49 protein-coding genes and 2 pseudogenes (1 of these 51 running past the window's edge) are annotated in these 57671 nt (G+C 53.3%); 20 read left to right on the plus strand and 31 right to left on the minus strand.

Annotation, left to right across the window (positions count from 1 at the left end; translation table 11 throughout):
- The 8 genes from F4V61_RS07210 to napF all read right to left on the minus strand — a co-directional run.
- A partial coding sequence (locus F4V61_RS07210; RefSeq protein ID WP_150363955.1) for an ATP-binding cassette domain-containing protein occupies positions 1-256 on the minus strand: 256 nt, incomplete at its 3' end.
- 20 nt (positions 257-276) lie between these two features.
- Positions 277-879: a cytochrome c-type protein NapC gene (gene napC, locus F4V61_RS07215; protein WP_000431781.1), complete on the minus strand. Its 603-nt coding sequence runs from the start codon at positions 877-879 to the stop codon at positions 277-279.
- Between the two features lie 9 nt (positions 880-888).
- A complete protein-coding gene (gene napB, locus F4V61_RS07220; RefSeq protein ID WP_080161009.1) occupies positions 889-1338 on the minus strand; it encodes a nitrate reductase cytochrome c-type subunit in 450 nt (149 codons plus the stop codon).
- Positions 1335-2198 (minus strand): quinol dehydrogenase ferredoxin subunit NapH, encoded by an 864-nt coding sequence (gene napH, locus F4V61_RS07225; RefSeq protein ID WP_058344859.1) that lies wholly within the window; start codon positions 2196-2198, stop codon positions 1335-1337. Before napH ends, napB begins: the two co-directional genes overlap by 4 nt.
- The gene (gene napG, locus F4V61_RS07230) at positions 2185-2880 is read right to left on the minus strand and encodes a ferredoxin-type protein NapG (protein WP_000091672.1); all 696 of its coding nucleotides are present in this window, start codon (positions 2878-2880) and stop codon (positions 2185-2187) included. Before napG ends, napH begins: the two co-directional genes overlap by 14 nt.
- 6 nt (positions 2881-2886) lie before the next feature.
- Entirely contained in the window at positions 2887-5373 is a 2487-nt protein-coding gene (gene napA, locus F4V61_RS07235; RefSeq protein ID WP_000778087.1) for a nitrate reductase catalytic subunit NapA, read from the minus strand.
- Entirely contained in the window at positions 5370-5633 is a 264-nt protein-coding gene (gene napD / locus F4V61_RS07240; RefSeq protein ID WP_000557388.1) for a chaperone NapD, read from the minus strand. The genes napA and napD overlap by 4 nt, the downstream gene beginning before the upstream one ends.
- Entirely contained in the window at positions 5623-6114 is a 492-nt protein-coding gene (napF, locus tag F4V61_RS07245; protein WP_000228061.1) for a ferredoxin-type protein NapF, read from the minus strand. The genes napD and napF overlap by 11 nt, the downstream gene beginning before the upstream one ends.
- Before the next feature lie 411 nt (positions 6115-6525).
- On the opposite strand from napF, the gene eco reads away from it, so the two are divergent.
- Positions 6526-7014 (plus strand): serine protease inhibitor ecotin, encoded by a 489-nt coding sequence (gene eco, locus F4V61_RS07250; RefSeq protein ID WP_012209961.1) that lies wholly within the window; start codon positions 6526-6528, stop codon positions 7012-7014.
- Between the two features lie 197 nt (positions 7015-7211).
- Entirely contained in the window at positions 7212-8459 is a 1248-nt protein-coding gene (locus tag F4V61_RS07255) for a SulP family inorganic anion transporter (protein ID WP_001276996.1), read from the plus strand.
- Between the two features lie 16 nt (positions 8460-8475).
- Here F4V61_RS07255 and F4V61_RS07260 read toward each other — a convergent pair whose 3' ends face one another.
- From F4V61_RS07260 to F4V61_RS07280, 5 genes are all read right to left on the minus strand, one after another.
- Positions 8476-10170, minus strand: a complete 1695-nt coding sequence (locus F4V61_RS07260) for a multidrug ABC transporter permease/ATP-binding protein (protein WP_038395202.1) — start codon at positions 10168-10170, stop codon at positions 8476-8478.
- A gap of 75 nt (positions 10171-10245) precedes the next feature.
- Complete coding sequence (gene alkB, locus F4V61_RS07265; protein WP_058344856.1) at positions 10246-10896, minus strand: DNA oxidative demethylase AlkB; 651 nt, start codon at positions 10894-10896, stop codon at positions 10246-10248.
- 2 nt (positions 10897-10898) lie between these two features.
- On the minus strand, positions 10899-11960 hold the full coding sequence (gene ada, locus F4V61_RS07270) for a bifunctional DNA-binding transcriptional regulator/O6-methylguanine-DNA methyltransferase Ada (protein ID WP_079827551.1): 1062 nt from the start codon (positions 11958-11960) through the stop codon (positions 10899-10901).
- 80 nt (positions 11961-12040) lie between these two features.
- On the minus strand, positions 12041-13093 hold the full coding sequence (apbE, locus tag F4V61_RS07275) for an FAD:protein FMN transferase ApbE (protein WP_000784317.1): 1053 nt from the start codon (positions 13091-13093) through the stop codon (positions 12041-12043).
- 116 nt (positions 13094-13209) lie between these two features.
- Positions 13210-14346, minus strand: a complete 1137-nt coding sequence (locus tag F4V61_RS07280) for a porin OmpC (protein ID WP_038395195.1) — start codon at positions 14344-14346, stop codon at positions 13210-13212.
- 727 nt (positions 14347-15073) lie between these two features.
- Between F4V61_RS07280 and rcsD the strand changes: the two genes are divergently transcribed.
- Together rcsD and rcsB are read left to right on the plus strand one after the other, a co-directional pair.
- Positions 15074-17743, plus strand: coding sequence for a phosphotransferase RcsD (rcsD, locus tag F4V61_RS07285; RefSeq protein WP_038395193.1), 2670 nt, complete (start codon positions 15074-15076; stop codon positions 17741-17743).
- 16 nt (positions 17744-17759) lie between these two features.
- Positions 17760-18410, plus strand: coding sequence for a response regulator transcription factor RcsB (gene rcsB, locus F4V61_RS07290; protein ID WP_001061919.1), 651 nt, complete (start codon positions 17760-17762; stop codon positions 18408-18410).
- A 101-nt stretch (positions 18411-18511) separates the two neighbouring features.
- Here the strand turns inward: rcsB and rcsC are convergent, their stop codons facing one another.
- Together rcsC and gyrA are read right to left on the minus strand one after the other, a co-directional pair.
- Entirely contained in the window at positions 18512-21358 is a 2847-nt protein-coding gene (gene rcsC / locus F4V61_RS07295; protein WP_000876061.1) for a two-component system sensor histidine kinase RcsC, read from the minus strand.
- 118 nt (positions 21359-21476) lie between these two features.
- Positions 21477-24113 carry a DNA topoisomerase (ATP-hydrolyzing) subunit A gene (gene gyrA / locus F4V61_RS07300; RefSeq protein ID WP_001281276.1) on the minus strand — a complete coding sequence of 879 codons (2637 nt, stop codon included), beginning with the start codon at positions 24111-24113 and terminating at the stop codon, positions 21477-21479.
- 146 nt (positions 24114-24259) lie between these two features.
- Between gyrA and ubiG the strand changes: the two genes are divergently transcribed.
- The 4 genes from ubiG (at position 24260) to yfaE (ending at position 29128) form a co-directional block, all read left to right on the plus strand.
- Positions 24260-24988 carry a bifunctional 2-polyprenyl-6-hydroxyphenol methylase/3-demethylubiquinol 3-O-methyltransferase UbiG gene (gene ubiG / locus F4V61_RS07305; protein WP_000990738.1) on the plus strand — a complete coding sequence of 243 codons (729 nt, stop codon included), beginning with the start codon at positions 24260-24262 and terminating at the stop codon, positions 24986-24988.
- A 357-nt stretch (positions 24989-25345) separates the two neighbouring features.
- Positions 25346-27631, plus strand: a complete 2286-nt coding sequence (gene nrdA, locus F4V61_RS07310) for a class 1a ribonucleoside-diphosphate reductase subunit alpha (RefSeq protein ID WP_001076506.1) — start codon at positions 25346-25348, stop codon at positions 27629-27631.
- A gap of 112 nt (positions 27632-27743) precedes the next feature.
- Positions 27744-28874: a class Ia ribonucleoside-diphosphate reductase subunit beta gene (gene nrdB / locus F4V61_RS07315; protein ID WP_000332031.1), complete on the plus strand. Its 1131-nt coding sequence runs from the start codon at positions 27744-27746 to the stop codon at positions 28872-28874.
- The gene (yfaE, locus tag F4V61_RS07320; protein ID WP_000533917.1) at positions 28874-29128 is read left to right on the plus strand and encodes a ferredoxin-like diferric-tyrosyl radical cofactor maintenance protein YfaE; all 255 of its coding nucleotides are present in this window, start codon (positions 28874-28876) and stop codon (positions 29126-29128) included. Before nrdB ends, yfaE begins: the two co-directional genes overlap by 1 nt.
- Position 29129: 1 nt before the next feature.
- Here yfaE and F4V61_RS07325 read toward each other — a convergent pair whose 3' ends face one another.
- On the minus strand, positions 29130-30320 hold the full coding sequence (locus tag F4V61_RS07325; RefSeq protein ID WP_080161008.1) for an MFS transporter: 1191 nt from the start codon (positions 30318-30320) through the stop codon (positions 29130-29132).
- Between the two features lie 161 nt (positions 30321-30481).
- Here F4V61_RS07325 and F4V61_RS07330 point away from each other — a divergent pair, with 161 nt between their 5' ends.
- The gene (locus tag F4V61_RS07330; RefSeq protein ID WP_079827549.1) at positions 30482-31360 is read left to right on the plus strand and encodes a LysR family transcriptional regulator; all 879 of its coding nucleotides are present in this window, start codon (positions 30482-30484) and stop codon (positions 31358-31360) included.
- A gap of 115 nt (positions 31361-31475) precedes the next feature.
- Here F4V61_RS07330 and glpQ read toward each other — a convergent pair whose 3' ends face one another.
- Both glpQ and glpT read right to left on the minus strand, forming a co-directional pair.
- A complete protein-coding gene (gene glpQ, locus F4V61_RS07340; protein WP_079827548.1) occupies positions 31476-32546 on the minus strand; it encodes a glycerophosphodiester phosphodiesterase in 1071 nt (356 codons plus the stop codon).
- A 4-nt stretch (positions 32547-32550) separates the two neighbouring features.
- Positions 32551-33909 (minus strand): glycerol-3-phosphate transporter, encoded by a 1359-nt coding sequence (gene glpT, locus F4V61_RS07345; protein WP_000948738.1) that lies wholly within the window; start codon positions 33907-33909, stop codon positions 32551-32553.
- A gap of 272 nt (positions 33910-34181) precedes the next feature.
- On the opposite strand from glpT, the gene glpA reads away from it, so the two are divergent.
- From glpA to sseL, 4 genes are all read left to right on the plus strand, one after another.
- Complete coding sequence (glpA, locus tag F4V61_RS07350) at positions 34182-35810, plus strand: anaerobic glycerol-3-phosphate dehydrogenase subunit A (protein ID WP_079827547.1); 1629 nt, start codon at positions 34182-34184, stop codon at positions 35808-35810.
- Positions 35800-37059: a glycerol-3-phosphate dehydrogenase subunit GlpB gene (gene glpB, locus F4V61_RS07355; RefSeq protein WP_079827546.1), complete on the plus strand. Its 1260-nt coding sequence runs from the start codon at positions 35800-35802 to the stop codon at positions 37057-37059. The genes glpA and glpB overlap by 11 nt, the downstream gene beginning before the upstream one ends.
- Entirely contained in the window at positions 37056-38246 is a 1191-nt protein-coding gene (glpC, locus tag F4V61_RS07360) for an anaerobic glycerol-3-phosphate dehydrogenase subunit GlpC (RefSeq protein ID WP_001285718.1), read from the plus strand. The genes glpB and glpC overlap by 4 nt, the downstream gene beginning before the upstream one ends.
- A 366-nt stretch (positions 38247-38612) precedes the next feature.
- Positions 38613-39635 carry an SPI-2 type III secretion system effector deubiquitinase SseL gene (sseL, locus tag F4V61_RS07365; protein ID WP_001017748.1) on the plus strand — a complete coding sequence of 341 codons (1023 nt, stop codon included), beginning with the start codon at positions 38613-38615 and terminating at the stop codon, positions 39633-39635.
- A gap of 99 nt (positions 39636-39734) precedes the next feature.
- Here sseL and F4V61_RS07370 read toward each other — a convergent pair whose 3' ends face one another.
- Positions 39735-40931 (minus strand): nicotinamide mononucleotide deamidase-related protein YfaY, encoded by a 1197-nt coding sequence (locus F4V61_RS07370; RefSeq protein WP_079827545.1) that lies wholly within the window; start codon positions 40929-40931, stop codon positions 39735-39737.
- Positions 40932-41045: 114 nt separating this feature from the next.
- Entirely contained in the window at positions 41046-41588 is a 543-nt protein-coding gene (locus F4V61_RS07375; RefSeq protein WP_024131809.1) for a YfaZ family outer membrane protein, read from the minus strand.
- Positions 41589-41866: 278 nt separating this feature from the next.
- Between F4V61_RS07375 and nudI the strand changes: the two genes are divergently transcribed.
- Positions 41867-42292 (plus strand): nucleoside triphosphatase NudI, encoded by a 426-nt coding sequence (gene nudI, locus F4V61_RS07380; protein WP_001249904.1) that lies wholly within the window; start codon positions 41867-41869, stop codon positions 42290-42292.
- Positions 42293-42337: 45 nt separating this feature from the next.
- Here nudI and pmrG read toward each other — a convergent pair whose 3' ends face one another.
- Entirely contained in the window at positions 42338-42943 is a 606-nt protein-coding gene (gene pmrG / locus F4V61_RS07385) for a lipopolysaccharide core heptose(II)-phosphate phosphatase PmrG (RefSeq protein WP_000879144.1), read from the minus strand.
- Between the two features lie 297 nt (positions 42944-43240).
- Between pmrG and F4V61_RS07390 the strand changes: the two genes are divergently transcribed.
- The 4 genes and pseudogenes from F4V61_RS07390 to F4V61_RS07405 all read left to right on the plus strand — a co-directional run bounded on the left by F4V61_RS07390 (position 43241) and on the right by F4V61_RS07405 (position 46699).
- On the plus strand, positions 43241-44461 hold the full coding sequence (locus F4V61_RS07390) for a DegT/DnrJ/EryC1/StrS family aminotransferase (protein WP_079798697.1): 1221 nt from the start codon (positions 43241-43243) through the stop codon (positions 44459-44461).
- Complete coding sequence (gene arnT / locus F4V61_RS07395) at positions 44458-46104, plus strand: lipid IV(A) 4-amino-4-deoxy-L-arabinosyltransferase (RefSeq protein WP_079903702.1); 1647 nt, start codon at positions 44458-44460, stop codon at positions 46102-46104. The genes F4V61_RS07390 and arnT overlap by 4 nt, the downstream gene beginning before the upstream one ends.
- Positions 46101-46256 (plus strand): annotated as a pseudogene (locus F4V61_RS07400) (4-amino-4-deoxy-L-arabinose-phospho-UDP flippase); the annotation flags it as partial. The gene arnT and the pseudogene F4V61_RS07400, both read left to right, overlap by 4 nt.
- 69 nt (positions 46257-46325) lie before the next feature.
- Positions 46326-46699, plus strand: a pseudogene (locus F4V61_RS07405) (4-amino-4-deoxy-L-arabinose-phosphoundecaprenol flippase subunit ArnF).
- Here F4V61_RS07405 and pmrD read toward each other — a convergent pair.
- The 9 genes from pmrD to F4V61_RS07450 form a co-directional block, all read right to left on the minus strand.
- Positions 46694-46951, minus strand: coding sequence for a signal transduction protein PmrD (gene pmrD / locus F4V61_RS07410; RefSeq protein WP_000455128.1), 258 nt, complete (start codon positions 46949-46951; stop codon positions 46694-46696). The pseudogene F4V61_RS07405 and the gene pmrD overlap by 6 nt on opposite strands.
- A 97-nt stretch (positions 46952-47048) precedes the next feature.
- Entirely contained in the window at positions 47049-48416 is a 1368-nt protein-coding gene (gene menE, locus F4V61_RS07415) for an o-succinylbenzoate--CoA ligase (RefSeq protein ID WP_080161007.1), read from the minus strand.
- The gene (gene menC, locus F4V61_RS07420) at positions 48413-49375 is read right to left on the minus strand and encodes an o-succinylbenzoate synthase (RefSeq protein WP_001255572.1); all 963 of its coding nucleotides are present in this window, start codon (positions 49373-49375) and stop codon (positions 48413-48415) included. Before menC ends, menE begins: the two co-directional genes overlap by 4 nt.
- Positions 49375-50232: a 1,4-dihydroxy-2-naphthoyl-CoA synthase gene (gene menB, locus F4V61_RS07425; RefSeq protein ID WP_000640011.1), complete on the minus strand. Its 858-nt coding sequence runs from the start codon at positions 50230-50232 to the stop codon at positions 49375-49377. The genes menC and menB overlap by 1 nt, the downstream gene beginning before the upstream one ends.
- A 14-nt stretch (positions 50233-50246) precedes the next feature.
- Positions 50247-51005 carry a 2-succinyl-6-hydroxy-2,4-cyclohexadiene-1-carboxylate synthase gene (gene menH, locus F4V61_RS07430; RefSeq protein WP_080161006.1) on the minus strand — a complete coding sequence of 253 codons (759 nt, stop codon included), beginning with the start codon at positions 51003-51005 and terminating at the stop codon, positions 50247-50249.
- Positions 51002-52672: a 2-succinyl-5-enolpyruvyl-6-hydroxy-3-cyclohexene-1-carboxylic-acid synthase gene (gene menD, locus F4V61_RS07435; RefSeq protein ID WP_000116375.1), complete on the minus strand. Its 1671-nt coding sequence runs from the start codon at positions 52670-52672 to the stop codon at positions 51002-51004. The genes menH and menD overlap by 4 nt, the downstream gene beginning before the upstream one ends.
- An 85-nt stretch (positions 52673-52757) precedes the next feature.
- Complete coding sequence (gene menF, locus F4V61_RS07440) at positions 52758-54053, minus strand: isochorismate synthase MenF (RefSeq protein ID WP_000555681.1); 1296 nt, start codon at positions 54051-54053, stop codon at positions 52758-52760.
- Positions 54054-54155: 102 nt separating this feature from the next.
- A complete protein-coding gene (gene elaB, locus F4V61_RS07445) occupies positions 54156-54461 on the minus strand; it encodes a stress response protein ElaB (RefSeq protein ID WP_000121716.1) in 306 nt (101 codons plus the stop codon).
- 54 nt (positions 54462-54515) lie between these two features.
- On the minus strand, positions 54516-54977 hold the full coding sequence (locus tag F4V61_RS07450) for a GNAT family N-acetyltransferase (protein ID WP_000568151.1): 462 nt from the start codon (positions 54975-54977) through the stop codon (positions 54516-54518).
- Positions 54978-55037: 60 nt separating this feature from the next.
- On the opposite strand from F4V61_RS07450, the gene rbn reads away from it, so the two are divergent.
- The gene (gene rbn / locus F4V61_RS07455; protein ID WP_000419095.1) at positions 55038-55955 is read left to right on the plus strand and encodes a ribonuclease BN; all 918 of its coding nucleotides are present in this window, start codon (positions 55038-55040) and stop codon (positions 55953-55955) included.
- A 65-nt stretch (positions 55956-56020) separates the two neighbouring features.
- Positions 56021-57025 carry a chemotaxis protein gene (locus F4V61_RS07460; RefSeq protein ID WP_000368548.1) on the plus strand — a complete coding sequence of 335 codons (1005 nt, stop codon included), beginning with the start codon at positions 56021-56023 and terminating at the stop codon, positions 57023-57025.
- A gap of 139 nt (positions 57026-57164) precedes the next feature.
- On the opposite strand, the gene nuoN is transcribed toward F4V61_RS07460, so the two are convergent.
- Positions 57165-57671, minus strand: partial view of an NADH-quinone oxidoreductase subunit NuoN gene (nuoN, locus tag F4V61_RS07465; RefSeq protein WP_000156673.1) — the final stretch only. Its footprint extends 951 nt past the window's final position; only the last 507 of its 1458 coding nucleotides appear in the window; the start codon falls outside the window, past its right edge — the gene reads right to left on this strand; its stop codon occupies positions 57165-57167.

Consider the following 57671-nt stretch of genomic DNA (forward strand, 5'->3'; position numbering starts at 1 on the left):
TAATTCCCGGCTGATGTCCGGTCCACAACAGATCCTGATGATAGCTGTCGCGCACGCGGCGCAGGGGTTCGCCCCGCCAGTACACCTCCCCGCCGTCCGGGCGCGCCAGCCCGGTCAGCAGGCGCAGCAGGGTGGTTTTCCCCGCGCCGTTGCCGCCGGTGATTTGCACCCACTCCCCGGCGTCCACGGTGAACGACAGCCCGCGAAACAGCGTCCTCTCGTCCCGCTCGCAGTGCAGTTCTCTGGCTTCAAGCATTCCCACGCATTAACGTCCTGTCAGAATCCTGGTTTAACATCACGCATATCCGGAAGTTTATGCGCGATCCCTTTGTGGCAATCGATACAGGTCTGTCCGTCTTTTACCGCCTGATCGTGCATTTTCGCCGCGACGCCTTTTTGCGCTGTCAGATCCATAAAGTCGAAATTGTGGCAGTTGCGGCATTCCTGCGAATTGTTGTCTTTCATACGTCGCCACTCATTTTGCGCCATCGTCAGGCGATGAGCTTCAAATTTCTGCGGTGTATCTATCAATCCAAATACCTTAGCGTACAGTTCCTTACTGGCTTTTATCTTACGGATCATCTTTGGCCCCCACTCATGCGGCACATGGCAGTCAGGGCAGGTGGCGCGAACGCCGCTACGGTTGTTGTAGTGGACGGTTTCCATATATTCCTGATACACCGTGTTGCGCATTTCATGGCAGCTAATACAAAACTCTTCGGTGTTGGCTTTTTCCATCCCGGTATTGAAGCCGCCCCAGAAGATAATACCGCCGATAAAACCGATTAACAGCAAGGTCCCCAGCGCCAGACGGCTGGGGCTGCGCCACCATCGCCAGACGCGCTTTATCCAGCCGGGTTTACGGTTAGAATTTTCCATAATGACCTCTTATTTCCCGTAACCTTTCGAGGGGGTAAAGGTATTGTCGACAATCGGCGCGGTATCAGACTGCGGTACGTGGCACTGCCGGCAGAAATAACGACGCGGCGCGACGTTGCCCGACACTTTACCGTCGCTGTCCATAAAGTGCGTCGGGCTGATACGCGGCGCGCCCGTAGTACGATAACTTTCTACGCCGTGGCATTGCAGGCAGCGGTTGGTATTGGTGGTCACCTGGTAGCCCTCGACGCTGTGCGGGATCATCGGCGGCTGGTTGACGTAATTCAGCGGCATACGCTCCTGCTCTTTCGGCATACGAATCGCCCCTTCCTGCGTCCCGGATACTTCCGGCGACTGGCTCAGATCCACTCCGTTTGCCGCCCAAACCGCACCACTTACCACCAGGGCAAGCGTGGCCATCCATTGACACAGCGCTTTCATCAGGTCATGGCTTTTCATGATTTCGCTCCCGAACTCCATCGTGTTGTTATTGTAAAAACATCCTCAGAACAGACATCCACGCAGCGGCCGCAGGTCATGCAGTCGCGGTGGGTTACCTGCGCCGGGCTTTGCTCATCCAGCACCGGCGCACGTAGCACATGCGGTTCCGGGCAAACATGAAAACAATCCATACAGCGATTACATTTCTCGCGTTTTTTGGCCGCCACGGTCACTACGCCTTTACTGCCCAGCACGCCATATAGCGTTCCCATCGGGCAAATATGACCGCACCAACCGTGCTCAACGACTAATAAATCAAATAAAAACAAAGCAATAATCAGCAGCGCGCCGCTACTAAATCCCATGACCAGGCTACGGCCTAACAGCGACACGGGATTGATCCATTCCCACAGCAACGTGCCAGTCAACGCCGAACCGATTAACACCACCACCAGGAGTACGTACCGTATATGGCGCGGAATCGTCGCAGACTGATTCAGGTCAAGCTTCCTGCGCATCCAGTTAGCCAAATCGGTAACGGGATTTAGCGGGCAAACCCAACTGCAAAATACTCGCTTTCCCGCCAGCGCATACAGCACAGTGATAATTACCGCTCCCGTCAGCGCTACGGCCGCGGGAAGATGTCCACTGGCGAGGCTTTCCAGGGTAATCAGCGGATCGGTCAGCGGGAGGGTATCGAACAGCAAACTACCGCTGTAGTTGCCATGCAAAACCCAAAAACCCAGCCACGGGCCGCTGAGAAACATCCCCAGCACCATAAACTGGCTGATACGCCGTAACACCAGCCAACGGTGGCTGCGCCACCAACCTTTTTTCACCCACGCTTCTCGCCCGGCGTCACGTTTACGATTTGCCATCTTTCCCCTCCAGCCAGCCGAAGCGGTAATGGTGCCCTAGCTCCCCTTTCGCCAACGACAACGGCAACACTTTTATCGCCGGTTGCTCCAGTACGCAGACTTTTTCGCATTTACCGCAGCCGGTACAGGCGTCGCTGTGTACGGTGGGCAGAAAACGCGCATGTTTGCCGGTACGCATGTTGCGATCCAGTTCCAGCGTGATGGCCTCATCAATTTTCGGGCATTCGCGGTAACAAACGTCACAGCGCAACCCCTGAAAGTTAAGGCAGTTTTCCTGATCCAGCAGTACAGCCAGCCCCATGCGCGAGTCATCAATGGAGACGATATCTTTATCCAGCGCCCCGCTGGGACAAACTTTGGCGCACGGAATGTCTTCACACATTTCACAGGGGATGTCGCGAGCGACGAAATAGGGCGTACCAGCCGATAGTCCGGAGGCCAGCGTCGCCAGTTTTAGCGTGTCGTATGGACACGCCTGAACGCACTGCCCACAGCGCACGCAGGCGCTGGCGAAGGCGTTTTCATTCAGCGCACCTGGCGGGCGCAGCCGCACACCCGTTGCGCGCGCGGTTTGCTGTTGCAAGCCCAGCGCCACGCCAACCGCCGCCAGCCCGCCCGCAGTGCGCACAACATCACGCAAAAAGCGGCGGCGGCCATTTTGGAGTTTCGCTGTACGGGACATAGCGCGTTACACCTTCGCCAGTTTAACGGCGCATTTCTTGAAATCCGTCTCTTTAGAGAGCGGGTCCGTCGCATCCAGCGTCAGGTTGTTCACCAGTTGAGCGGCATCGAAAAACGGCATATACACCAGCCCCTGCGGCGGGCGGTTGCGGCCACGCGTTTCGACAAACGAAATCACTTCGCCGCGGCGGGACGATACTTTAACCTTATCGCCGCGACGCAGATCGCGCGCTTTCGCATCCAGCGGGTGGATAAAGACCACTGCTTCCGGGAAGGCGCGATGCAGTTCAGGCACGCGGCGCGTCATACTGCCGGTATGCCAGTGTTCCAGCACGCGACCGGTGGAAAGCCACAGATCGTACTCGTTGTCCGGCGACTCCGCCGCGGGTTCAAACGGCAGCGCGAAGATCACTGCTTTGCCATCCGGTTTACCGTAGAATTTGTACCCTTCCCCCGCTTTTACGTAGGGGTCGTTGCCTTCGCTGTAGCGCCACTGTGTCTCTTTACCGTCAACCACCGGCCAGCGTAAACCGCGCGCATTGTGGTAATCGTCGAACGGCGCCAGATCATGACCGTGGCCGCGTCCAAACCAGGCGTATTCTTCAAACAACCCTTTTTGCAGATAGAAGCCCAGTTCACGGGATTCGTCATTTAACTGATCCTCTTTCAGCTCGCTCAGCGGGAATTTGCTGACCGCAGGCGTGGCGAACAGGACGTCATACAGCGTTTTACCGCGCAGCTCCGGCTTCTGAGCCAACAACGCTTCCGGCCAGACCTCCTCGGTTTTAAAACGACGGGAGAACTGCACCAGTTGCCAGAGATCGGATTTGGCTTCGCCCGGCGCTTTAATTTGCTGACGCCAGAACTGCGTGCGGCGTTCGGCGTTGCCATAAGCGCCTTCTTTTTCAACCCACATGGCGGTCGGCAGGATCAGATCCGCAGACAGCGCGCTAACGGTCGGGTAAGGATCGGAGACAATGATGAAGTTACGCGGATCGCGCCAGCCCGGCATACGATCTTCGTTGATGTTCGGCCCTGCCTGCATATTGTTATTACACATCACCCAGTAGACGTTCAGTTTGCCGTCTTTCAGCGCGCGATCTTGCGCCACCGCGTGTAAACCCACTTTTGCCGGAATAGTGCCAGCGGGGATCTGCCAGTGTTTTTCGCAGATATCGCGGTGTTTTTCGTTCGTTACGACCATATCTGCCGGTAGACGGTGTGAGAAAGTTCCCACTTCACGCGCCGTACCGCAGGCAGAAGGCTGGCCGGTCAGGGAGAAAGGACCGCAGCCAGGCTGGGAGATTTTGCCGGTCAGCAGATGCAGGTTGTAAACCAGGTTATTCGCCCACACGCCGCGGGTATGCTGGTTAAAGCCCATCGTCCAGTAAGAGATCACTCTCTTGTTCGGATCGGCATAGAGTTGCGCCAACTGTTCCAGTTGGTCTTTCGGCACGCCGGTCATTGCAGCGGTTTTGTCCAGCGTATACTCCGCCACGAAGGCTTTATACTCGTCGAAGCTCATCGGCCCGGAAGCGTCGGAGCCCGGATTCTTCGCCGCTTTTTCCAGCGGGTGCGTCGGGCGTAAGCCGTAGCCGATATCCGTCGCCCCTTTACGCAGATTCACATGCTTTGTAAAAAAATCCTGATTTACCGCATCGTGCTGAATAATGTAATTGGCGATATAGTTAAGGATCATCAGATCGCTTTGCGGGGTAAAAACAATACCGTTGTCCGCCAGTTCAAAGCTACGGTGCTGGAAGGTGGAGAGGACCGCGACCTTCACGTTCGGATCGGACAAACGGCGATTAGTGATGCGCGACCATAAAATCGGGTGCATCTCCGCCATGTTGGAACCCCACAGCACAAACGCATCGGCCTGCTCAATATCGTCGTAGCAGCCCATCGGTTCATCCATGCCAAAGGTGCGCATAAAGCCCACCACCGCCGACGCCATGCAGTGACGCGCATTCGGGTCGATGTTGTTAGAGCGGAAACCCGCCTTGAACAATTTTGCAGCGGCATAGCCTTCCCAGATGGTCCATTGACCAGAGCCAAACATGCCGATCGCTTCTGGTCCTTTCTCTTTCAGGGACGTTTTAAACTTCTCTTCCATCACATCGAAGGCTTGATCCCAGCTCACTGGCGTAAACTCGCCGTCTTTGTGATATTTGCCGTCTTTCATGCGCAACATTGGCTGCGTCAGACGATCTTTACCGTACATAATTTTGGGCAGGAAGTAGCCTTTAATGCAGTTCAGACCACGGTTGACCGGCGCGTCCGGGTCGCCCTGGCAGGCGACCACGCGGCCCTGCTGCGTTCCCACTAACACACCGCAGCCCGTTCCGCAAAAACGGCACGGCGCTTTGTCCCATTTGATGGCTTCCTGCTGCCCGACAACGGCGCGGGCGACGCCCGGCACGCTCAAACCGGCAGCCGCCGCAGCGGCCGCAACGGCGTTAGCTTTCATAAAGCTACGACGACTGAGTTTCATGGTGTTTCCTCACCTTGCTCATCCTGCTGGTGATAAACCAGCGACACCGCCAGTACGCCCTCAACATTGCGTACTGACTCAATTGCTTGCATCAGCGATTCGCTCTGCTCTGCCTCTACCACCACGATCAACTGGCCGCTTTCAACGTCGCTTAACGCGACTTCGCAACCCGGCAACGTCTGCAACTGTGTGCGGACGGCGGCGATATTCTGACTTTTGGCCTGTACGACCAGGCTACAGACCTGCCAGTTAGTGTGCATGGTTGTTCTCCGCTTTAATGGCTGACACTGGACAGATAGCGACACACGCCCCGCATCCGTTACAGGCCTGCGGGTCAAGCTGCGGCTGGTAAATACCGGATAACGTGGGGCGAAAGGTAATGGCCATAGGCTCACAACTGTCCTGGCAACGATGGCATTCAACCGATTGCCTGGCGAGGCAGTTTTCTCCGAGCGTAAAAATCAGATCCCAGGCCCTGGTGTGGCGCGGAAGAAAAAGAGACTCGCTACAGGCTTGCGCGCAGGCATAACAAAAACTGCACTCGCCCTGTTTGAAATCTACGCCCGGATACCCTCCCGTTCCTCGTTGCAGGATATTGGACTCACACGCCTGGATACAGGCGTCGCAACGCAGACACTGGGCAAGAAAATAAGACGCTTCTCTGGCCCACGGCGGAAGAATCCCATTGCTGGCGTTGCGCCAACTGCCGGTCAACATGCTTCGACGGGATAAATCAACCATGATATCGCCCTTCCTTAACGACACGCTTCCATAGGGGTAAATAGCAATAAAAACCGCACAATTTATGAGTAGTTATTTTTGTAAATAAGATATTTCAGGATGTGTTAGAGATGCATACCCCGATAGAGGTAAATGCTGTTGCCGGATCAAAAGACTGCCGGGTAAAGGCCGACAAACGTGCTTTTTCTCACATTTCAATGAGTTATATAGATATTTATATAACGAAAAACACAAGCAGCCAATAATATTATTCATACCTTAAATATCAGAACATTCCACTGGATAATAAGATTGCTATTTATTAATAAACTTAAAAATATGAATTAATACGGATTAATAGATAATGTAAATGTGTTAACCTGTCCCTTGTGCATACAGAAATAGCAGAAAGGAAATACTGTGAACAATAAAATGAAGATGTTTGTTCCTGCCGTCGTCTTCGCCGCCAGCGCCTCTGCCTGGGCCGTCAATGGCGATAACGCCCAGCCGCTGGAGAAAATCGCCCCCTATCCGCAGGCGGAAAAAGGAATGAAGCGGCAAGTGATTACCCTAACCCCTCAGCAGGATGAATCTACCCTTAAAGTGGAATTGTTGATTGGTCAAACACTAAACGTGGATTGTAACCAGCATCGTCTCGGCGGCAAGCTGAAAACAAAAACTCTGGAAGGCTGGGGCTATGACTATTATGTCTTTGATAACGTCACCTCTCAGGTATCGACCATGATGGCCTGTCCTGAAGGTAAGAAAGAGCCAAAATTCGTCACCGCCTGGCTGGGTCAAGACGGGATGCTGCGCTACAACAGCAAGCTGCCGATCGTGGTGTATACCCCGGCGAATGTGGACGTGAAATACCGCATCTGGAAAGCGGACGCTAACGTACAAAACGCCGTAGCGCGTTAATTTTCACAGCCCGGTCACGCTTATCGGGCATTCGCCTCCCAGTTTGTGCCGCGATGCGGGTTTCTGTTTATTGGGTTATACGTAAAACACTTCTGGAAACCCGCTCGTGGGACAGGTAGTATGCGGCGCTTTACTATTCGCCGCACGGACGCCTGTCGGTCTGCTGTAATCAGGCCTGATTTGACCTGAGAGTGTTTATGTCTGCAACGTCTTTCCCCTCTACTACCGCTACGGAATATGCCGTTAGCCGTGTAATACGTTCCCCGCGCCTGTTGGTTCGCGAAACGCTGGCTGGCGTGCTTACCGCGCTGGCGCTGATCCCGGAAGTGATCTCCTTTTCAGTTATTGCGGGCGTTGACCCTAAAGTCAGCCTGATCGCTTCCGTGGTGCTGTGTCTGGCGATGTCCGTATTAGGCGGTCGTCCGGCAATGGTCACGGCGGCGGCTGGTTCCGTCGCGCTGGTCATCGGTCCAATGGTCAGCCAGCATGGCGTACAGTATATTTTGCCCGCGGTAGTCCTGGCCGGCGTTATTCAGATCCTGTTCGGGGTGCTGGGAATGGCGAGGCTGATGCGCTTTATTCCTGCCGCCGTGATGACAGGATTTGTTAACGCGCTCGGCATTTTGATTTTCTTTGCGCAGGTGCCACACTTCTGGAGTAAAAGTCCGTTAATCTGGGGGCTGTTTGTCCTGACGCTGCTGATTGTATTGTGGGCGCCACGCGTGATTAAAAGCATTCCCGCGCCGCTAATTGCCATCGTCCTGCTGACCGTGTTTACCGCCACAACCGGGCAACTGCTGCCTACCGTCGGCGATGAGGGCCCCATGAGTCGCGGGCTGCCAGGGCTGACGCTGCTGTCCGTCCCGCTTAACTGGCAAACGCTGGCGATTATCTGGCCCTGCGCGTTGAGCATCGCCTTTGTCGGCCTGATGGAGTCGCTGCTGACGGCGAAACTGGTGGACGATTTGACGGCGACGCCATCGAATAAAAAACGAGAAAGCGCCGGGCTGGGTATCGCGAATATCCTGGCCGGTTTTTACGGCGGTATTGCCGGCTGTGCGATGATTGGCCAAACCATAGTCAACGTTGAAATGGGCAAAGGCCGCAGTCGCGTCTCGACGCTGGCCGCCGGCGTAGTGTTGTTACTGCTGGTCACGGCGCTCAGCGAGGTGATGGCGAAAATCCCGATGGCGGTGCTGGCAGGTATTATGGCGATTGTGGCAGTGAAAACCTTTAGCTGGCACAGTATCCAGCCCGCTACGCTGACGCGTTTACCCATCGCGGAAACGCTGGTGATGCTGGTTACCGTGGCGGCAACGGTCTATACGGCAAATCTGGCGATTGGCGTCGTCGCTGGCGTTATCGCTATGCTGTTGCTTCCCCGCATTGTCAGACAGAAAAACGCGGTGACAGCAGAAATCCCATCGCCCGCCCCGGAAAAATAAGCCTGGCGTTACGCCATTAACCATGCCTGATAGCGCTTTGCTTATCAGGCCGTTCATCCGGCGCCATAGTCGCGGTACGCGCTACCGCATCGCGCGAGGCGGCGTCACGTTCTTCGCCGGTGAGTTCAGTTAGCTGTCCGTTACGCATTTCAAGCAGACGATCGGCGTGAATAAAATAGTGATCATCATGGCTGATGGCGAAAATGGTTTTCCCCATTTTCTGCATTAACGGCAGCAGTACCTGATAAAACTCCCGGCGGAAATGCGGGTCCTGATCGGCGGCCCACTCATCCAGCAAAATAATATCGCGCTCTTCCGCCAGCGCCAGCAGCAGCGCAATGCGTTTTTTTTGCCCTTTCGACAGGTTAAGATTCAAAATGCGCCCGTCGTTTAGTTCCAGCTTGTGCGTCATTTTCAGGTGCTCAAGCCATTTATCGACCAGCGCGGGATTCGCGGGTTTCCCCTGCGGCCCCAGCAGGCGGTCGAATAACCAGACATCGGTGAACACCGCAGAAAACAGTTTGCGATAATCTTCCGGCTGCCCGGCGGCAATAGGCTGCCCATCAAGTAAAATCGCGCCCGATTGCGGCTGGTATAAACCGGTCAATAACATCGCCAGCGTCGATTTTCCGCTACCGTTGCCGCCAATTAAAAACAGCAGCTCGCCGCGGTGAATCGTCAGGTTAATGGGCCCCACGGAAAACGCGTTATCCTGGTAGTGAAAAACCACGTTGCGTAGCTCCAGCGTCTGCCAGCCCGGAAAGGCTTTCGGCTGCGGGAAATCGGGTTTATACGGGGCGAGCGCGAATTTATTCAGTTTATTAAATGCCACCTGGGCGGCCAGTAGCGTTGGCAACGCCCCCACCGCAGACAGTAGCGGCGTGCGCAGGAACAGCAGCGTCAGCGAATAGGTCGCCGCGACGTTGGTATCAGCCCAGCCGAGGCTATTCGCCATCCAGAAGACCAGGCCTATCGCCCCCAGCATCATAATATTCGACCAGTTGACGGCGCTCAGATGAAAAGTATCGGCACGGATAATGTGATGACGGTACTCTTTGGCGTCCGGGGTATAACATTGCTTAAAAATCTGCTCCGCACGCTCACGGTTCAACGTTAGCTCCTTGCGTCCTTCCAGCACCGTCTGATAATCGTTGTACAACTTATCTTCAGTCTCGCGCAAAGTCGCCATATGCCGGTAAACCCGCGCCACCAGCACGAATCCGCCCCAGATAGTTATGGTCATCCAGACCGTCGTGACCAGCAGCATTTTTGTCGATAACATCGCCAGATACACTGCCGAGCCGACGGTGAGGATAATGCCCTGCACCAGTTCAGGCAGACGCACAAAGGCGATAGTAATATTGCGAATATCGCTGGTCAGACCGGCCAGTAAAGAGGCGCTGCCCAGTTGCTCAATACGTTCGACATGCGTATCCAGGATGCGCTTGATAAATTCACTGCGCAGGCGGTAAACGAAATGGTGTCCCAAAGTGGTTAACGCCAGTTGGGAACCTAACGTTACGGCCATTAGCAACAGGAGCAGACCGAGAAATTCCGGCAGCACCATGACGGTCGTATCCACCGTTTCAATCAGGCGCTGATTGATAAACGCGATTAGGCCAATCCCCAACGCCGCGCTGGCGAGGCTAAGCGCCATCACGCTAATAAATGGCCAGCGGTACTGCCGCCAGACAAGAATAAGAAGTTCCATGTACACAACCCGGACAGATAATAACAGCCCGCAGTTTAACTAACTCCACCTTCACAGCAATAATAATTCTTATTTTTATTCTTTTTCAGCCGCCTGACGGAAAGTCAGATTGTAGCGAAATTCACCGGTCATGGGATGGAAGCCCGCTTTCAGCGTCTGAATACCATGATAAAACAGCCGGGACTCGCTGCCCCAGACCACAATATCGCCATGCTCCAGTAAGATACGCTGAAGCGGATCGCTGCGATGCAGGCCGCCAAACTGAAAAACGGCCGGCACCCCCAATGAAACCGAGACGATAGGGGCACGCAGATCCGGCTCGTCTTTATCCTGATGCAACGACAACTTTGCGCCGGGCGCATAGCGATTGATCAGGCAGGCGTCCGGCTGGAAGTTCTCATACCCTGCCGCGAGCGCCGCCTGACGGCATACGCTGGCAAACGATAACGGCAGAGCAGGCCAAGGCTTATCCGTCAACGGATCGCGCTCAGAATAACAATAGCCGTGACGATTGGTGGTCCACCCTAACTCGCCGCAGTTGGTCATCGCTACCGACATAGTGTATCCGCCCGGCGTCACCATCTGACGAAACGGAGACTGACTGGCGACAAACCTGATATCGTCTAACAGCGACTGCGCCGCGCGAAAAGCAAAACGGCGCAACACCACCGCGCCAGGCGCCAGCGACTCTTGCCAGGGTTCTTCATCAGCAAATAGATCCAGCATCGCTACTCCTCTTTTTGCGCTTCTCGCTTTAATAGCTGCGCTTTTCGACTCACGCCCCAACGATAACCGGAGAGCGCGCCATCGCGACCCACGACCCGATGACACGGAATCACCATTGCCAGTTTATTTGCGCCGCACGCGCTGGCGACCGCGCGCACTGCAGTGGGTTTGCCGATACGCGCAGCAAGCTGCTGATAGCTCACGGTTTCACCGCAGGGAATCGCACGTAACGCCTGCCAGACCTGCTGCTGAAAGGCCGTTCCCTGGATATCCAGCGGCAGCGAGAGCAGCACATCGCGTGTGTTGATAGCCGCGACTACCTGCTGCACTCGTTGCTGAAAACGCACGTCGGCAGGTTCGTGGCGGGCGGCCGGAAAAAGGGTGTGTAATTCAGCCAGTAACGTATCATCGCTATCACCGGGGAGAATCGCGCAAATCCCCCGCTCGCTCTCCGCCACCAGACACCGTCCGTAAATCCAGTCCGTCAGCGCATAGCGAACGGAAACATTATCGCCGCCTTTGCGAAACTGCTTTGCCGTCATGCCCAGCGTTTGGTCGGCATGACGATAGTAGCTACTGCTATCCGGGAAACCTGCACGATAAATCGCTGCCGTGACCCGCTCTCCTTTCGCCAACGCCTCACGCAGCCGACGGGCGCGCCACGCCTGCTGCCACCCTTTCGGCGTCATTCCGGTGCTCGCTTTAAACAGACGGTGCAGATGAAATGGACTCATCGCCACCGCTTGCGCCAGGGACGCCAGCGTCACCGGCGTCTCCTGTTCAAGTAACCGGCAGGCGCAGGCAATCTTATCCAACTGCCGCTGCTGCGCGCGCGCATCATCCGGTTGACAACGCTTGCAGGGGCGAAAACCGGCATCCAGCGCCTGCTGCGCGTTGGCAAAAAAGCGGACATTTTTGCGTAACGCCCGCTTCGAGCGGCACGAGGGACGGCAAAAGATTCCCGTGGTTCGCACCGCAAAAACGAAACAACCATCCGCGCTGGCATCGCGCGCCTGCACCCGCTGCCAACATTCATCATCGGTAAGTAACGCTTTTTTCATCATAGACTCCTTCATTAAGCATAGTGCTTGCTTATATGCAGTATGTCCGTAAAGCAGCCCACAAAAACCCGTAATCTTGCGTTTTAATTCTTATCGCTCACCAGAAACGTTTTGAACTGCGGTGACATCCAGGTGGTAAAGCCTTCGCCCTCTTTCATGATCATAAAGACCGCCAATCCTTCCCGCCGCACGACCTCTTTCGCCTTTTTCGTACCGAGCACCATCAGGCCGGTGTCCCAGCCGTCTGCTTCCAGCGCCGTTGGCGCGATGACCGTGACCGATACCAGGTTATGTTCAATGGGGCGCCCCGTTTGCGGATCGATAACGTGTGATACGCGCTTGCCATCCAGCTCATAATAGTTGCGGTAGCTGCCGGAGGTACTGATGCCATGCCCGTTGATATCCACAATCGCTTGTACCGCGTTTTCCCGGTCGGTCGGCTTCTGAATCGCGACACGCCACGGCTGCCCCTGCGCATTCATCCCGCGACTGCTTAATGCGCCGCCCACGGAGACCAGATAACGCGCAATGCCCTCCTGCTCCATCAGACGCGCCAGATGATCCGCCGCATAGCCCTCCCCGACCGTTGAGAGATCAACATACAGATCCGGCAGATCTTTTTGCAAAAACTGATGTCCCGCCCTGTCGATAACCTGCAAATGTTGCAGGCCTGTTTTCGCTTTTGCCGCGTCGATTTGCACTTGCGTTGGAATATGCAGCGGCTGCCGCTCCGGCCCGAATCCCCACAGATTAACCAGCGGGCCCACGGTGATATCCATAGCGCCATTCGTCTTCGCGCCGATACGCAGCGCTGAAGTCACGATATCCGCCATTGCTTCGCTGACCGGCCAGAGCGCAAGACTGCGTGAATGGTTAAAGCGCATCAGCGCGGAGTCTTTTTTGTAAGTAGAGAGCAACCGATCGTCAGCATCAAGCTGGGTCTGGATTTTCGTCCGCAGCTCTACGGCGCGTTTCGCATCGATGCCAACCACGCTCACCCGCCAGAAGGTGCCCATCGTTTTACCTTCCAGCACCTGAGCGTCAGGCGAGGTTGTTGTCGTTTGGGAAGCGTCATCGCAACCCATGAATAAAAAAGCGGTCGCCATAAGCACAGCCCGGCAAAAAGTCATTTTCATCGCTGATGATCCTCATTCGAATGGATGCAAGCGTATAGTAAAACGTCGTAGTTGTACGCCGGAACAAGGTATGAAAAAAGGGCCCGCAGGCCCTTTTAGCAACATCTTTGCGCTGATTAGAACTGGTAAACCAGACCCAGTGCGACGATGTCGTCGGTGTTGATGCCCGCATCGCGGGTAAAGTCGTTTTTATCCAGCAGGTTGATTTTGTAATCAACATAGGTGGACATGTTTTTGTTGAAGTAGTAAGTCGCGCCGACATCAACATATTTTACGATGTCCTGGTCGCCATAGCTGGCGCCGTAACCGTTGCTGATGTCCTTACCTTTAGACTGCAGATAAGCCAAGGACGGACGCAGGCCAAAGTCGAACTGGTACTGAGCAACCACTTCAAAGTTCTGCGCTTTGTTGGCAAAGCCGTAAGAGGTAGACGGGTTACTGCCGTTAGAGGTACCAAAACGGGTCGCGTTATAGGTCTGAGAATACTGCGCCGCCAGATAGATGTTGTTAGCATCGTATTTCAGGCCGCCGGTGTAGACCGTGGCGCGATCGCCGTTACCATACAGGTGAGCATTAGCAGTGTTGTTCTGATCGGCAGTACGTTTAGACGTGGTGATAGCGCCGCCAACCGAGAAACCTTCGCCGATGGCGTAAGTCAGCGATCCGCCGTAACCGTCGCCGTTCTGGTTCAGCAGGCTGCGACCGCTGGTGTTTTCACCGCTCACGCTGCCGTTTTTGCCCTGATACTGTAACGCGAAGTCCAGACCATCCACCAGGCCGAAGAAGTCGGTGTTACGGTAAGTGGCATAGCCGTTACCACGCTGCTGCATAAAGTTGTCAGCGCCGTAGGTGTCGCCGCCGAATTCCGGCAGAACGTCGGTCCAGGAGGTCACGTCATAGGTCACGCCGTAGTTACGACCATAATCGAAGGAACCTGCGTCAGCGAATTTCAGACCTGCAAACGCCACACGCGTCCAGGCGTCGTTGCTACCTTCAGTCTGGTTGCCCTGAATCTGATATTCCCACTGGCCATAACCGGTCAGCTGATCGTTAACCTGCGTTTCGCCTTTGAAGCCGATACGCATGTAGGTCTGGTCGCCGTCGTTGCCTTTGTCGTCAGAGAAGTAGTGCAGGCCATCAACTTTACCAAACAGGTCTAATTTGTTGCCGTCTTTATTATAAATTTCAGCCGCATTCGCTGCGCCCGCCACCAGCAGAGCTGGTACCAGGAGGGACAGTACTTTAACTTTCATGTTATTAACCCTCTGTTATATGCCTTTATTGCTTTTTTATGCCACTGCTTACTGGTTAACCCTCATTAACCAGTCGGCAAGTCCATTCTCCGCAAAAATACAGAATAATCCAATACGAATATGATACTAAAACTTTTAAGATGTTACAGTTATCGATATAGGTGTTTCAAAATATTAATTTTACGGAACTTTTTTAAAGCAAAAATCAAGTAAAAATAAGCACAAACAGATAAAACATATTTTCAAAACCTTTAAAATCAACGGATTATATTCATAAAATCCATAGCACTGAATGATAAAACAAAATCTTCATTCGCAACTAAAATAGTGCCCGCTATCATCATTAACTTTATTTATTACCGTCATTCATCTCTGAATGTCTGTTTACCCCTATTTCAACCGAATGCTTCGCATTCGGTTTTTTTTACGATTTTTTACACAAAACTGGCTGTTCTATGCTACCAGCCTAAAACTATAACAGTTATTTACTACCGCCTTCCCCTTAAGTTCGTAAGGCATTATTAAATAATTTCTTGATATTTAGCGCTAAACATCTTTAAGTAATCTTTATATTTGTACCGCTCCGCGAAGACTGAACGATTTTCCTGCCGCGCCGACGGAGCGCGTGTTAAGTTGCCCGGCATAACGTAAGAGTCTGGAAATTCATTCATTACCCTTTATACTGCCCTTTCACCTTTAGCGTTGCTTTTACAGGTCGTAAACATAAATGAGTCAGTCTGACACAACGGTCTCTACCCGATTCTCCCTTCTACCGGGAAGCATTACCCGTTTCTTCTTATTACTGATCATTGTGCTGCTGGTAACGATGGGCGTTATGGTACAGAGCGCCGTCAACGCCTGGTTGAAAGACAAAAGCTATCAAATAGTCGACATAACCCACGCTATTCATAAACGCGTGGATACCTGGCGGTATGTCACCTGGCAAATTTATGACAATATCGCCGCGACCACTACGCCATCGACAGGCGAAGGACTTCAGGAAACGCGACTGAAACAGGATGTGTACTATCTTGAAAAGCCCCGGCGTAAAACTGAAGCGCTGATTTTCGGCTCCCATGACAGCGCCACTCTGGAAATGACACAGCGTATGTCAAGCTATCTGGATACGCTATGGGGCGCAGAAAACGTACCGTGGTCAATGTATTACCTCAACGGACAGGATAATAGCCTGATTCTTATCTCCACCCTACCGTTGAAAGATCTCTCTTCCGGCTTTAAAGAGTCCACTATTGGCAATATCGTTGATTCCCGTCGGGCAGAGATGTTGCAGCAGGCGAATGCGCTGGATGAGCGCGAAAGTTTCTCCTCATTACGAAAACTGGCCTGGCAAAATGGTCACTATTTTACGCTGCGCACGACCTTCAATCAGCCGGGGCATCTGGCGACGGTAGTGGCGTTTGATCTACCCATTAATGATTTAATCCCGCCGGGAATGCCGCTGGACAGTTTTCGGATAGAGCCTGACGCAACCCAGGCGACGGGACGAAGCAGTGAAAAGGAGGCGCCTGATAGTGTCAGTATTAGCTTTAACGGTTCAAAAATTGAGATCTCCTCAGCACTGAACTCGACCGGAATGCGCCTGATCTGGCAGGTGCCGTTCGGTACGCTTTTGCTTGATACCTTACAAAATATTCTGCTGCCTTTACTGCTGAACATCGGGCTGCTGGCGTTGGCATTATTTGGGTACGCCACGTTCCGCCATCAGCCGGGACGGACGACGGAATCGACATCCGGCAGCGCGGCGAATAACGAGCTTCGTGTTTTACGCGCTATTAATGAAGAGATCGTTTCGCTGTTGCCGCTGGGTCTGCTGGTCTACGATCAGGAAGGAAACCGCACCGTGATCAGCAATAAAATCGCCGATCATCTGTTGCCGCATCTCAACCTGCAAAATATCACCAGCATGGCCGAACAGCATCAGGGCGTGATTCAGGCGACGATTAACAACGAATTGTATGAGATTCGTCTATTTCGCAGCCAGGTCGCTCCCCGCACGCAGATTTTTATTATTCGCGATCAGGACCGGGAAGTACTGGTGAATAAGAAGCTTAAACAGGCGCAGCGCCTGTATGAGAAGAATCAGCAGGGTCGCGCCGCATTTATGCAAAATATCAGCAACACGCTTAAAGAGCCTGTGCGCCAACTGGCGGTTAACGCCTCAGCGGCCACGACGCCGGAAAGCCTGAAACTGGCGGATCAGGCGGATGTATTGGTCCGTATGATCGATGAAATTCAACTGGCGAACATGCTGGAAAATGACGCATGGAAAAGCGAAGCAACGCTGTTCTCCCTTCAGGATCTTATTGACGAAGTCGTGCCAGCGGTGCTACCTGCTATTAAGCGTAAAGGGCTGCAACTGCTAATTAATAACCATCTGAGCGGCAACGATGAGCGCTGGGGCGATCGCGATGCTCTGCGCCGAATTCTGCTGTTGTTGATTCAGTACGCCGTCACGACAACCTCTATGGGTAAGGTTACGCTTGAGGTCGAGCAGGATGAATCTGTCGCGGAACGTCTGACGTTTCGCATACTGGATACAGGCGAAGGCGTAACGTTAAACGAGATTGATAATCTGCATTTCCCGTATATAAATGAAACGCAGGGCGATCGTTACGGCAAAGCGAATCCGCTCACTTTCTGGCTGTGCAATCAACTGGCGCGCAAACTTGGCGGTCATCTCAACATTAAGGCGCGAGAAACACTGGGTACGCGCTATACCGTTCATGTCAAAATGCTTCCTCACGATCAGCATACTCAGATTGAAGAGCGCCTGCTGGACGACGTTAGCGTGATGGTCGATGTAACGTCCAACGAGGTCCGCGCAATTGTGTTACGTCAGTTAGAAAACTGGGGCGCGACCTGCATCACACCGGATGAACGACAGATAAGTCAAGAATATGATCTCTTTTTAACGGATAATCCGTCTAATCTTACTGCCTCCGGCTTGCTTTTAAGCGATGATGAGTCAGGCGTGCGGAAAATTGGCCCTGGCCAGTTGCGCGTCAACTTTAATATGAGCAATGCTATGCAGGAAGCTGTACTACAACTTATCGAAGAGCAACTGGCGCAGGAAGAGATTCCGGCCTCTCCGCTCGGGGGAGATGAAAATGCCGAGCTTCATGCCAGCGGTTATTATGCGCTATTTGTAGACACAGTACCGGATGATGTTAAGAGGTTGTATACTGAGGCGGCAACCAGCGATTTCGCTGCGCTGGCCCAAACGGCCCACCGCCTGAAAGGGGTGTTTGCCATGCTTAATCTGGTACCCGGCAAGCAGTTATGTGAAACGCTGGAACATCGGATTCGTGAGAAAGATGCTCCAGGTATAGAAAAATATATCAGCGACATTGACGCCTACGTCAAAAGCTTGCTGTAGCAAGGTAGCCCAATACATGAACAATATGAACGTAATTATTGCCGATGACCACCCGATTGTACTGTTCGGTATTCGCAAATCACTTGAACAAATCGAGTGGGTGAATGTTGTCGGCGAATTTGAAGATTCCACAGCATTGATCAACAACCTGCCGAAATTAGATGCGCATGTGTTGATCACCGACCTTTCCATGCCGGGAGATAAATACGGCGATGGGATCACCTTGATCAAGTACATCAAGCGCCATTTTCCGAGCCTGTCGATCATCGTTCTGACCATGAACAACAATCCAGCGATTCTGAGCGCCGTGTTGGATCTCGATATTGAAGGGATCGTACTCAAGCAGGGCGCGCCAACCGATCTGCCTAAGGCGCTGGCCGCGCTGCAAAAAGGCAAAAAATTCACCCCGGAAAGCGTCTCTCGTCTGCTGGAGAAAATCAGCGCAGGCGGCTACGGCGACAAACGCCTGTCGCCGAAAGAGAGCGAAGTATTACGCCTGTTTGCCGAAGGTTTCCTGGTGACCGAAATCGCCAAGAAGCTCAACCGCAGTATTAAGACCATCAGCAGCCAGAAAAAATCGGCGATGATGAAACTGGGCGTCGAGAATGATATCGCGCTACTCAACTATCTCTCTTCCGTGACGCTAAGTCCGACCGACAAAGAATAAATCGCTCACGTTACCATGCCTGATGGCGCTGCGCTTATCAGGCCTACAAACCGACTCATCTCTTGTAGGCCTGATTAGGCAACACCGCCATCCGGCATTTTTTATGTCCGTGTTTTACGTACCCGCTCGGCGTACACCGCCAGCGTCTGCTTCAACACATCCAGCGTCACGGGCTTCGACAAACAACTGTCCATACCGGACTCCAGACAACGTTGTTTCTCTTCCGCCAGCGCGTTCGCCGTCACGCCGACTACCGGCAGCGTTAGCCCAAGCTGACGGATGCGCTGCGTCAGGCGATAACCGTCCATGTTCGGCATATTTACATCGCTCAGAACGATATCGACAGGGTTCTTACTCAGCACATTCAGGGCGTCCACGCCGTCATTGGCTGTCTTACACTGATACCCCAGCGATCCCAGTTGATCGGCCAGCAGACGACGGTTAATCGGATGATCGTCAACCACCAGGATCATCATGTCGTCATTTGAATCTGCGGTTTTATCTGCCGGCGGCAATGCGGTGGAAAGCGCTTCACTATCCAGCTCAATACTATAGATACGCGCCAATAGCGCAGGCAACTCATGCACCAACGCCACACTATGCACCCACTCGCCCGGTGCCCTTTCCAACGAAATCCCGATATGACGGCGGCAAAAGATGACCGCAGCCCTCCCTTGCCAGGTATGTTCCAGCACATCATCAACAATCAAAATATCGTCCGCTGCAGGTTTTTGTCCTTCATAACGCTGCGTATGAACGCCGCTACGCGCCAGAGTGGTCTCAATAAACTGACACAGAGAAGTATTGCGTACCGCCAGCCAACAACAGGTTCCGGCAAGTCCTTCCATGCCCTTTTTCACTGGGTATTGCGCGCCATAAAGCGGAATACGCAGCGTAAACTGGCTTCCCATGCCGGGCTCGGAATCGACGGAAATATCGCCGTCCATCATGCTGATCAATTTTTCACAAATCGCCAGCCCCAGACCAGTGCCCTGGAAGTTACGCTGTACGCCGGTTCCCACCTGGAAGAAGGGATCGAACAAGCGGACCACCTCTTTCGCCGGGATACCGACTCCGGTATCCCGCACGCTAATACTGAGATAATCGCCGTCACAGCGTACATGCAGCACGATACAGCCGATGTCAGTAAATTTAATAGCATTACTCAGAAGATTTGAGATGACCTGCTGTAAACGCATCGGGTCGCCGTTCAGCGATACCGGCACGTCAGGCTCAATAAAGCAATACAGGCCGAGCTGCTTACGCACCACCAACGGCAGATAATTGGCGGTGATATGATTCATCACCTCCCGCGGGGAAAATTCGCGCGGCTCAATCTTTAACTGTTCCGACTCAATTTTCGAGAAATCGAGAATGTCGCTGATAATTTTCAACAACAGGCTGGAGGAGTTATTCATTGCCGTGACCAGACGATCCACGCCTTTTGGCAGCTCTTTGGTTTGCAGCAGATCAAGATTACCGATGATACCGTACAGCGGCGTGCGTAATTCATGGCTGACGGTCGCAAGGAACATGGATTTAGACTGGCTCGCCTGCTCCGCCGCCTGCGCCATCTCCTGCAACGACTCTTCCATTTTGACGCGCGTGCTAACATCTACCAACACGCAAATCGCCACGTTTTCATTGCGATAGCGGGAATGTACGAAGCTAATTTGCAAATTAGTATTATTACTGGTCAATACATCAACGAAGTTGACCTGCTGACCGCAAATGATTTGTGCCAGGCGCTGTCTGTCTTCATGCGTGAGCATGTTCAGATAGGTGTGCGCCAGTTCGTTACTCAGAATGTTGACGCCATCAATCGTGCGCAAAATACAGATCCCCACCGGCGCGGAGGCGACGATTTTGCGGTTGAACTGCTCATGCTCTTCCAGACGCTGAGCATCGCTTTCCGCTGGAATAAAAATTCGCCGCTCATACATCCGCGCAAGCGTAAACAACCCAGCCCCCACCAGCACGTTCAACAGGATAGCGTTCAGGATAAGAATACGAATACGCTCCAGGACTAAATCTACCGGCACAGAATAGACAATACTGAGCGAAGATGGCGGCAGGCTTTTTTTGAGCACCAGTTCGCGAAAACCTGGCGTATAACCAAACCAGGAGCGCTCCTGCATCCAGCGCGGCTCCGCTTTAATATTGCCATCAGGACCGGTCAACGATATCAGCGAATGGCCGTTTTCATCAATAATGGTGACGCCCATCGGCAAACTGCCTGGCGTAAAAAAATTTTCCATGCGGATGGACTGCTCGACGCCCAGCAACGCCTGCAGACGGTTGGCCAGATACACTGGCGTCAGCGCATAAAAATACCCCACGCCCTGACGCGCGCCCTGGCTTATCCAGAAAAGGTTATTCCCGCTTTCCTCCTGCGATGCGTTGCGGTATTTCATAATCCGCTCATGCAGCGCTTTTAACGCATCATCGCGCTCCACGGGCATTTCGCGCAGACCGAAATTCGCCATACAAAGGTTATCGCTACCAATCAGGAAAACGCGGTTAAGATCATACGCCGCAGAAAAATTGTCGCGCCAATAGCGCATAAACCAGGCCAGTGACTCCAGCGATCCACGCCAGTCAGCCCCCATCGCCGCACAGTCAGAATCGGCGAATAGCGGTTCAAAGTCCGGCACCACCACTTTGTCATCACGCGCACGCGACGACATTACGCCGTTTTCCGCCGTTAAACGGTTCTCGGCGATATATTTGAGCTCTTTCATCACGTCCGACGTGCGCTGGATAAAACGCTGCGCCTGATCGGAGCTAAGGTTAAACTCCTGACGAATTTCAGACTCCCGCTGGTGCAGGGCATTGACGATGTAAAACACCGAAGCAAAGGCAATTAAGAGCCAGATGAGTAACGCCAACGCTCTGAATAAATAGCGAGAGACTTTCAGCGTGGTTCGAAAGGAAGCAAGGTATTTCAAAGGGGCGAAGCTCCGCCTCAGGATGTAAATAGAGTGTGTCTAAGGTAGCGGTAAATGACGTAGCCCGCAACGGCAAAGAAAAAAGGGCCGGATATCCGGCCCTCGCACAGCAATAGCATTACTCGTCAGCGTCATCCGCAACGTCGTCATCGCTTTCCGCTTCCGGGGCGATATCCTCGTCCCCTTCCGCCACGCTGCCGTCGATAGCGTCGAGTTCTTCGTCATCCACCGGTTCTGCAACGCGTTGCAGCCCCACCACGTTTTCATCTTCCGCCGTACGGATAAGGATAACGCCCTGGGTGTTACGGCCCACCACGCTGATCTCGGATACGCGGGTACGCACCAGAGTACCGGCATCAGTGATCATCATGATCTGGTCGCAATCGTCTACCTGTACCGCGCCGACAACGGAGCCGTTGCGCTCGGTCACTTTAATAGAGATAACGCCCTGCGTCGCACGCGACTTGGTCGGGTACTCGTCCGCCGCCGTCCGCTTCCCGTAACCGTTTTGCGTTACGGTCAGAATAGCGCCTTCGCCGCGTGGGATGATCAGAGAAACCACTTTATCGTCCCCCGCCAGCTTAATGCCTCTTACGCCGGTCGCGGTACGCCCCATCGCACGGACGGCGTCTTCTTTGAAGCGCACCACTTTACCGGCGGCCGAGAACAGCATGACTTCGTCAGAACCGGAAGTCAGGTCAACGCCAATCAGTTCGTCCCCCTCGTTCAGGTTCACCGCGATAATACCGGCGGAACGCGGACGGCTGAACTCGGTCAGCGCCGTTTTCTTCACGGTACCGCTGGCGGTCGCCATAAAGACGTTGACGCCCTCTTCGTACTCGCGTACCGGCAGAATCGCGGTGATACGTTCATTGGCTTCCAGCGGCAACAGGTTGACGATCGGACGACCGCGCGCGCCACGGCTGGCTTCCGGCAACTGATAGACCTTCATCCAGTACAAACGACCACGGCTGGAGAAGCACAGAATCGTGTCATGGGTATTGGCTACCAACAGACGGTCAATAAAGTCTTCTTCTTTAATACGCGCGGCAGATTTACCTTTCCCACCGCGACGTTGCGCTTCGTAATCCGTCAGCGGTTGATATTTGACGTAACCCTGGTGAGACAGCGTCACGACCACATCTTCCTGGCTGATCAGATCTTCGATATTGATATCAGCGCTATTTGCGGTGATTTCAGTACGACGCTCATCACCAAACTGATCGCGAATTAATTCCATCTCTTCGCGGATCACTTCCATCAGACGATCGGCGCTGCCCAGAATGTGCAGAAGTTCAGCAATCTGTTCCAGCAGCTCTTTATATTCGTCGAGCAGTTTTTCATGCTCCAGGCCGGTCAGTTTCTGCAAACGCAGATCCAGAATCGCCTGTGCCTGCTGTTCAGTCAGGTAGTACTGACCGTCACGCACGCCAAATTCCGGCTCCAGCCACTCCGGACGCGCCGCGTCATCGCCCGCGCGTTCCAGCATTGCAGCGACATTACCCAGATCCCACGGACGAGAAATCAGCGCCGCTTTCGCTTCCGCCGGCGTTGGCGCGCGACGGATCATCTCAATGATCGGGTCGATGTTCGCCAGCGCAATTGCCAGAGCTTCAAGGATATGCGCACGGTCACGGGCTTTACGCAGTTCAAAAATAGTACGACGGGTCACCACTTCACGGCGGTGGCGCACGAACGCTGAAATGATATCTTTCAGGTTCATGATCTTCGGCTGGCCGTGATGCAGTGCCACCATGTTAATACCGAAGGAAACCTGTAGCTGGGTCTGGGAGTAGAGATTGTTAAGCACCACCTCGCCCACCGCATCGCGTTTTACTTCAATTACGATGCGCATCCCGTCTTTGTCAGACTCGTCGCGTAGCGCGCTGATGCCTTCTACGCGTTTATCTTTCACCAACTCGGCGATTTTCTCAATCAGACGCGCTTTGTTCACCTGATACGGAATTTCGTGAACGATGATGGTTTCACGGCCCGTTTTCGCGTCCGTTTCCACTTCCGCGCGGGCGCGGATGTACACTTTACCGCGACCAGTGCGGTAGGCTTCTTCGATACCGCGACGACCGTTGATAATGGCCGCCGTCGGGAAGTCCGGTCCTGGAATATGTTCCATCAGCCCTTCAATGCTGATGTCTTCGTTGTCGATATATGCCAGGCAGCCGTTGATCACTTCCGTCAGGTTGTGCGGCGGGATATTCGTCGCCATACCCACTGCGATACCGGAAGAACCGTTGACCAGCAGATTCGGAATTTTGGTCGGCATGACATCCGGAATTTTCTCCGTGCCGTCATAGTTATCAACGAAATCCACCGTCTCTTTTTCGAGATCGGCCATCAGTTCGTGGGCGATTTTCGCCAGGCGGATCTCCGTATAACGCATCGCCGCCGCAGAGTCGCCGTCAATAGAACCGAAGTTACCCTGACCATCCACCAGCATGTAGCGCAGCGAGAATGGCTGCGCCATACGAACAATGGTGTCATATACTGCGGAATCGCCGTGGGGATGGTATTTACCGATGACGTCACCAACGACACGGGCAGATTTTTTATAGGCTTTGTTCCAGTCATTGCCCAATACGTTCATGGCGTAAAGTACGCGACGGTGTACCGGCTTCAGGCCATCTCGGACATCCGGCAGCGCACGACCAACAATGACCGACATCGCATAATCCAGATAGGAGCTCTTCAGCTCTTCCTCAATGTTGACCGGTGTAATTTCTCTCGCAAGGTCGCTCATCTAACCGCTATCCCTCTACTGTATCCCGGATTCAAAGGTCGCAAATTATAACACAACCGCGTTGATTGAGGTAAACCAATACCGTTTATTCGCTGGGAATGCCTGATATACTTATTCGTCTTGCTAAATAAGGAGTAGAAGCCCCTATGAATGCCGAAAAAGCGCCGGAACGCCATAACGTTGACCATGAAGAAATTGCCAAATTTGAAGCAGTCGCGTCGCGCTGGTGGGATCTGGAAGGCGAATTTAAGCCGCTGCACCGTATTAACCCGCTGCGTCTGGGCTATATTGCTGAACGCTCCGGCGGCCTGTTCGGTAAAAAGGTGCTCGATGTCGGCTGCGGCGGCGGTATTCTGGCGGAGAGCATGGCGCGCGAAGGCGCTACCGTTACCGGGCTGGATATGGGCTTTGAGCCTTTGCAGGTCGCCAGACTGCACGCGCTGGAAAGCGGCATTGAGGTAGAGTATGTGCAGGAGACGGTTGAAGAACATGCGGCAAAACATGCTCAGCAGTACGACGTCGTCACCTGTATGGAAATGCTGGAACACGTTCCCGATCCGCAATCGGTCGTCCACGCCTGCGCCCAACTGGTTAAACCCGGCGGCGAGGTGTTCTTCTCAACGTTGAACCGCAATGGAAAATCCTGGCTGATGGCGGTCGTCGGCGCCGAGTATATTCTGCGCATGGTGCCAAAAGGCACGCACGACGTGAAGAAATTCATTAAGCCCGCTGAACTATTGAGCTGGGTCGATGAGACCATCCTGAAAGAGCAGCATATCACCGGGCTGCACTACAATCCGATTACGAATACTTTTAAACTCGGCCCCGGTGTAGACGTTAACTACATGTTGCATACCCGCGCTAAAAAAGCATGACGTCAAAGAATTTTCCTATGGAGGTTGCGTCAGATCATCGGGCGCAATCTATCTCTTCGATGAAGAAATCAGCACTCGATCAAATTTTGATTTTTTTTTATGAATTATTGACATCCTCTCCAGGCCTTATCAGACGCGCACTTAGCGATTCTTGCTCTTTTGCAACCGCAATTTAACGCCAAAATCAACTCTTGTACTCAAAAGAATCCCTACTAGAATACTCACCATATAGCGTTTCATTTATCGACAACCCCCTATATATAGTATTTATCCACAGAGTTAGTCACAGCATGGCGTTGTGGATAAGCGGGGGGATATTTTTTCTTTCACGGATAGGTAAAACAGGTAGAAAACCACATGAATCAGAGTCTGCTGGTGACAAAGCGTGACGGCCGTACTGAGCGCATCAATCTCGACAAAATTCATCGCGTTCTTGATTGGGCGGCAGAAGGACTGAACAACGTATCGGTTTCTCAGGTCGAGCTACGCTCGCATATTCAGTTTTATGATGGGATTAAGACCTCCGATATCCATGAAACGATTATTAAGGCCGCCGCAGACCTGATCTCTCGCGATGCGCCGGATTATCAATACCTGGCCGCGCGCCTGGCGATTTTCCACCTGCGTAAGAAAGCCTTCGGCCAGTTTGAGCCGCCCGCGCTTTACCGCCATGTGGTAAAAATGGTTGAGCTTGGCAAATACGACAATCATCTGCTGGAAGACTACACGGAAGAAGAGTTCAAGCAGATGGATTCGTTTATCGTTCACGATCGCGATATGACCTTCTCCTACGCTGCCGTTAAGCAACTGGAAGGGAAATATCTGGTGCAAAACCGCGTGACCGGCGAAATCTATGAAAGCGCTCAGTTCCTTTATATCCTGGTAGCCGCTTGCCTGTTTTCGAACTATCCGCGTGAAACGCGTCTTGACTATGTAAAGCGTTTTTACGATGCGGTCTCTACGTTCAAAATTTCGCTGCCGACGCCGATTATGTCCGGCGTGCGTACCCCGACCCGTCAGTTCAGCTCCTGCGTACTGATCGAGTGCGGCGACAGTCTGGATTCCATCAACGCCACCTCCAGCGCCATTGTAAAATACGTTTCCCAGCGCGCCGGCATCGGCATCAATGCCGGACGTATCCGTGCGCTGGGTAGCCCGATTCGCGGCGGCGAGGCGTTTCACACTGGCTGTATTCCGTTCTACAAGCACTTCCAGACGGCGGTGAAATCCTGCTCGCAGGGCGGCGTGCGCGGCGGCGCGGCGACGCTGTTCTATCCGATGTGGCATCTGGAAGTCGAAAGCCTGCTGGTGCTGAAAAACAACCGTGGCGTCGAAGGCAACCGCGTTCGTCACATGGATTACGGCGTGCAGATCAACAAACTGATGTACACCCGTCTGCTGAAGGGCGGCGACATCACGCTGTTCAGCCCATCCGACGTGCCGGGGCTGTACGATGCCTTCTTCGCCGACCAGGACGAATTTGAGCGTCTGTATGTAAAATACGAAAACGACGACAGCATCCGCAAACAGCGTGTGAAAGCGGTCGAACTGTTCTCTCTGATGATGCAGGAACGCGCCTCTACCGGTCGTATTTACATCCAGAACGTCGACCACTGTAATACTCACAGTCCATTCGATCCGGTTGTCGCCCCAGTACGCCAGTCTAACCTGTGTCTGGAGATTGCTCTGCCGACCAAACCGCTGCACGATGTCAACGATGAAAACGGTGAAATTGCGTTGTGTACGCTGTCTGCATTCAACCTGGGCGCCATTAAAACCCTGGATGAGCTGGAAGAACTGGCTATTCTGGCAGTACGCGCTTTGGATGCGCTGCTTGATTATCAGGACTACCCGATTCCGGCCGCCAAACGCGGCGCGATGGGCCGTCGAACCCTGGGCATTGGCGTGATTAACTTCGCCTACTGGCTGGCGAAAAATGGTAAACGTTATTCCGACGGCAGCGCCAATAATCTGACGCATAAAACCTTCGAAGCAATTCAGTATTATCTGCTCAAAGCTTCCAACGGACTGGCGAAAGAGCAAGGCGCCTGCCCGTGGTTCAACGAAACCACCTATGCAAAAGGCGTCCTGCCGATCGACACTTACAAAAAAGACCTGGATGCGATCGCCAACGAACCGTTGCACTACGACTGGGAACAACTGCGTGAATCGATCAAAACCCACGGTTTGCGCAATTCCACGCTATCGGCGCTCATGCCGTCGGAAACATCGTCCCAGATCTCCAACGCCACCAACGGTATCGAACCACCGCGCGGCTACGTCAGCATCAAGGCCTCGAAAGACGGTATCTTGCGTCAGGTCGTGCCGGATTATGAGCACCTGAAAGATGCTTACGAACTGTTGTGGGAGATGCCGAATAATGACGGTTATCTGCAACTGGTGGGTATTATGCAGAAGTTTATCGACCAGTCGATTTCCGCCAATACCAATTACGATCCGTCGCGTTTCCCATCAGGAAAAGTGCCGATGCAGCAACTGCTAAAAGATTTGCTCACCGCGTATAAATTTGGCGTGAAAACTCTGTACTATCAAAATACCCGCGACGGCGCGGAAGATGCGCAGGACGATCTGGTGCCATCTATTCAGGACGATGGCTGCGAAAGCGGCGCATGTAAGATTTGATGAACGATGCCGGGTGGCGCTACGCTTACCCGGCCTACAATTGCACGGCTTGTAGGCCGGATAAGGTGTTTGCACCGCCATCCGGCGCTCATCCCACAAAGGATTCATATCAATGGCATACACCACTTTTTCACAGACGAAAAACGATCAGCTCAAAGAACCCATGTTCTTTGGCCAGCCGGTCAACGTTGCACGCTATGACCAGCAGAAATATGACATCTTCGAAAAACTGATCGAAAAACAGCTCTCTTTCTTCTGGCGTCCGGAAGAGGTCGACGTCTCCCGCGATCGTATCGACTATCAGGCGTTGCCGGAGCACGAAAAACATATCTTCATCAGCAACCTCAAGTACCAGACGCTGCTGGATTCCATTCAGGGACGTAGCCCGAATGTAGCCCTGCTGCCGCTCATTTCCATCCCGGAGCTGGAGACGTGGGTAGAAACCTGGGCGTTTTCAGAAACGATTCACTCGCGCTCTTATACCCATATTATTCGTAACATCGTCAACGATCCGGCGGTCGTTTTTGACGATATCGTGACCAATGAGCAAATTCAGAAGCGCGCCGAAGGTATCTCCGCCTACTACGACGAACTTATTGAGATGACCAGTTACTGGCATCTGCTGGGCGTTGGCAGGCACACGGTGAACGGCAAAACCATTACCGTGAACCTGCGTGAACTCAAGAAGAAGCTCTACCTGTGTCTGATGAGCGTCAATGCTCTGGAAGCCATCCGCTTCTACGTCAGCTTCGCCTGCTCCTTCGCATTTGCCGAGCGTGAACTGATGGAAGGCAACGCCAAAATTATTCGTCTCATCGCCCGTGACGAAGCTCTGCATCTGACTGGCACGCAACACATGCTGAATCTATTGCGTAGCGGCGTGGACGACCCGGAGATGGCGGACATCGCCGAAGAGTGTAAACAGGAATGTTATGACCTGTTTGTGCAGGCGGCGCAACAAGAAAAAGAGTGGGCGGACTATCTGTTCCGCGACGGTTCGATGATCGGCCTGAATAAAGATATTCTGTGTCAATACGTTGAATATATTACTAACATTCGTATGCAGGCGGTGGGTCTGGATCTACCGTTCCAGACCCGCTCCAATCCAATCCCGTGGATTAATACCTGGTTGGTTTCTGATAACGTTCAGGTCGCGCCACAGGAAGTGGAAGTCAGCTCTTATCTGGTCGGACAAATCGATTCGGAAGTTGATACCGACGATCTGAGTAATTTCCAGCTCTGATGGGACGCGTTACGCTACGCATCACTGGCACACAACTGCTGTGCCAGGATGAACACCCTTCTCTGCTGGCCGCGCTGGAATCGCATGACGTTGAGGTGGAGTATCAGTGCCGCGAAGGATATTGCGGCTCTTGCCGTACACGACTGGTCGCCGGTCAGGTTGACTGGATTACGGAGCCTTTAGCGTTTATCCAGCCGGGAGAAATTTTGCCCTGCTGCTGCAGGGCAAAAGGCGATATCGAAATTGAGATGTAACTCAGTGCAACTCGCTGGCGGAAACCAAAGGCATCGCGCCACGTTTTTTCATCTGAGCGGCATACAGTACGCCAGCGAGCACTACGAGCACCGCGCCAGCAACATAAATCATACGATAGCCAACCGGCTCAACCATCATTCCCATGATAAAGGCGCCAATCGCCATTCCGCCATCCATCGCGTTAAAGAACAGTGAATTCGCTACACCGATTTTATGCGGTTCAACCGAACTGATAATTTGCGTCTGGAAAACCGGCGTGACCGAACCGTAGCCGATACCGATTAAACCGCCGGAAATAATCATCATGATGCTGCCATTGGTGTAGCCCAACGCCACCAGACCGATGGTAAAGGCCAACAGGCAGGGATAAACAACATATTTCGGACCTTTTCTATCACAAACATTCCCGGTGAAGGTACGGCATATCATCAGGAAAATAGCGTAGCACAGCAGAAAATTACTCGCCGCCGCCATTAAATCCAGCTCACGAGCGTACAGCGCCAGGAAAGCCGACACGCCAGCATAGGAGAAGGTAATGAAAAAGGTGACCAGCGCAAAAGGCAAGGCGGCGCGGTCAAACATCGCGGCAACCCCCAGGCTCGGCCTGGAACCATCTGCGTGACGGATTACCGGAGGAACCGTCACAATAAGGGAAAGCACAATCCCCAGCACCGCTACAGCGGTACAGAGCCAGAATGCAGCAGTGAAAGCGTTCCAGCGGGCCATATTAAGCCCTATCCACGGGCCTACTACCATCGCCAGGCCCATTGCTAAAGAGAAAAAGCTGATGCCCTCTCCACGTCGGGAGGCCGGAATCAACCGCGCTGAAATAGTTCCTTTTACCGTGGTAATAACACCAAACGTAATTCCATGAAGCACGCGGATAAAGAGCAGCGACTCAATGGAATGGCAAGCCGGATACAGCGCGGTAATTACCAAAAAAGCCAGAGAAGAGAGCACCAGAATCTTTTTATTCGAATATTTTCCTACCCATTGCCCGGCAAACGGACGAATAACAATTGCCGCGGCCAGAAAACATGTCACTAATAAACCCGCCTTATCCGCAGCGGCATGCAGGCGGTCAGCGATATAAATAGGTAATAAGGTTAGCAGTACATAAAAGACAAAAAAGATAATAAAACTGACTACGGTTATCGCCCAAAAATCCTTCGTCCATAATTTTTCTTTCATTCTTAACGACCCGTTCAGATGGCGCACGCAGTCAACGCTCAGCTCAACTGAACACCTGGCAGGTGCGTCAAAATGTGATGTATTCGATAGAATAGCAGTATAAACAAGCGCAATCTATTAGAGAAATTAATCGTTTTAATTATATTAATCAGGTTTTACTAATGACTTTAACTCAAATCCACGCCCTGCTTGCCGTGCTGGAGTACGGCGGATTTACCGAGGCCAGCAAGCGGCTGTATATGACGCAATCCGCCGTCAGCCAGGCCATCTCCGCGCTTGAAGACGAACTCGGCGTTGACATTTTGATTCGCGAGCGTCGTAAAGAGATTGAGATTACCGCCGCAGGTAGTCGCATCGTCAGGCACTTACGCGCCATCCAACGCGACGTCAACGCGGTAAAAGAGATTGCCGAACAAGAAAAAACGAACCCGACGCGCACGCTACGGATTGGCTGTTTTCCCAGCGCCTGCGCCTGTATTTTACCCGGTGTGATTCGCTATTTTGAAAGCCATCATCCGAATGTAAAAATAATCCCCTATGAAGAGAACAGCACGGCTATTATTGATTCGCTGCAGAACGGAAGTATTGATGCCGGTTTTGTTCCTTTTCCGGTCAACGGTATGTATTGCGTTCCCATTTATCGGGATAAATTCACCGTAGTGGTACCTGATAATCATCCCCTGGCGACCAACAGTACAGTAACGGTCGAAGAATTGATGGACGAACCGCTTATTGTCAGTAAAGGTCGTTATGAATTAAGCATTATGGCATTATTTAAAGAAAAGGGTATTGAGCCAATATTTAAATATGAATTTAACCATCCAGATACTGCGCTGAGTTTTATTCGCCAAGGATTAGGCATTGCCTTATTGCCAGAATTAACGTTAAAAGCTACAGCAGGGAAATTATGTTCCGTGGCGCTGGAGCCCACGTTTTATCGACAGATTTCCCTACTGGCAAAAGAACCGCCGGTAGAAGGAAGTCCGCTATTTTTACTGCAAAAATGTATGGCAACACTGACCGATGAGGGCTTGCTATAAAGCACCACCGCCTGATGGCGCTACGCTTATCAGGCCTACGTTGCCGAACATTGCGGTAGGCCGGATAAGGCATTTACGCCGTCATCCGGCCCTTCACTTCTACGATGACATACCCTTAGTCATTTTTTTGCAGGAACATGACCGCTTTATCTGGGAAGTCGGTGAACAGCCCGTCAACCCCCGCCTTGTTATACAGGATATCGTATAGCTGATTGACGTCCGTGGCGTAGTCCGGCAATTGATCGGCGCGCACAGTATATGGATGAACTACCATCTTATTCTGATGCGCGTCTTGCGCCATGCCAGTCAGCTTGATATTCCCTTTCGTCGAGCCTTCCGCAACTAACATATGGTAATCCGGGCCAATACCGTCCGCATATTCCGCCACCTGCTTCATGGCGCCCGGTTTAAACATCCAGTCGTAGTTGTAATTTACCCAACGACCATCCGGCTGTTTCTGCTGTGTTTCATTCCAGTCGGTATACGCAATAAGCTGAACCAGATTGAGATCCATCCCCATTTTGGGTTCCAGTTCATGCTTAATACGTTTAAGCTCAGCGACATCAAAACACTGCAAATAAACATTATCCTGCTTGCCGGTGTAACCGTACTTCTTCAGCACGTCCAGCGTTTTCGCGGCAATATCTTTCCCTTCCTGATGATGGAACCACGGCGCTTTAATTTCCGGATAAATACCGATATTTTTACCGGTAGAGTGATTTAATCCCTGAACGAATTCAATTTCCTCTTCAAAGGTATGAATGCGGAAATCAGATTTTCCCATCGGGAAACGGCCCGGATAAGTTTGTACTTTTTTGCCGTTTTCAATATCAAACCCTTCGGTAAACTTCAGGGATTTAATTTCATCCAGCGTAAAATCGATAGCGTAATAGCGTCCGTCTTTACGCGCCCGGTCCGGAAAACGGTCAGCGACGTCAGTCACCCGGTCAAGGTAGTGGTCATGGAGGACGACCAGATGGTCATCCTTTGTCATCACCAAATCCTGTTCCAGGTAATCTGCCCCTTGCGCATACGCCATCGCTTTCGCAGGTAGCGTATGCTCCGGCAGATAACCACTGGCGCCACGGTGGGCGATAACGACTTTTTCCGCCGCCACGGCGCCGCTTCCGATTGCCATTCCTGCCAACATCAATGCCACGCTAAGATTTTTCAGTGTGGTTTTCATGTTATTAGCCTCCGTTGCGTTTTAACTGCAGCTCATCATGATGGCGTTTTTCGCCAATCATCACGACCACCAATAGGATTACCGCCAGAATGCTGCCGCCGATCATCACCATGAAGCCGCCATCCCACCCAAAGAAGTCAACGGTATAACCCACAATGGCGCTCGCAGCGACGGAACCGCCCAGATAACCAAATAGACCGGTAAAGCCCGCCGCCGTACCCGCCGCTTTTTTCGGCGCCAGTTCCAGCGCATGAAGACCAATCAGCATCACTGGACCGTAAATCAGGAAACCGATAACGATCATACAAATCATATCAACGGTTGGGTTTCCAGCCGGGTTCATCCAATAAATGATGGTCGCAATAGTGACCAGGGTCATAAAGAATACGCCCGTCGCGCCACGGTTGCCGCGGAATACTTTGTCTGACATCCAGCCGCACAGCAAAGTGCCAGGAATACCCGCATACTCATAGAGGAAATAAGCCCAGGAGGATTTATCCAGAGCGAAATGCTTCACTTCTTTCAGGTAAGTTGGCGACCAGTCGAGGATACCGTAGCGCAGCAGGTAGACAAACACGTTGGCGATAGCGATATACCACAGTAATTTGTTCGGCAATACGTACTGCATGAAGATTTGCTTCGCCGTGAGCTCTTCTTCCGCTTTTTCGTTATAGTCGTCCGGATAGTCGTTTTTATACTCTTCGATAGGCGGCAAACCGCAAGATTGCGGCGTATCGCGCATCATCGCGAAAGCGAACAGCGCCACCACAATCGCGCCAAAGGCTGGCATATAGAGCGCCGCTTTCCAGTCGTTAAACCACGCCATCCCCAACAGAAATAGCAGTGGCGGGATCCCGCCGCCGACGTTATGCGCGCAGTTCCAGACCGACACAATACCGCCGCGCTCTTTCTGCGACCACCAGTGTACCATTGTACGACCGCACGGCGGCCACCCCATCCCCTGGAACCAGCCGCAAAGGAACAACAGCACAAACATCACTGCGATGCTGGACGTCGCCCACGGTACAAACCCCATAAATAACATGACTGCGGCGGCCAGAATCAACCCTGCCGGCAGAAAAACGCGCGGATTCGAGCGATCGGACACCGAACCCATAATAAATTTCGAAAAACCATAAGCGATGGAAATCCCGGATAGCGCAAAGCCCAAGTCGCCGCGTGAAAAACCCTGTTCTACCAGATAGGGCATCGCGAGGGCAAAGTTTTTGCGCACCAGATAATACGCGGCATAGCCAAAGAATATCCCCAGGAAAATCTGCCAGCGTAACCGACGATAGGTCGGATCAATCTCCGCCGCAGGCAAGCGCGCTTTATGTGGCGCTGGTTTAAAAATACTCAACATATTGTAGCCTCCGTGGCCCATATTTTATTTAGAGGTAAACACCGCAGTTCGTTCAAACAACCCCGCTGCTCCCAGTGTGGCCGCGATGTTAAGTAAAGATCGGTCTCATGAATGTGAATTACAGCACATATTGTTACAGATTTATGAATAATGTTCAGAAAGGCGCACGGAATCACGTTTCATTTTCGAATAATGAGCGATTATGCGCGAAATCAAACATTCCATATGTTTTGTATGGCTAAATGATAAAAAACGAACTGTGAGGAAAAACAATGAAAACTCGCGACTCGCAAGCAAGTGACGTGATTATCATTGGCGGTGGAGCAACAGGCGCTGGGATCGCCCGCGACTGCGCACTGCGCGGTTTACGTGTCATTCTGGTGGAGAGGCATGATATTGCGACCGGCGCGACCGGGCGTAACCACGGGCTGCTGCACAGCGGCGCCCGTTATGCCGTTACCGACGCGGAATCTGCGCGCGAGTGTATTAGTGAAAATCAAATCTTAAAACGGATCGCCCGTCATTGCGTCGAACCGACGGATGGTCTGTTTATTACGTTGCCGGAAGATGATCTTGCGTTTCAGGCCACCTTTATTCGCGCCTGTGAAGCGGCGGGCATTCGCGCTGAAGCCATCGATCCGCAGCAGGCTCGCATCATCGAACCTTCCGTTAACCCTGCGCTCATCGGCGCGGTAAAAGTGCCGGATGGCACCGTGGACCCTTTCCGCCTTACCGCCGCCAATATGCTGGATGCCAGAGAACATGGCGCAATCGTGTTAACGGCGCATGAAGTGACCGGGCTCATTCGTGAAGGCGCAACGGTCTGCGGCGTCCATGTGCGCAACCATCTCACCGGCGAAACCCAGACGCTTCATGCGCCAGTGGTGGTCAATGCGGCAGGTATCTGGGGGCAACGGATTGCCGAATATGCCGACCTGAGTATTCGCATGTTCCCGGCAAAAGGGTCGCTGTTGATCATGGACCATCGGATCAACCAGCATGTGATTAACCGCTGCCGGAAACCGTCGGACGCCGACATTCTGGTGCCCGGCGATACGATTTCACTGATCGGCACCACTTCTACCCGTATTGATTACAATGAGATAGACAGCAACCGTGTCACCGCAGATGAAGTAGATATCCTGCTGCGTGAAGGGGAAAAACTGGCCCCCGTCATGGCGAAGACGCGTATTCTGCGCGCGTATTCCGGCGTCCGCCCGCTGGTGGCCAGCGATGACGATCCTAGCGGTCGAAACGTCAGCCGCGGTATCGTGCTGTTCGACCACGCCGAGCGCGACGGGCTTGAAGGCTTCATTACCATTACCGGCGGAAAGCTAATGACTTATCGCCTGATGGCGGAATGGGCAACCGACGCCGTGTGCCGCAAACTGGGTAATGCTCGCCCCTGCATCACGGCGGATACGGCGCTGCCTGGCTCAGAAAAGTCTACGGAACATACTCTGAAACGCATAATCTCGCTTCCCGCGCCGCTACGCGGATCGGCGGTTTATCGGCATGGCGATCGCACGCCGGGATGGCTAAGCGAAGACCGCCAGCACCGTAGCCTGGTCTGTGAATGCGAGGCCGTCACGGCGGGTGAAGTACAGTATGCCGTCGAAAACTTAACCGTGAATAGTCTGCTGGATCTACGCCGTCGCACTCGCGTGGGCATGGGCACTTGCCAGGGCGAACTGTGCGCCTGCCGCGCAGCCGGGCTACTGCAGCGTTTTAATGTGACGACTGCGACGCAATCTATTACGCAACTCTCTGAATTTCTCAATGAACGCTGGAAGGGCGTACAACCTGTCGCCTGGGGAGACGCGCTACGCGAAAGCGAATTCACGCGTTGGGTTTATCAGGGTTTATGCGGTCTGGAGAAGGAGCACCAGAATGAAATTTGATACGGTTATTATGGGCGGCGGCCTCGCCGGTTTGCTGTGCGGGCTGCAGCTCCAGCAGCATGGATTACGCTGCGCCATCGTCACTCGCGGACAAAGCGCGCTGCATTTTTCTTCCGGCTCGCTGGATCTGCTCAGCGCCCTACCCGACGGTCAACCGGTGACGGAGATTACCGCCGGGCTTGATACGCTGTGCCGCCAGGCGCCTGAACATCCTTATTCGCGTTTAGGGGCGCAAAAAGTCCTTACGCTGGCGCAGCAGGCGCAAACGCTACTTAACGCCAGCGGAGCGCAGTTATACGGCGATGTACAACAGGCGCACCAGCGTGTAACGCCGCTTGGCACATTACGCTCAACCTGGCTTAGCTCGCCGGAAGTGCCGGTCTGGCCATTGTTCGCACAGAGAATTTGCGTCGTCGGCGTAAGTGGATTACTGGATTTCCAGGCTCACCTTGCGGCAGCGTCGCTGCGCCAGCGCGATCTCAACGTTGAAACGGCAGAAATCGACCTTCCTGAACTGGACATACTGCGCGATAACCCGACGGAGTTTCGCGCGGTCAATATCGCGCGTCTGCTTGATAATGAAGAAAAATGGCCGCTACTTTACGACGCGCTGTCGCCGATGGCGACAAACTGCGACATGATCATCATGCCCGCCTGTTTCGGGCTGGCGAACGATACGTTGTGGCGCTGGCTTAACGAACGTCTGTCCTGCGCGCTCACGCTGCTACCGACGCTGCCGCCGTCGGTGCTCGGTATTCGTCTGCACAATCAGCTACAACGCCAGTTTGTCCGTCAGGGCGGCATCTGGATGCCGGGCGATGAAGTGAAGAAAGTCACCTGCCGTCACGGTATCGTGAGCGAAATATGGACCCGCAACCATGCCGATATCCCGCTGCGTCCGCGTTTTGCCGTACTTGCCAGCGGTAGTTTCTTTAGTAGCGGTCTGGTGGCTGAACGTGAAGGGATCCGCGAACCCATTTTAGGACTCGACGTACAACAAACGGCCACCCGCGCCGAATGGTATCAACAAAATTTCTTCGACCCACAGCCCTGGCAGCAGTTTGGCGTTGTGACGGATGACGCTTTCCGCCCTTCCCTTGCGGGCAACACGGTAGAAAATCTGTATGCAATAGGTTCTGTGCTGGCGGGGTTCGATCCTATAGCCCAGGGATGCGGCGGCGGCGTCTGCGCAGTCAGCGCCCTCCAGGCCGCGCACCATATCGCTGAGCGTGCAGGAGAACAGCAATGAGCGACACACGTTTTGAAAGTTGTATTAAATGTACGGTGTGCACCACCGCGTGCCCGGTCAGCCGCGTTAATCCCGGCTACCCCGGCCCTAAACAGGCCGGGCCGGATGGCGAACGTCTGCGTCTGAAAGACGGCGCGCTATATGACGAGGCACTGAAATATTGTATTAACTGCAAGCGCTGCGAAGTCGCCTGTCCGTCGGACGTGAAGATTGGCGATATCATCCAGCGCGCCCGCGCGAAATACGATACGACGCGCCCGTCACTGCGTAACTTTATTCTCAGCCATACCGATCTGATGGGCAGCGTGTCAACGCCGTTCGCGCCAGTGGTCAATACCGCCACCGCCTTAAAGCCAGTGCGCCAGTTGCTTGATTACGCGCTAAAAATCGATCATCGCCGCGCCTTACCGAAATATTCTTTCGGCACCTTCCGCCGTTGGTATCGAAGCGTGGCGGCTGCGCAGGCCAAGTACACAGATCAAGTCGCCTTTTTCCATGGCTGTTTTGTGAATTACAACCATCCGCAGCTCGGAAAAGATCTGATTAACGTACTGAACGCAATGGGTACCGGCGTACAACTACTGAGTAAAGAGAAATGCTGCGGCGTGCCGCTGATCGCTAACGGTTTTACGGATAAAGCTCGCAAACAGGCTATCAGCAATGTGGAATCGCTACGCGAGGCGATTGCCGTCAAAGGTATTCCGGTCATCGCCACGTCATCCACCTGTACGTTTGCGTTGCGCGATGAATATCCTGAAGTGCTGGACGTGGACAACGCCGGACTGCGCGAACATATCGAGCTGGCCACCCGCTGGCTATGGCGCAAACTGGATGCCGGGCAAACGCTGCCGCTGAACCCTTTGCCGCTGAAAGTGGTTTACCATACGCCGTGTCATATGGAAAAAATGGGCTGGACGCTTTACACGCTTGAACTGTTGCGTCAAATTCCGGGGCTTGAATTGACGGTACTTGATTCACAGTGCTGCGGTATTGCCGGCACGTACGGATTTAAAAAGGAAAACTATCCGACATCGCAGTCCATCGGCGCGCCGCTGTTCCGCCAGATTGAAGAGAGCGGCGCCGACCTGGTCGTCACCGATTGTGAAACCTGTAAGTGGCAAATTGAGATGTCGACAAGCAAACGCTGCGAACATCCCATTACGCTACTTGCCCAAGCGCTCGGCTAAGTAAAAAGCGCCGGGCCCCCTCCGGCGCCATCGCCCTAATAACTGAAACCGCTTATCCATCAAGCATAAACGCGGCACTCCTTTCTGCAATAACCTGTCCTATCTGGCCAACCATGACCGCTAACGCGCAGTAGCATGACAGGTAGCGAAGTGACTGATTATACAGTCATATCACTTGTATCTACGCGTTACCAGCCCCCTTAGGGGGGGGCACTGAATATCCCCAACAATAATTGAGCGTTATATGAATAATAAGAAAATCAGGTCTATGCCCGATGTAATAATTATCTCCACTAACAATAATACTTTTATAAATAACTACAATTACATAATATTCTCCTCTTGCCAACCAGGAAACAGTTCAAAATGAATATATGTGTAAACTCACTTTACCGATTGAGCACACCGCAATTTCAAAATTTATATTCAGAAGAGGTGAGCGATGAGGGACTTGCGTTGTTGATTCGCGAAGTAGAGAACGGTGATCAGAATTGTATTGATCTGTTATGCAATCTTGCTCTACGCAATGATGACCTGGGACACAAAGTTGAGAAAATTCTTTTTGATCTCTTTAGCGGAAAAAAACATGGATCACCAGATATAGACAAAAAAATCAATCAGGCTTGCCTTATGTTATATCAAACCGCCAATAACGACATTGCAAAAAATAATACTGATTTCAAAAAACTACATATTCCCTCCAGATTACTTTATATGGCCGGTTCCGCAACACCCGACTTTTCTAAAAAACTAGAAATAGCGCATAAAATTCTTGGCGACCAGATCGCTCAGACAGAGGAAGAACAGGTAGGCGTTGAAAATCTATGGTGTCCTGCGCGCATGGTATCGTCAGATGAGCTATCACGTGCAACGCAAGGTATGACTCAGGGATTGTCTTTATCGGTGAATTATCCTATTGGGCTTATTCATCCTACCACTGGAGAAAATGTGTTAAGCGCTCAACTACATGAAAAGGTTGCTCAATCAGGTTTATCCGACAATGAAGTTTTCCTGATAAATACAGAAAGTCACTGGATTTTTTGTCTTTTTTATAAAATTGCAGAAAAAATAAAATGTCTTATATTTAACACTCATCATGATTTAAACCAAAATACTAAGCAAGAGATTAGAGCAGCAGCAAAAATTGCAGGCGCATCAGAAGAAGGTGACGTTAACTTTATTGAAATCGATTTACAGAATAATGTACCAAACGGCTGTGGTCTATTTTGTTTCCAAGCATTGCAACTCTTATCGGCTACCGGACAAAACGATCCCGTTGCTGTACTGCGAGAATATTCCGAAAATTTCTTAAGGCTTTCAGTAGAGGAACAAACATTATTTAATACCGAAACTCGGCGAAAAATACATGAATACAGTCTCACGTCATAGTGAGTACTTATCCTAAAATGATACTGATTCTCTGCAAAAAATTATAAGTAATATAAACCAGTTTAAGAATGGGAAGGTCAGGCCTTCCCACTGAAAATTCTATGCTGTCAATGATTCAACCACGTTTATCCAGCCATGCTCGCTGGTCATATCCTCGCCATTAAGCCAGCGGCGCAGCATAATTAGCGCCATCATCGCACAGACTTCCTGACGTATTGCCAGACTGTAACAGTTGGCGCTAAAACGCACGCGTAAGGCATACGTGCCATCCGGCGTCGCCAGCGCGAAATTAAGATGTTCGTTTTCCAGCCCCGACACGGCCAGCGCCAGACCGGCATAATGGTTGCTGCGTCGTTCTGTCGTCCAGTGCGCCGTTTGCGCCAGCGTTTCTTCCTGAGAGGGGACGACTTCGCTGGCAAGAACAGGCGCTCCGGCGCGGGAAAGCTGTAGCGCCAGTAAGCCGCTGGTGTATTGCTCGCTCAACGTCAGGCTAAGTTGCCTTTCCTGCAGGCAACGGGCTATTTGCGCCGGCAGGTCTTCCGTACCTTCAAAAATTAGATTCTGCCCGGCAACCCGCCTGACCTCCGACCACAACGCCAGCATTGCCTCCCGCTGCGTAGCCGGGCCGGTCAACTTCAGTTCAATGATCGGCATTGATGAGCGATACCCCATCGTCACGCTGGGCGGCAACGACAGCGAATCAAGGCTCTGCGCCAGGTCGCTTTCTGAACGACCAAAGGTCGTTAACCGCAGGCAAAGCGGCGGCTCCGGCAGCGAAAAACGCGCGCGTAACCGCGGCAAGATTTCCTGCTCCACCATAACCTTAAATTCCGACGGTACGCCGGGGGTGAAAAACATCAGGCAGCGATTGAGCTGTAGCGCAAATCCACAGGCAGTACCGACCGGATTAGGAATAAACTCCGCACTGGCAGGCAGCTCCGCCTGTTTACGGTTGCTCGGCGCCATCACGCGACCACGTTGCTGAAAGTAGCGTTCCATTTCAGCCAGCCACTCCTCGTGGAGTACCAATCCTTCGCCTTTTGCCGTTGCCGCAGCGAGCGCGCTTAAATCATCGCTGGTCGGCCCTAACCCGCCATTAACAATCAAAACATCAGTATGTTGGCTGCGTTCACGCAAGATGGCGACCAGACTGTCCAGATTATCGCCTACCGTATTTCGCCGCGACAACGGAACACCCTGATTAAAGAAAAAATCAGCCAGCCAGGCGGCATTAGTGTCAACGATTTGTCCATGTAACACTTCATCCCCGGTGGATAGCATTTCCACATTTAGCATCGTGTTCTCCTGCTCTTATGATGAAAACACTATAACGCAAAGCCGGATATACCGTGGATAGAAGAATAACGGGAGAAGGAGGAATATGGCGCGACGATGGCCGCGCCGTTAGCATCAGAAGCTGGCGTTGACGCCAATATAAGGGCCGTCCGCAATCGCGTTATCACGGTTGCCATCTTTACCCGCCAGGTTCAGGTAACGATAACCGGCTTCAATGCTCAGCGGGCGCATAAGGGTGAAACGCGCGCCGGCGTTCGCTTCTTCATAACTTTCGATACCGCTGGACAGCGAATCTGGTGAATAATAATACTCGCCGAACAGACGGAAGCTGTCGCCGATTTTCCATTGTAACCCACCGCCGACAGCCGCCGCATAGCCTTCATCACTGTCTTTCGGATTGGTATAAATACCTTTACCGCCAACCGTCGCCAGCAGCGGTCCCACCGGAATGTTCAGCCCCAGACCAACGCCCGCGGCATCGCCATCATCATCGTTGTGCATCCAGTTACCGCTTAGCGCCAGTCCCGTCGATTCCGTACCAAAACCCACGCCAATGTTGGTGTAATCTTTGCCCGCCTGGCCGCTAATACTTATGGCCTGCGCCGATGCAGAAACGAACAGCATTCCGGCAAAACCTAATAATATGCTTTTTTTCATTTTTACCCTTTCCAGCAAGCACATAAAGAAAAACTCCCCAAAACGGCAGAATTGTACTGCCAGACGCTGAGGAATCAATGCACTAAAAAACCATTCCAAAAACATATTGTAACGAAATACTACTTTCACCATGACGCATCATTGCGCCATCACATGACGACGCCTGCATCAACAGGATTAACAAAAAACGCAGTCTGCGTTATCGCTTCCATTTTTCACAAAGAATTTCGCAGAATGATTTGTTAAGCTGATGGCATGGTGGTTTAAGGAAGCGACTTATGCGTCAACGAACTATAGTTTGCCCATTAATTCAAAATGATGGCTGTTATCTGCTGTGCAAAATGGCCGACAACCGCGGCGTCTTTCCCGGTCAGTGGGCGCTGTCGGGCGGCGGGGTCGAACCAGGCGAACGTATTGAAGAGGCGCTGCGTCGGGAGATTCGGGAGGAACTCGGCGAGCAACTGATTCTGAGCGATATTACGCCGTGGACCTTCCGCGACGATATCCGTGTTAAAACATATGCTGATGGCAGACAAGAAGAGATTTATATGATTTATCTCATCTTCGACTGTGTTTCCGCCAATCGCGATATATGCATCAACGACGAGTTTCAGGACTACGCCTGGGTCAGGCCGGAAGAATTTGCTCTGTATGACTTGAATGTAGCGACACGCCACACGTTAAGGTTGAAAGGGCTATTATAATAACGACAGCCGCCTCAGGCTGTCTTTACACTTTTATCATTCCTGTCAGCCGGGAACAAACTCACCATCTAAAAAGAGTTTTCCGTTTGCCGCATGCATAACGAGCGCATCAAGATAGTCCGGTTCAAACTTTACGCCGCGCTTATTTTTTGCAATATATGTCAAACAATGATTATGTGTAAAAATGACTACGTTTTTATTCTGTGACTTTTTCAGTAAGGTATTGATGGAAGCATAAATACCGCTGCCGCAATCCATCATTTTTTTATCCACTGTAAGCGATCTGCCCGCCGAAAACCAGGTTGCCGACTGGATGGTACGCACTGTATTACTGGAATAAAGATTGTAATTTTGTATATCGGCATTAAAATCTTTACCCAGCGATCTGGCATTCTGCGCGCCGTTAACCGTAATTCCCGAACTGTCTGACAGGCAGGTGTTATCGGAACGATCGCACCGCTCGGCATGGCGAAATAACACCACAACCGGATACTGCTTCGCCAGCGCCGCCAGCGTGTTACCGTTAATCTGCGGCAAGCCGTTACCGCTCCAGGCATGTTGCGAGGTCAACCCGGCGATAATAACCCATGCCCCCGCAAGGAGCGCAAAATAGCTTTTGTTTTTAATAAAACGCAGGATAAATGCCAGCACATTAACCTCTCAGGCAGACAATGCCGCTAACTTAATAGCAGTACGATTAAAATAAAATTCCGCGAGGGAAGACGCAGACCAAAAACATAAAACAGATTTATGGCGTGCATAAAATGCCTTAAGCTTTAGGCAAAAGCAAAGCATAACTCCGTTAAAAATTATATTTTTATCTTACCTTAATTTCTTAATGTTAATTTAATCTTCATACAGTAATGTTCAGCTAAATGCGTTAAAAATAAGTCCTTTTCTACTCTCCGAATATTTGAAAAACGGCTTGTAATGGCTTAAGGAAAAATAATGTCGGACTTTTTGCCGTTCTCCCGCCCGGCGATGGGCACGGAAGAGCTCGCAGCCGTTAAGACCGAACTGGACCCAGGTTGGATAACAACCGGCCCTGAAAATCAGGGACTGGAAGCGGAATTTTGTCGGCTAACAGGCAACCAATATGCCGTTGCCGTAAGTTCTGCCACCTCCGGTATGCATATCGCTTTGATGCCGCTGAACATTGGTGAAGGCGACGAAATCATTACGCCGTCGATGACATGGGTTTCTACGCTAAATATGATCGTTTTACTCAGCGCGAACGCCGTAATGGTCGACGTCGATCGCGATACGCTGATGGTCACACCTGAACACATCGAAGCCGTCATTACGCCGCGAACAAAAGCAATCATCCCCTTACATTACGCTGGCGCGCCTGCCGATCTGGACGCTATTCACGCTCTTGGCGATTATAGCATTACTGTGATTGAAGACGCGGCGCACACGACAGGAACCGGGTACAAAGGTCACCACATTGGCGCCCGGGGCACCGCGATTTTCTCCTTCCACGCCATTAAAAACATTACCTGCGCAGAAGGCGGCATCGTTGTCACGGTTAACCCACAATTTGCGGATAAACTGCACAGTATCAAGTTTCACGGACTTGGCGTTGATGCCTGGTATCATCATGTGTGGCAGACTCATTGCGGCCACCGGAGCATTCGCCAGCTTGAAGAAGATATCGCGCGCGGCATAACGGCGCTTCAGGCTATTATCGGAAAACCTGTCACCTGCTCAGCCTCAGCCAAGTGGCGAGGGGATAGGCGCATTGTTCGTGCGAAAGAACCGTTCAACTTGCGGTATAACAGCGATTGCCGTAGAAGCGCCTTATTCCGTCCGGGATTGATTCCGGGCCAGGCAGGGACGCCGCAAATCCCCGTAACCTTACCAACGTGGGATAAGATTATCGGCCCCGCCGTTCAGGCGCAGGCGTTCAATGCCTGGATTATCTCCCACATGTTGCAGGACAAAGGCACGCCGGTATACACCATCCATGCGGAAGTCGAAGAGATTGTCCATCAGCCGCTGTTTGAAGATTTGCTCGTTCGCGCACGCGACACGGGGATCACCTTTTGTCCTCTGGGCGAACTGCTGCCGACATCGCCAGGAATTCTGCCGTTGGGGCAAATTGTACGTAGACACATCCCGGGTCGTGACGGTTGGCTGGAGGGCCAGCAGACAGTGAGCGCCTCATGATGAAACCGATACGTTATTATCTGGCTTTCGCCGCGTTTATCGCTCTTTACTATATTATTCCTGTCAACTTCCGCCTACTCTGGCAGCCGGATGAAACACGCTATGCCGAAATAAGTCGGGAGATGCTGGCATCTGGCGACTGGATCGTACCGCATTTTCTGGGATTACGTTATTTTGAAAAACCGATAGCGGGTTACTGGCTAAACAGTCTGGGTCAGTGGCTTTTTGGCGCCACCAATTTTGGCGTGCGAGCTGGCGCTATTTTGACGACATTGCTGGCCGCTGCGCTGGTGGCATGGCTGACGCTCCGCTTATGGCGGGATAAACGCACCGCGTTGCTCGCCTCCGTTATCTTTCTATCACTCTTTGCCGTTTACAGCATCGGGACGTATGCGGCGCTTGATCCAATGATCGCGCTTTGGCTTACGGCCGGTATGTGCTGTTTCTGGCAGGGAATGCAGGCCATGACCCGAATGGGCAGGATTGGGATGTTTTTGCTACTGGGCGCCATCTGTGGACTGGGGGTGCTAACCAAAGGCTTCCTCGCCTTGGCCGTACCGGTGATAAGCGTGCTGCCATGGGTCATTGTCCAGAAACGCTGGAAAGAATTTTTGCTTTACGGCTGGCTGGCGGTACTGAGCTGCCTGATGGTTGTCGTTCCTTGGGCAATCGCCATTGCCCGACGCGAAGCCGATTTCTGGCATTACTTTTTCTGGGTGGAGCATATTCAGCGATTCGCCATGAGCGATGCCCGGCATAAAGCCCCCTTCTGGTACTATCTGCCAGTGCTGCTCGTGGGAAGTTTACCGTGGCTGGGGTTACTGCCTGGCGCGCTTAAACTGGGCTGGCGCGAGCGAAACGGCGCATTTTATTTGCTCGGATGGACGATCATGCCGCTTCTCTTTTTCAGCATTGCGAAAGGGAAACTGCCCACCTATATCCTGTCCTGTTTCGCACCGATAGCAATATTAATGGCGCGCTTCGTCCTGCATAACGTGAAAGAAGGCGTCTTCGCGCTACGTGTCAACGGTGGGATCAACCTGGCGTTCGGGTTAATCGGGATCGTCGCGGCGTTTGTCGTCTCCTCATGGGGGCCGCTGACATCGCCGGTGTGGACGCATATCGAAACCTATAAAGTTTTTTGCGTCTGGGGCGTCTTTACTGTTTGGGCGTTTGTGGGCTGGTATAGCCTCTGTAATAGCCAAAAGTACATGTTGCCAGCGTTTTGTCCTCTGGGGCTGGCGCTGTTATTCGGCTTTTCCGTCCCCGACAGAGTCATGGAATCCAAACAGCCGCAGTTTTTTGTCGACATGACCCGGGTGCCGTTGGCATCAAGCCGCTATATTCTTACCGACAGCGTCGGCGTCGCCGCCGGGCTGGCCTGGAGCCTGAAACGGGACGATATTATGCTCTATGGTTACACAGGCGAACTCAGGTATGGTCTTAGCTACCCCGATGTCCATGATAAATTCGTTAAAGCCAACGATTTCAACGCCTGGCTCAATCAGCATCGTCAGAGGGGCATTATTACATTGGTACTCTCAATAGCCAAAGATGAAGACATTAGCGCTCTTGCCATTCCTCCTGCGAGCAATATTGATTATCAAGGGCGTCTGGTGTTAATTCAGTATCAGCCTAACTGATCGGCGTAGCTCTGGTGCTCGCCAGGCTGTTCAGCGTCGGCAGTCAGCTCTGTCAGAAGCACGCGACACGGCCATTGACGGCGAGCGGACGCCGCCACCTGATGCTGTGTCTGGGGTTAGTGCTGATATGCATGGGCGCGGCGATAGTGCTGTAGCTGCTGGTGCTGACTTGGCGTCGGATTGATTATCTGCGGTATTATCATCCTGGGAAGCGCAGCGTAATGGGCGTAATGTGGGGACTGATAAGCGTTGCGATTGCCTCCCTCGCCCAGTTGAGTCTGGGGTTCTCCATGATGCGACTGCCATCAATAGCGCATCCACTGGCGTTTATTGCCGGGCTGGGCGCCTTCACTACCGCGACCCTGGCGCTATTTGCCGGTTTGGCGGGATATCTGATTCCCGTCTCCTGCTGGCAGAAAACATTACACTCGCTCGCGTTAAGCAAAACCTATGCGCTGCTTAGTCTCAGCTACGTGCTTGTCAGGGTTGTTACCCGCTCTGTAAGGCGCCTTCTGTCTAAAAGCGATGCTCGGCGTATTGTGCATTGTGCATTGTGGCGGGGATAATGCTGATTTTCCTGCCCGCCAGCTCATGATGGCTTGCGCGTCAACCGCTGCCATTCGTCGCAGGAATAACATCGAGCATTAATAATTTTTAGGATCTGGTGTTTTTCCCGATTGATACAATACTGCGCATCTTTTAAAGGCGACAGGATATCGCCGGGACTCAGTAAGATCATGGAGTTCGCCTCGGCTATCATCTTTAGCGATCCGCCGCTATCGCAAAGCACCAGAACATGGCGCGCCATTTTTTTGACGTAATGCGATTTCTTAACCAACCATTCCATAGCGCCCCCGTTTCAAGTTTATTGATCACAACACGTTACACATCAACGGGTAAACAAAACGGCAATAGCGATGGAATGGTTGTATATTAACCTGACATTAATTTTTACCGCTCTTACACACCCACTGCTGGAGCGCACGGCGAGATATTTTAATCCCTCCGTTTTTCAGTTCTGGCGGCAACGTCAACCAGCGCACCGGCTGCTGAAAACGCGCCAGCTTGTCGCTAACCCATTCAGCGAGGTTCACCTCTCCAGCCTGCGATACATACTCCACTACCGCAACGGGGCGATGACCAAACTCTTTATCCTCCACCGGCACGACGAAGGCTTGCTGCACCAGCGGGTGCGCGTTAATAATGCGTTCGACTTCCTCCGGCTGAATACCCTCGCCGCCGCTAAAGAACAGGTTATCCAACCGTCCGGCAATGGTGAGTCTGCCGTGATTCAGCGCGCCGCGATCGCGCGTAGCAAACCAGCCCTCGTCATTAACCAACGGGATCAGTTTGCCATCACGCCAATAGCCTTCCGCCATGCTGGCGGCGCGCAGCCAGACTTCATTATCGACGATTCTGACCTCTCTGCCGGGAAGCGGCGCGCCGACATCATCCGAACCATCGGCCTCTTTGGCGCATACCGTAGAAGCGAACTCCGTGAGTCCGTACCCGCACCAGCAACGAATCCCCTGCCTGCTGGCCTGGTTGGTTAGCTCAACCGGGATCACCGCGCCGCCGAGCAAAACGGCTTTCAGCGTCACCGCCGCCTGATTCGCCAGTAGCCGCCACAGTTGCGTCGGCACCAGAGAAGCATGAGTACATCCCGCCAGCATCTGCTCCAGCGGTTGCTTATCACGTACCGTCATTCGCGCCCCAGCGAAGAGCCAACGCCACATAATGCCCTGCCCGGAAACGTGGAACAGCGGCAGCGATAGCAGCCAGTCATCCTGGGGGCCAAACGGCATTAGCGAAAGCACTCCTTGCGCGCTGGCGAGATGTGCCCGGTATGTGTGTATGGCGGCTTTTGGCAATCCTGTGGAACCCGATGTCAGCGTCATGGAAACCAGACGCTGCGGTTGCCAGGCCACGGCATACGCTTCTGTACTTTTTCGCATCTGCAACGCGGCTAACCCGGAAAAGGCGTTTTCGCCTTCCAGTGTCAGTGCAAAACGCAGCGTTAACTCCGGCACCAGCGCCTCCAGCAATGTCTGGGGCAACTGCGGGTTGACGGGCAGAACCCGCGCGCCGCACTGCATCAGCGCAAGCCATGCCAATAGAGTGTGCGGATGATTCCAGGCGCGCAGCAGGACGCCGTCACTCTCCCGTACCCCCTGCGCGGCAAACCCGCCCGCCAGCACATCAATACGCTCACAGAGCGCGCGCCAGCTTAACACCTCATCATTCAGACGCAGCGCGGGCGCAGATCCGCGAAGCTGTCGCCAGTGGCGCCACGGCCAGTCAGTCAATGTCATAACAGCCGTTCCAGCTCATCACGATTCAGGCAGGGCAACGCGCTACCGGGCCAGGGGCGAACCTGTTGCGTCTGCATCAAATGCAAGGTATCCAGTCCAGGCAGCGTTCCCGGCGTCAACCAGGCGGCAATTCGCGCCAGTTGCGTCAGGCCGAGGCTCGACTCAATCGAAGAGCTGATGACCGCCGTTAGCCCCAGCGCATGGGCGGCTGCGACTTGCGCACGCACTTTATCAAGCGCTCCGGTCAGCATCGGTTTAATCACCACGGCGCTGACGCCCTCCTGTGCCTCGAAAACAAAGTCCGGCTCACGCAGGCTTTCATCCCAGGCAATCGCGATGCCGGTTTCACGGGCAAAGGCGCATGAATCATCACGCGTCTTACACGGCTCTTCCAGAAAAGCGATGCGGGGACGGTAGTCCGGGTTAACATACTTTGCGAACTGTTGGGCTTTCAGTGGCGTCCAGGCGCGGTTAGCATCCAGACGCAGATGTAAATCCGGGATCGCCTCCAGCAGCAAATTAACCACCATGCCGTCACGTACCGCTTCATAGAGACCGACTTTGACCTTGGCGATTTTCTCGCCGGGCATATCGGCAAGCCGCAGTACCAGATCGTCAGGATCGCCAGTACACAGCGGCGCAGCGCGATAGTCCGCCGCCGCCGGCAACACGCCGGTCAGTTCCGCCAGCGCGCAGCTTGCGCCAAACGCGACCGAAGGCATCTCCGGTAACGCGTCGCTTCTCTGAAGCCAGTCATTCACCCACGTTAACAGCGCTGTCTGCGCCTCTTCCCAGGTTTCCGAACTGAATCCCGGAAGCGGGGAAATTTCGCCCCACCCCTCACGCTCGCCGTCACGCAGACAGACGTACAGCCCGTCGCGAGTTTTTAACCGCCTGTCGCGCAGAACCACCCCCGCGTCCATGGGGATCTGCCAGCGGTATACCTGCGCGCTACGCATTATGGGTTCCGTTTGAATTTGCTGAAGTCAGGCTGACGTTTCTGGTTAAAGGCGTTACGGCCTTCCTGTCCTTCTTCCGTCATGTAGAACAGCATCGTGGCATTGCCTGCCAGCTCCTGCAGCCCCGCCTGACCATCGCAGTCGGCATTCAGCGCCGCTTTCAGGCAGCGCAGCGCCATCGGACTGTTTTGCAGCATTTCACGGCACCAGCGCACGGTCTCTTTTTCCAGATCCGCCAGGGGAACAACGGTGTTGACCAGCCCCATATCCAGCGCCTGTTTCGCGTCGTACTGACGGCACAGGAACCAGATCTCACGCGCTTTCTTCTGGCCAACAATACGCGCCATATACGAAGCGCCCCAGCCGCCGTCAAAAGAACCGACTTTCGGGCCAGTCTGACCGAAGATGGCATTTTCCGCCGCGATGGTCAGGTCGCACATCATGTGTAGCACATGACCGCCGCCGATGGAGTAACCCGCGACCATCGCGACAACCGGTTTTGGACAGGTGCGAATCTGGCGCTGGAAGTCCAGCACGTTCAGATGATGCACGCCGGAGTCATCCTGGTATCCGCCGTAATCGCCGCGCACCTTCTGGTCGCCGCCCGCACAAAACGCTTTATCGCCTTCGCCGGTCAGAATAATCACGCCCACGTTGTCGTCGTAACGGGCATCCGCCAGCGCCTGAATCATCTCTTTGACGGTCAACGGACGAAATGCATTGCGCACCTGCGGACGATTAATGGTGATTTTTGCAATACCGTCGGTGGATTTTTCATAACGAATGTCGGTGTAACCCTCCGAGCAGTCGTGCCATTCTACCGGTGCGTAAAGCATTGTTTCATCAGGATAGATCATAGTGTGTCCTTTAGTCAGAGACGCAGAATCTGAGCCAGACTGTCTACTACGCCAGCGGGATTTTCCCGATGCGCGTTGTGTCCGGCGTTACGAATGACATGGCATGTCGCCGCCACTTCCTGCGCCAGGGCGCGGAATTTGCTGTCGCGTTCGCCACATAAATAATAAAACGGAAATGTCAGCGCGTTGAGCGCCTCGCGTAAATCCGGCTGGGCGGCAAGCGATGTCGCCTCCAGCATCGCAGCCAGCGTTTCGCCGTTATTCTGGCTACGCAGCGCCGTCAGCGCCTGCCTTTGCTGCGCCGTCAGCGAGGTAAAAACCGACTGCTGATACCAGTCGTGAAAAACCGTACTCAATGGTTCACGACGAAAACGCTCTGCCCAGCGCCCGTCGGACAATCGTCTTTCAGCGCGCGCCTGTTCATTTTGCAGCCCCGGATGACCGCCTTCGACTACCAGGCCGCACAGTCCGGGTATTCCCTGGCAGGCCGCCATCATCGCCACCCGGCCGCCAAGAGAGTATCCCACCAGCCAAAATTTTAGTATGTTGTAACTAATTAAAGTAGCGCGCAATAATTGGAAGACATCGGCAAATCCGCCGACCGGGATAGCCGCCGATCCGCCATGTCCCGGTAAGTCAATATAGAGCCGCGAACAGGTGTGAAACTGCTCGCCGACCGGCTGCCACTCGCGGCAATCGCCAGAAAAACCGTGCAGGAAAACCAGCCAGGGCATCCCAGACTGTCCGGGCATTTTCTGCGCGTGCAACATCATAGATGGCTTACCTGCGCCAGAAGCTGCTGCAACGTCTGCGCGCCGTCCGTCTCATTTACCACCAGCTCAATCAGCGTCGTTGCCGGGGTTCGCCACGCGCTCGCAAGCGCCAGCTCCAGCTCTTCCCAGTTTTCCGGGCGATGATAGCGCAGGTTAAACATGGCGGCCGCATGGTCAAAATGGACGTTTTGCGGCATCAGATAAAAGCGCTCACGCTTGCTTTGCGGCGTCGGCAGCAGGGAGAAGATCTGTCCGCCATTATTGTTGACCACAATCAACACAAACGGCGCGGACACCTGGCGCAGCAACGCCAGCGCGTTAAGATCGTATAGCGCGGATAAATCGCCGACAATGGCAAGCGTCGATTTGGCGCTGGCGCGCTGCACGCCCGCCGCCGTGGAGAGCAGGCCGTCAATGCCGCTCGCCCCGCGATTGCTGTATACCGGATACCCGGCCGGCAACTGCGACAGCGCGTCGATCAGACGCACCACCAGACTATTGCCTACGAACAGTTGTCCCTGCTCCGGCAGATAGTCGCGGATACGGTGCGCCAGTTGCGCTTCGCCAAAGGTGTCGCGCTGCGCGACCACCCGTTGCCACGCCAGTTCCGCCAGACGCGGAATCTCCACACACCAAGGTTTACGTTTTTCCGCCGGATGCAGTTCCAGCCAGTCGGCGATTTTCGCCACCAGTCTGCGCCCACGATGGTGCGCCGGGTCCAGACGACCTTCAATATTGTCGATTACCCAGTACTCTTCCGGCTCGCAGGTCGCCTGCCATTGCAGTAAGCGTTTTCCGGTAAGGCTGCTGCCAAGCTGGACGACAATCTGCGCCTGTTGCAGTTCGGTCACCGCTTTGGCGTTGCCGAGCCACAGGTCGGCGCACGGCAGCGGCTGCCCGGTTTGCGACAATACGTCGCCAATTAATGGCCAGCCCAGAGTCTGCGCCCACTGCGCCACTTTTTTGCCCTCTTCCGCGCTCATACGCCCGGCTACAACGACGCCGCGTTTTTGTCGCCAGAAGAACCAGTCGCGCTGTTTGTCGCTTTCCCGTCGACGCGCTTCGCGCAGCCAGGGTTTTTCATCCTGCCACCAGTCGCCGAGACGCTGCTGCCAGACCAGACCGGTGTCATTCATATCGCCATACAGCGGTTCGGCAAAAGGACAGTTAATGTGCAGCGCCCCCGCATGGAGCATGGCAAGCGCATTGTCGATGGTCGACACCAGCCAGCGCGCCGGAATATCCTGCGTCGGACGCGGCAACGAGAGCGTTTGGGAGGGATGCGAGGCGAATATTCCCGCCTGGCGGATCGCCTGGTTGGCGCCACAGTCAATTAGCTCAGGCGGGCGATCGGCAGTAAGTAAAATGAGCTTCTCTCCCGTCAGACCCGCTTCAATTAGCGCCGGATAAAGGTTCGCCACGGCGGTGCCTGAGGTCACAATAACGGCAACAGGCTGTTTGCTGGCTTTCGCCAGCCCTAACGCCAGATGACCAAGCCCGCGCTCATCAAAGTGCGTATGGTGAATAAAAGCAGGATTCTCTGCCGCCGCCAATGTGAGTGGCGTGGAGCGGGAACCAGGGGCGATACAAACATGCCTGACGCCATGACGGGTTAAGGCTTCCAGGATGACCGCCGCCCAGCGCCGGTTAAATGCACTTACTGACATGAGTTTGTCCGGTATCAATCATTGGGACTAAGTATAAAGAGCTGCAAAAATGGATTATTGATATGGGTCGGGAATATGTGACTCATTACGCATCCATCTGCAATAAGGTACGTAACCCGGCCGCTTTATTATCTATTTCCTGCCATTCCTGCTCAGGGTCGGAGCCCCGGACGATCCCCGCGCCGGCATACAGTCGCACCACATTGGCCGTCACTTTGGCGGAACGTAACGTCACGCAAAACTCGCTTTGCCGCGTGGAGAGATAGCCAGCCGACCCGGCATACCATTCACGTTCGAACGGCTCATGTTGTTCTATAAAACAACGCGCGGGTTCACGAGGGATTCCGGCGACCGCCGCGGTAGGCTGTAACTGATGCAGGCAGAGCGTGTCGTCTGCCTGATTAAGCGCCGTCCAGATACAGCGTCGCAAATGCTGTACTTTACGTAGCCTGAGCACCTGCGGCGGCAGCACATCCAGCGAGTGGGTGCAATGTTGCAGTCGCTGGCAAATGTCTTCGACGACCAGAATATTTTCTCGCTGGTTTTTATCGTCTTTCATTAACCATTCACCAAGCTGCCAGGCTTTGTGGTTATCCGGATGGTTCGCCACCGTCCCGGCCAGCGCTTCAGTACGCAGCGCCGTTTCACGCCGCCGCCAGAGCCGCTCCGGAGATGATCCCAGAAAGGCGCTATCGGCGGAAAAGGCCATAAAAAAGTGGTAGCAGTTGAGATTTAAACGACGACTGGACGCCATCATCGCGGCGGCATTGACCGGACGGGAGAATTGTAAGTCGGTGGCCCGTGCCAGCACAACTTTATCAAACGCCTCTTGCGCAATGGCATGGGTGGCCTGCTGAATCAGTTTTACCCAACCGTCTTTATCCGGCCAATGCTGCTCGCCCGTTAGCGAGAGACGCAGCGCCGGAACAGGCTTAATGCCGACCAAAGAAGCAAGAAACGCTCTCGCCTGGCGCGCATCATCGCGTAGCGAAACGTCACTATGCAGATGTAAGCGTAAAGTCGCCGTACCACCGCTCCGCCGCCACTCCAGTCTCGGCAGCAATAAATAGCTCTCTTTCGGCTCAAACGCATTCAGCCCCCAAATACGCAGGTCGGGCTGCTGGTGCTGGCGTAAAAACCGTTGCGCCAGATCAAGCGATGAAAATACGGTGACTGCCCCAAGAACGGCAGCTTCTTCATCGCCATTGCGCTGCTGCCAGTAGAATTGGGGAAAGGATGACTGGCTGGCCAGCCAGCTCAATGCATCAAAGGCATCGTTTAACGGGAAAGGCGCCTCGAAAACGCAAAGACCTGGCGTCGCTGGTATCTCTTGCGATAGCTGACGCGTCAGATTTTCCAGCGCTGTAGTAATAGAATGCACGCGGACCCTCCCTGTTAAAAACCCCACATTATACGGGGTACTGCCCTAAAAAAGCAGTACCTCATTTAGGGAGGGTTGCGATTCTGTTCAGTTAGAGAGGATTTAGCGCCGCGCCAGCAGCAATCCAAGCACCAGTCCCACCGCCGCGCCTACGCCAATACCCTGCCAGGGCTTTTCATGAACGTAGTCATCCGCTTTGTAAACGGCCTGTTTTGCCCGGTAATAATAGCTATCCGATGCCTGGCTTACGCGATTTTTCACCTCTTCCAGAGCCTGTTCCGCGCGAGCTTTCAGTTCAATGTATTTTTGATCGGCGGGATCGCCTGAGGAACGTAAAACCTCTTCCAGCGTTTCGCTGAGCAAAGTCAGATCATCATCAACACGTGATTCACCAAATTGATATGACATTCTCATTCTCCGTTGTGTTAACACCTGCTCCTAACTATAGTCAACGGTTTCGGTTTATGCCTGATGAACCTCCCGCGCCATTCCCCGGTGCGGAATGCCGTCTTCGTCATAAACATCGGTGACCGGAATAAAACCAAACCGCGCATAAAAAGGTTGCAGATGCGCCTGCGCCCCCAGATATAGCGGCTTATCCGGCCAGTGCCGCCCACAAGATTCCAGCGTTTTCGCCATTAATTGCTGGCCCAGTTTCGCTCCTCGCCAGGCATCGCTGACGATCACCCGGCCAATGACAACCGGGTCTGATTCGTTATCGCTTTTCAGAATCCTCGCATACGCCACCAGCTCGTCGTGATGCCAGCCCAGAATATGGCGATTGTCGCCGACTAAATCATCGCCATCCACATCCAGGTAAGGACAGCGCTGTTCTACCACAAAAACCGCGCAGCGCAATTTGAGCAACGCGTAAAGTTGAGGAACGGTAAGTTCGCTATGATGGAGATCCTGCCAGTCAATCATGATGCGCTCCTGTGTTGTGGTAATCTTGGGCTAAACGATAACCAAACGTGTAAGGACAAGATGGAATTAATTTTTTTAGGTACGTCCGCAGGCGTTCCCACCCGTTCACGCAATGTAACGGCAATTTTATTACACCTGCAACATCCAACGCAGCCGGGAGTATGGCTTTTTGATTGCGGCGAAGGGACACAGCATCAAATGCTTAATACCGCGTTTCATCCCGGTAAGCTTGAGCGCATTTTTATCAGCCATCTTCACGGAGATCATCTGTTTGGCCTGCCGGGTCTGCTATGCAGCCGGTCGATGGCGGGGAATCCCCATCCGCTAACCGTATACGGACCTCAAGGCGTGCGTGAGTTTATTGCAACCACACTGCGTCTTAGCGGTTCATGGACCGATTTCCCGCTGCAAATTGAAGAAATCAGCGCCGGGGATATTCTTGACGACGGTCTGCGTAAAGTGACCGCGTTCAGGCTGGAGCATCCACTGGAGTGCTACGGATATCGCGTTGTTGAACATGACAAGCCTGGCGCGCTGAATGCCAGAGCGTTAAAAGCCGCAGGCGTTACGCCAGGTCCGCTGTTTCAGGCATTGAAGGCGGGGAAAACCGTCACGCTTGCCGATGGAAGGCAGATCAATGGCGCCGACTACCTTGCTCCCGCCGTGGCCGGGAAATCAGTGGCGATTTTCGGCGATACCGCGCCCTGCGAGGCCGCCCTCGCGCTGGCGCAAGGTGTGGATGTGATGGTACATGAAACCACGCTGGATGTGTCAATGGAGGAGAAAGCCAACGCTCGCGGACACAGCTCCACCCGTCAAACCGCGACGCTGGCGCGGGAGGCTGCCGTCGGTCGGCTGATCATGACCCATATTAGCTCACGCTATGATGATAAAGGCTGTCAGCGCTTACTGGCGGAATGCCGCGCTATTTTCCCGGCGACGGAACTGGCTTACGATTTTTCTGTTTTCCCGGTTTAGCGCTCCATTTTTTGTCCTCATTGCCGATAACACTAAAAAAGGCAGGCTTTCATAATGAGGTTAGGATGGATAATTTTCAGAAAGATATTGATGACAGGGCGAATTTAACCCTGTCAAACCGTTTTGAACTACTGTTATTCCGTCTTGGTACATCGCTGCATGAACAGAAGTCAGAGCTGTTCGGCATCAATGTATTTAAGCTGCGCGAAATCGTACCGATGCCTGCCTTTACGCGCCCGGCAGGCATGAAAGCGCCGCTATTGGGCATGGTTAATATTCGGGATCAGGTTATCCCGGTGATTGATTTGCCTGCGGTAGCTGGCTGCAAGCCGGAAACCGGGTTAAATATTTTGCTGATCACCGAATATGCGCGCAGTGTCCAGGCTTTTGCCGTCGAGTCGGTGGAAAATATTATGCGCCTTGACTGGAAGCAGGTGCATACCGCCGAGAAAGCCGTTAACGGCCGTTATATCACCAGCATCGCCTGTCTGGACGAAGACAAAGAGACCAATAATCTGGCGCTGGTGCTTGATGTCGAACAGATCCTTTATGATATTGTCCCCTCAAGCCACGATCTGCGCGCCACCAATCTGAAGACCAATAAATTTAATATTACCCCTGGCGCGGTAGCCATTGTGGCGGAAGATTCCAAAGTCGCCCGCGCGATGCTGGAAAAAGGGCTGAACGCGATGGAAATCCCGCATCAGATGCATGTGACAGGCAAGGATGCATGGGTGAAGATCCAGCAACTGGCGCAGGAAGCGGAGGCCGAAGGTAAGCCTATTAGCGAGAAAATCGCGTTGGTCCTGACGGATCTTGAGATGCCGGAGATGGATGGTTTTACGTTAACGCGTAAAATCAAAACCGATGAACGGCTGAAAAAGATCCCGGTCGTTATTCACTCTTCCCTTTCCGGCAGCGCCAACGAAGATCATGTGCGTAAAGTGAAGGCCGACGGCTACGTCGCAAAGTTTGAAATCAATGAACTCTCGTCAGTGATACAGGAAGTGATGGAACGCGCGGCGCAAAACATCAGCGGCCCGCTGGTAAGTCGGCAGTTGCTAAGTTAAATTCCGCTCGCTGAGATCGTAAATGCCGGATGGCGGCGCGAGCGTCTTATCCGGCTTACAGTCCATATTAATTTCAAAATATTACATCAGGCAATAAAAAACCCGCTTCGTGAAGCGGGTTTTTCTTTTTACTTATTGCTTACATCAACGGCGTCGCTAACTGCACAAGGCTAATCAACGGCTGCGGCCAGACACCCAGCACCAGCACCAGCAACGCGGAGATCAGCACCACGATACCGCCTGCGCTGTACTGCCAGTTTATCGGCGCGTCGCGTCCCGGCTGCTGCGGCGCGTGCAGGTAGAGACTCACGGCGACGCGCAGGTAGTAGTACAAACCAATCGCGGAACCGACCACCACAGCGGCGACCAGCCACCACAGGCTGGCCTGAACGCCAACCGCCAGCACGTAGAATTTGCCGATAAAGCCCAGCGTCATCGGGATACCTGCCAGCGACAGCATCATCACCGTCATCACCGCGGCAAGAACAGGACGGTGCCAGAACAGACCACGGTAAGAGAAGAGCGAATCAGCATCCGGGCCGCGGAACGGACTGGACATCAGGCTGACCACGCCAAACGCGCCGAGGCTGCTGAACAGATAACCGGCCAGATAAACACCCACCGCTTCCATCGACATCTCGCCGCT

The sequence above is a fragment of the Salmonella enterica subsp. arizonae genome (assembly GCF_008692845.1).
In the GTDB taxonomy this organism is placed as follows: domain Bacteria; phylum Pseudomonadota; class Gammaproteobacteria; order Enterobacterales; family Enterobacteriaceae; genus Salmonella; species Salmonella arizonae.

Bases quoted from the DNA above. Each gene is read 5' to 3' on its own strand.
- glpT (WP_000948738.1), bottom strand. From the start codon at position 33,909: ATGTTGAGTATTTTTAAACCAGCGCCACATAAAGCGCGCTTGCCTGCG.
- gyrA (WP_001281276.1), bottom strand. From the start codon at position 24,113: ATGAGCGACCTTGCGAGAGAAATTACACCGGTCAACATTGAGGAAGAG.
- nrdB (WP_000332031.1), top strand. From the start codon at position 27,744: ATGGCATACACCACTTTTTCACAGACGAAAAACGATCAGCTCAAAGAA.
- ubiG (WP_000990738.1), top strand. From the start codon at position 24,260: ATGAATGCCGAAAAAGCGCCGGAACGCCATAACGTTGACCATGAAGAA.
- F4V61_RS07260 (WP_038395202.1), bottom strand. From the start codon at position 10,170: ATGGAACTTCTTATTCTTGTCTGGCGGCAGTACCGCTGGCCATTTATT.
- F4V61_RS07370 (WP_079827545.1), bottom strand. From the start codon at position 40,931: ATGCTAAATGTGGAAATGCTATCCACCGGGGATGAAGTGTTACATGGA.
- rbn (WP_000419095.1), top strand. From the start codon at position 55,038: ATGGAATTAATTTTTTTAGGTACGTCCGCAGGCGTTCCCACCCGTTCA.
- arnT (WP_079903702.1), top strand. From the start codon at position 44,458: ATGATGAAACCGATACGTTATTATCTGGCTTTCGCCGCGTTTATCGCT.
- F4V61_RS07255 (WP_001276996.1), top strand. From the start codon at position 7,212: ATGTCTGCAACGTCTTTCCCCTCTACTACCGCTACGGAATATGCCGTT.
- rcsD (WP_038395193.1), top strand. From the start codon at position 15,074: ATGAGTCAGTCTGACACAACGGTCTCTACCCGATTCTCCCTTCTACCG.
- napC (WP_000431781.1), bottom strand. From the start codon at position 879: ATGGAAAATTCTAACCGTAAACCCGGCTGGATAAAGCGCGTCTGGCGA.
- menC (WP_001255572.1), bottom strand. From the start codon at position 49,375: ATGCGTAGCGCGCAGGTATACCGCTGGCAGATCCCCATGGACGCGGGG.
- eco (WP_012209961.1), top strand. From the start codon at position 6,526: ATGAAGATGTTTGTTCCTGCCGTCGTCTTCGCCGCCAGCGCCTCTGCC.
- menB (WP_000640011.1), bottom strand. From the start codon at position 50,232: ATGATCTATCCTGATGAAACAATGCTTTACGCACCGGTAGAATGGCAC.
- glpB (WP_079827546.1), top strand. From the start codon at position 35,800: ATGAAATTTGATACGGTTATTATGGGCGGCGGCCTCGCCGGTTTGCTG.
- sseL (WP_001017748.1), top strand. From the start codon at position 38,613: ATGAATATATGTGTAAACTCACTTTACCGATTGAGCACACCGCAATTT.
- nudI (WP_001249904.1), top strand. From the start codon at position 41,867: ATGCGTCAACGAACTATAGTTTGCCCATTAATTCAAAATGATGGCTGT.
- elaB (WP_000121716.1), bottom strand. From the start codon at position 54,461: ATGTCATATCAATTTGGTGAATCACGTGTTGATGATGATCTGACTTTG.
- F4V61_RS07450 (WP_000568151.1), bottom strand. From the start codon at position 54,977: ATGATTGACTGGCAGGATCTCCATCATAGCGAACTTACCGTTCCTCAA.
- napH (WP_058344859.1), bottom strand. From the start codon at position 2,198: ATGGCAAATCGTAAACGTGACGCCGGGCGAGAAGCGTGGGTGAAAAAA.
- menE (WP_080161007.1), bottom strand. From the start codon at position 48,416: ATGACATTGACTGACTGGCCGTGGCGCCACTGGCGACAGCTTCGCGGA.
- F4V61_RS07460 (WP_000368548.1), top strand. From the start codon at position 56,021: ATGGATAATTTTCAGAAAGATATTGATGACAGGGCGAATTTAACCCTG.
- napA (WP_000778087.1), bottom strand. From the start codon at position 5,373: ATGAAACTCAGTCGTCGTAGCTTTATGAAAGCTAACGCCGTTGCGGCC.
- glpC (WP_001285718.1), top strand. From the start codon at position 37,056: ATGAGCGACACACGTTTTGAAAGTTGTATTAAATGTACGGTGTGCACC.
- F4V61_RS07375 (WP_024131809.1), bottom strand. From the start codon at position 41,588: ATGAAAAAAAGCATATTATTAGGTTTTGCCGGAATGCTGTTCGTTTCT.
- ada (WP_079827551.1), bottom strand. From the start codon at position 11,960: ATGATGAAAAAAGCGTTACTTACCGATGATGAATGTTGGCAGCGGGTG.
- glpQ (WP_079827548.1), bottom strand. From the start codon at position 32,546: ATGAAAACCACACTGAAAAATCTTAGCGTGGCATTGATGTTGGCAGGA.
- napF (WP_000228061.1), bottom strand. From the start codon at position 6,114: ATGGTTGATTTATCCCGTCGAAGCATGTTGACCGGCAGTTGGCGCAAC.
- apbE (WP_000784317.1), bottom strand. From the start codon at position 13,093: ATGAAAATGACTTTTTGCCGGGCTGTGCTTATGGCGACCGCTTTTTTA.
- yfaE (WP_000533917.1), top strand. From the start codon at position 28,874: ATGGGACGCGTTACGCTACGCATCACTGGCACACAACTGCTGTGCCAG.
- F4V61_RS07325 (WP_080161008.1), bottom strand. From the start codon at position 30,320: ATGAAAGAAAAATTATGGACGAAGGATTTTTGGGCGATAACCGTAGTC.
- napG (WP_000091672.1), bottom strand. From the start codon at position 2,880: ATGTCCCGTACAGCGAAACTCCAAAATGGCCGCCGCCGCTTTTTGCGT.
- F4V61_RS07330 (WP_079827549.1), top strand. From the start codon at position 30,482: ATGACTTTAACTCAAATCCACGCCCTGCTTGCCGTGCTGGAGTACGGC.
- glpA (WP_079827547.1), top strand. From the start codon at position 34,182: ATGAAAACTCGCGACTCGCAAGCAAGTGACGTGATTATCATTGGCGGT.
- F4V61_RS07390 (WP_079798697.1), top strand. From the start codon at position 43,241: ATGTCGGACTTTTTGCCGTTCTCCCGCCCGGCGATGGGCACGGAAGAG.
- napB (WP_080161009.1), bottom strand. From the start codon at position 1,338: ATGAAAAGCCATGACCTGATGAAAGCGCTGTGTCAATGGATGGCCACG.
- rcsB (WP_001061919.1), top strand. From the start codon at position 17,760: ATGAACAATATGAACGTAATTATTGCCGATGACCACCCGATTGTACTG.
- pmrD (WP_000455128.1), bottom strand. From the start codon at position 46,951: ATGGAATGGTTGGTTAAGAAATCGCATTACGTCAAAAAAATGGCGCGC.
- menH (WP_080161006.1), bottom strand. From the start codon at position 51,005: ATGATGTTGCACGCGCAGAAAATGCCCGGACAGTCTGGGATGCCCTGG.
- napD (WP_000557388.1), bottom strand. From the start codon at position 5,633: ATGCACACTAACTGGCAGGTCTGTAGCCTGGTCGTACAGGCCAAAAGT.
- alkB (WP_058344856.1), bottom strand. From the start codon at position 10,896: ATGCTGGATCTATTTGCTGATGAAGAACCCTGGCAAGAGTCGCTGGCG.
- menD (WP_000116375.1), bottom strand. From the start codon at position 52,672: ATGTCAGTAAGTGCATTTAACCGGCGCTGGGCGGCGGTCATCCTGGAA.
- nrdA (WP_001076506.1), top strand. From the start codon at position 25,346: ATGAATCAGAGTCTGCTGGTGACAAAGCGTGACGGCCGTACTGAGCGC.
- F4V61_RS07280 (WP_038395195.1), bottom strand. From the start codon at position 14,346: ATGAAAGTTAAAGTACTGTCCCTCCTGGTACCAGCTCTGCTGGTGGCG.